Annotated in this window: 54 protein-coding genes (2 of these 54 running past the window's edge); 30 read left to right on the top strand and 24 right to left on the bottom strand. The window is 68.1% G+C overall.

The window, feature by feature from the left end; all coding sequences use genetic code 11:
• Together OXR08_RS03885 and murA are read right to left on the bottom strand one after the other, a co-directional pair.
• A protein-coding gene (locus OXR08_RS03885) for a catalase (RefSeq protein WP_267347802.1) crosses the window boundary here: on the bottom strand, positions 1-1,617 show its 5' portion. 459 nt of this gene lie to the left of the window's left edge; the window shows 1,617 of its 2,076 coding nt (coding positions 1-1,617); its start codon is at positions 1,615-1,617; its stop codon lies off the left edge, out of view.
• 281 nt (positions 1,618-1,898) lie between these two features.
• Positions 1,899-3,182: a UDP-N-acetylglucosamine 1-carboxyvinyltransferase gene (gene murA / locus OXR08_RS03880; protein ID WP_112384140.1), complete on the bottom strand. Its 1,284-nt coding sequence runs from the start codon at positions 3,180-3,182 to the stop codon at positions 1,899-1,901.
• 190 nt (positions 3,183-3,372) lie between these two features.
• Between murA and OXR08_RS03875 the strand changes: the two genes are divergently transcribed.
• Positions 3,373-4,038, top strand: coding sequence for a Crp/Fnr family transcriptional regulator (locus tag OXR08_RS03875; protein WP_346731887.1), 666 nt, complete (start codon positions 3,373-3,375; stop codon positions 4,036-4,038).
• A gap of 41 nt (positions 4,039-4,079) precedes the next feature.
• On the opposite strand, the gene clpS is transcribed toward OXR08_RS03875, so the two are convergent.
• The 3 genes from clpS to phaC all read right to left on the bottom strand — a co-directional run bounded on the left by clpS (position 4,080) and on the right by phaC (position 7,283).
• Positions 4,080-4,436, bottom strand: coding sequence for an ATP-dependent Clp protease adapter ClpS (gene clpS, locus OXR08_RS03870; protein ID WP_112384142.1), 357 nt, complete (start codon positions 4,434-4,436; stop codon positions 4,080-4,082).
• A 174-nt stretch (positions 4,437-4,610) separates the two neighbouring features.
• Positions 4,611-5,435: a phasin family protein gene (locus tag OXR08_RS03865; protein WP_267347798.1), complete on the bottom strand. Its 825-nt coding sequence runs from the start codon at positions 5,433-5,435 to the stop codon at positions 4,611-4,613.
• 81 nt (positions 5,436-5,516) lie between these two features.
• Positions 5,517-7,283 carry a class I poly(R)-hydroxyalkanoic acid synthase gene (gene phaC / locus OXR08_RS03860; RefSeq protein ID WP_267347796.1) on the bottom strand — a complete coding sequence of 589 codons (1,767 nt, stop codon included), beginning with the start codon at positions 7,281-7,283 and terminating at the stop codon, positions 5,517-5,519.
• Positions 7,284-7,398: 115 nt separating this feature from the next.
• Between phaC and OXR08_RS03855 the strand changes: the two genes are divergently transcribed.
• Complete coding sequence (locus OXR08_RS03855; RefSeq protein ID WP_112384145.1) at positions 7,399-8,607, top strand: LL-diaminopimelate aminotransferase; 1,209 nt, start codon at positions 7,399-7,401, stop codon at positions 8,605-8,607.
• The gene (locus tag OXR08_RS03850; RefSeq protein ID WP_267347793.1) at positions 8,607-10,007 is read left to right on the top strand and encodes a M20/M25/M40 family metallo-hydrolase; all 1,401 of its coding nucleotides are present in this window, start codon (positions 8,607-8,609) and stop codon (positions 10,005-10,007) included. Before OXR08_RS03855 ends, OXR08_RS03850 begins: the two co-directional genes overlap by 1 nt.
• Here the strand turns inward: OXR08_RS03850 and OXR08_RS03845 are convergent.
• Positions 10,004-11,929, bottom strand: a complete 1,926-nt coding sequence (locus OXR08_RS03845; protein WP_267347860.1) for a potassium transporter Kup — start codon at positions 11,927-11,929, stop codon at positions 10,004-10,006. The two genes, OXR08_RS03850 and OXR08_RS03845, sit on opposite strands and share 4 nt — an antisense overlap.
• Positions 11,930-12,091: 162 nt before the next feature.
• Here OXR08_RS03845 and pdeM point away from each other — a divergent pair, with 162 nt between their 5' ends.
• On the top strand, positions 12,092-12,754 hold the full coding sequence (gene pdeM / locus OXR08_RS03840) for a ligase-associated DNA damage response endonuclease PdeM (protein ID WP_267347858.1): 663 nt from the start codon (positions 12,092-12,094) through the stop codon (positions 12,752-12,754).
• A 196-nt stretch (positions 12,755-12,950) separates the two neighbouring features.
• On the opposite strand, the gene msrA is transcribed toward pdeM, so the two are convergent.
• The 4 genes from msrA to pabB all read right to left on the bottom strand — a co-directional run bounded on the left by msrA (position 12,951) and on the right by pabB (position 17,047).
• A complete protein-coding gene (gene msrA, locus OXR08_RS03835) occupies positions 12,951-13,598 on the bottom strand; it encodes a peptide-methionine (S)-S-oxide reductase MsrA (RefSeq protein ID WP_267347791.1) in 648 nt (215 codons plus the stop codon).
• A 131-nt stretch (positions 13,599-13,729) separates the two neighbouring features.
• Positions 13,730-13,867: a hypothetical protein gene (locus OXR08_RS03830; RefSeq protein WP_160146735.1), complete on the bottom strand. Its 138-nt coding sequence runs from the start codon at positions 13,865-13,867 to the stop codon at positions 13,730-13,732.
• 168 nt (positions 13,868-14,035) lie between these two features.
• The gene (locus tag OXR08_RS03825; protein WP_267347856.1) at positions 14,036-15,235 is read right to left on the bottom strand and encodes a pyridoxal phosphate-dependent aminotransferase; all 1,200 of its coding nucleotides are present in this window, start codon (positions 15,233-15,235) and stop codon (positions 14,036-14,038) included.
• A gap of 69 nt (positions 15,236-15,304) precedes the next feature.
• Entirely contained in the window at positions 15,305-17,047 is a 1,743-nt protein-coding gene (gene pabB / locus OXR08_RS03820) for an aminodeoxychorismate synthase component I (protein WP_267347788.1), read from the bottom strand.
• 83 nt (positions 17,048-17,130) lie between these two features.
• Between pabB and OXR08_RS03815 the strand changes: the two genes are divergently transcribed.
• Positions 17,131-17,793, top strand: a complete 663-nt coding sequence (locus OXR08_RS03815) for an MBL fold metallo-hydrolase (RefSeq protein WP_267347786.1) — start codon at positions 17,131-17,133, stop codon at positions 17,791-17,793.
• A 10-nt stretch (positions 17,794-17,803) separates the two neighbouring features.
• Here the strand turns inward: OXR08_RS03815 and OXR08_RS03810 are convergent, their stop codons facing one another.
• Complete coding sequence (locus OXR08_RS03810; RefSeq protein ID WP_267347784.1) at positions 17,804-19,441, bottom strand: M28 family metallopeptidase; 1,638 nt, start codon at positions 19,439-19,441, stop codon at positions 17,804-17,806.
• Between the two features lie 223 nt (positions 19,442-19,664).
• Between OXR08_RS03810 and rpmF the strand changes: the two genes are divergently transcribed.
• The 6 genes from rpmF (at position 19,665) to OXR08_RS03780 (ending at position 23,892) form a co-directional block, all read left to right on the top strand.
• Positions 19,665-19,844, top strand: a complete 180-nt coding sequence (gene rpmF / locus OXR08_RS03805; RefSeq protein ID WP_112384151.1) for a 50S ribosomal protein L32 — start codon at positions 19,665-19,667, stop codon at positions 19,842-19,844.
• A gap of 32 nt (positions 19,845-19,876) precedes the next feature.
• The gene (gene plsX, locus OXR08_RS03800; protein WP_267347780.1) at positions 19,877-20,905 is read left to right on the top strand and encodes a phosphate acyltransferase PlsX; all 1,029 of its coding nucleotides are present in this window, start codon (positions 19,877-19,879) and stop codon (positions 20,903-20,905) included.
• Positions 20,902-21,870 carry a beta-ketoacyl-ACP synthase III gene (locus OXR08_RS03795; RefSeq protein WP_267347778.1) on the top strand — a complete coding sequence of 323 codons (969 nt, stop codon included), beginning with the start codon at positions 20,902-20,904 and terminating at the stop codon, positions 21,868-21,870. Before plsX ends, OXR08_RS03795 begins: the two co-directional genes overlap by 4 nt.
• A gap of 88 nt (positions 21,871-21,958) precedes the next feature.
• Positions 21,959-22,255, top strand: a complete 297-nt coding sequence (locus OXR08_RS03790; protein WP_112384154.1) for an integration host factor subunit alpha — start codon at positions 21,959-21,961, stop codon at positions 22,253-22,255.
• Positions 22,256-22,260: 5 nt separating this feature from the next.
• The gene (locus tag OXR08_RS03785) at positions 22,261-22,596 is read left to right on the top strand and encodes a MerR family transcriptional regulator (RefSeq protein WP_267347776.1); all 336 of its coding nucleotides are present in this window, start codon (positions 22,261-22,263) and stop codon (positions 22,594-22,596) included.
• Positions 22,597-22,605: 9 nt separating this feature from the next.
• The gene (locus OXR08_RS03780; protein WP_267347774.1) at positions 22,606-23,892 is read left to right on the top strand and encodes an MFS transporter; all 1,287 of its coding nucleotides are present in this window, start codon (positions 22,606-22,608) and stop codon (positions 23,890-23,892) included.
• Here the strand turns inward: OXR08_RS03780 and OXR08_RS03775 are convergent.
• From OXR08_RS03775 to rpmI, 7 genes are all read right to left on the bottom strand, one after another.
• Positions 23,870-25,396 carry a peptide chain release factor 3 gene (locus OXR08_RS03775; RefSeq protein WP_267347772.1) on the bottom strand — a complete coding sequence of 509 codons (1,527 nt, stop codon included), beginning with the start codon at positions 25,394-25,396 and terminating at the stop codon, positions 23,870-23,872. The two genes, OXR08_RS03780 and OXR08_RS03775, sit on opposite strands and share 23 nt — an antisense overlap.
• Before the next feature lie 364 nt (positions 25,397-25,760).
• Positions 25,761-26,264 carry a hypothetical protein gene (locus OXR08_RS03770; protein ID WP_267347770.1) on the bottom strand — a complete coding sequence of 168 codons (504 nt, stop codon included), beginning with the start codon at positions 26,262-26,264 and terminating at the stop codon, positions 25,761-25,763.
• Between the two features lie 484 nt (positions 26,265-26,748).
• Entirely contained in the window at positions 26,749-27,621 is an 873-nt protein-coding gene (locus OXR08_RS03765; protein ID WP_267347768.1) for an aldose 1-epimerase family protein, read from the bottom strand.
• The gene (gene pheT / locus OXR08_RS03760) at positions 27,614-30,001 is read right to left on the bottom strand and encodes a phenylalanine--tRNA ligase subunit beta (RefSeq protein WP_267347766.1); all 2,388 of its coding nucleotides are present in this window, start codon (positions 29,999-30,001) and stop codon (positions 27,614-27,616) included. The genes OXR08_RS03765 and pheT overlap by 8 nt, the downstream gene beginning before the upstream one ends.
• Positions 29,998-31,122, bottom strand: a complete 1,125-nt coding sequence (gene pheS, locus OXR08_RS03755; RefSeq protein ID WP_267347764.1) for a phenylalanine--tRNA ligase subunit alpha — start codon at positions 31,120-31,122, stop codon at positions 29,998-30,000. The genes pheT and pheS overlap by 4 nt, the downstream gene beginning before the upstream one ends.
• A gap of 393 nt (positions 31,123-31,515) precedes the next feature.
• Complete coding sequence (gene rplT, locus OXR08_RS03750) at positions 31,516-31,887, bottom strand: 50S ribosomal protein L20 (RefSeq protein ID WP_267347762.1); 372 nt, start codon at positions 31,885-31,887, stop codon at positions 31,516-31,518.
• A 23-nt stretch (positions 31,888-31,910) separates the two neighbouring features.
• Positions 31,911-32,114: a 50S ribosomal protein L35 gene (gene rpmI / locus OXR08_RS03745; RefSeq protein ID WP_007406658.1), complete on the bottom strand. Its 204-nt coding sequence runs from the start codon at positions 32,112-32,114 to the stop codon at positions 31,911-31,913.
• A 165-nt stretch (positions 32,115-32,279) separates the two neighbouring features.
• Between rpmI and OXR08_RS03740 the strand changes: the two genes are divergently transcribed.
• Positions 32,280-34,385, top strand: coding sequence for an AsmA family protein (locus OXR08_RS03740; protein WP_267347748.1), 2,106 nt, complete (start codon positions 32,280-32,282; stop codon positions 34,383-34,385).
• Between the two features lie 13 nt (positions 34,386-34,398).
• On the opposite strand, the gene OXR08_RS03735 is transcribed toward OXR08_RS03740, so the two are convergent.
• The gene (locus tag OXR08_RS03735; RefSeq protein ID WP_267347746.1) at positions 34,399-35,205 is read right to left on the bottom strand and encodes an inositol monophosphatase family protein; all 807 of its coding nucleotides are present in this window, start codon (positions 35,203-35,205) and stop codon (positions 34,399-34,401) included.
• 92 nt (positions 35,206-35,297) lie between these two features.
• On the opposite strand from OXR08_RS03735, the gene OXR08_RS03730 reads away from it, so the two are divergent.
• Both OXR08_RS03730 and OXR08_RS03725 read left to right on the top strand, forming a co-directional pair.
• Positions 35,298-35,834 (top strand): peroxiredoxin, encoded by a 537-nt coding sequence (locus tag OXR08_RS03730; protein WP_112381695.1) that lies wholly within the window; start codon positions 35,298-35,300, stop codon positions 35,832-35,834.
• A gap of 118 nt (positions 35,835-35,952) precedes the next feature.
• The gene (locus OXR08_RS03725; RefSeq protein WP_240313392.1) at positions 35,953-36,972 is read left to right on the top strand and encodes a GGDEF domain-containing protein; all 1,020 of its coding nucleotides are present in this window, start codon (positions 35,953-35,955) and stop codon (positions 36,970-36,972) included.
• A gap of 445 nt (positions 36,973-37,417) precedes the next feature.
• On the opposite strand, the gene OXR08_RS03720 is transcribed toward OXR08_RS03725, so the two are convergent.
• Complete coding sequence (locus OXR08_RS03720; protein WP_267347743.1) at positions 37,418-38,041, bottom strand: YbhB/YbcL family Raf kinase inhibitor-like protein; 624 nt, start codon at positions 38,039-38,041, stop codon at positions 37,418-37,420.
• A 14-nt stretch (positions 38,042-38,055) separates the two neighbouring features.
• Entirely contained in the window at positions 38,056-39,174 is a 1,119-nt protein-coding gene (locus tag OXR08_RS03715; protein ID WP_267347741.1) for a DUF1176 domain-containing protein, read from the bottom strand.
• A 78-nt stretch (positions 39,175-39,252) separates the two neighbouring features.
• On the opposite strand from OXR08_RS03715, the gene OXR08_RS03710 reads away from it, so the two are divergent.
• Positions 39,253-40,122, top strand: coding sequence for a 3-hydroxybutyryl-CoA dehydrogenase (locus OXR08_RS03710; RefSeq protein WP_112381691.1), 870 nt, complete (start codon positions 39,253-39,255; stop codon positions 40,120-40,122).
• Positions 40,119-40,757, top strand: a complete 639-nt coding sequence (locus OXR08_RS03705) for a nicotinamidase (protein WP_267347738.1) — start codon at positions 40,119-40,121, stop codon at positions 40,755-40,757. Before OXR08_RS03710 ends, OXR08_RS03705 begins: the two co-directional genes overlap by 4 nt.
• Before the next feature lie 88 nt (positions 40,758-40,845).
• Here OXR08_RS03705 and OXR08_RS03700 read toward each other — a convergent pair whose 3' ends face one another.
• Positions 40,846-42,105, bottom strand: a complete 1,260-nt coding sequence (locus OXR08_RS03700; RefSeq protein WP_112381689.1) for a NupC/NupG family nucleoside CNT transporter — start codon at positions 42,103-42,105, stop codon at positions 40,846-40,848.
• Between the two features lie 166 nt (positions 42,106-42,271).
• Here OXR08_RS03700 and OXR08_RS03695 point away from each other — a divergent pair, with 166 nt between their 5' ends.
• The 6 genes from OXR08_RS03695 (at position 42,272) to OXR08_RS03670 (ending at position 46,195) form a co-directional block, all read left to right on the top strand.
• A complete protein-coding gene (locus OXR08_RS03695) occupies positions 42,272-42,907 on the top strand; it encodes a queuosine precursor transporter (protein ID WP_112381688.1) in 636 nt (211 codons plus the stop codon).
• Between the two features lie 22 nt (positions 42,908-42,929).
• Positions 42,930-43,829, top strand: a complete 900-nt coding sequence (argB, locus tag OXR08_RS03690; protein WP_112381687.1) for an acetylglutamate kinase — start codon at positions 42,930-42,932, stop codon at positions 43,827-43,829.
• A 250-nt stretch (positions 43,830-44,079) separates the two neighbouring features.
• Positions 44,080-44,385: a YggT family protein gene (locus OXR08_RS03685; protein ID WP_149681333.1), complete on the top strand. Its 306-nt coding sequence runs from the start codon at positions 44,080-44,082 to the stop codon at positions 44,383-44,385.
• A gap of 39 nt (positions 44,386-44,424) precedes the next feature.
• On the top strand, positions 44,425-44,697 hold the full coding sequence (locus OXR08_RS03680; protein ID WP_267347734.1) for a DUF167 domain-containing protein: 273 nt from the start codon (positions 44,425-44,427) through the stop codon (positions 44,695-44,697).
• The gene (folD, locus tag OXR08_RS03675; protein WP_149681331.1) at positions 44,694-45,569 is read left to right on the top strand and encodes a bifunctional methylenetetrahydrofolate dehydrogenase/methenyltetrahydrofolate cyclohydrolase FolD; all 876 of its coding nucleotides are present in this window, start codon (positions 44,694-44,696) and stop codon (positions 45,567-45,569) included. Before OXR08_RS03680 ends, folD begins: the two co-directional genes overlap by 4 nt.
• Positions 45,570-45,574: 5 nt before the next feature.
• On the top strand, positions 45,575-46,195 hold the full coding sequence (locus OXR08_RS03670) for a MarC family protein (protein WP_267347854.1): 621 nt from the start codon (positions 45,575-45,577) through the stop codon (positions 46,193-46,195).
• 156 nt (positions 46,196-46,351) lie between these two features.
• Here OXR08_RS03670 and OXR08_RS03665 read toward each other — a convergent pair whose 3' ends face one another.
• Positions 46,352-47,206: a flagellin gene (locus OXR08_RS03665; protein WP_276589315.1), complete on the bottom strand. Its 855-nt coding sequence runs from the start codon at positions 47,204-47,206 to the stop codon at positions 46,352-46,354.
• 187 nt (positions 47,207-47,393) lie between these two features.
• The gene (locus OXR08_RS03660; protein ID WP_267347729.1) at positions 47,394-48,260 is read right to left on the bottom strand and encodes a flagellin; all 867 of its coding nucleotides are present in this window, start codon (positions 48,258-48,260) and stop codon (positions 47,394-47,396) included.
• Positions 48,261-48,558: 298 nt separating this feature from the next.
• On the opposite strand from OXR08_RS03660, the gene OXR08_RS03655 reads away from it, so the two are divergent.
• The 8 genes in view from OXR08_RS03655 to OXR08_RS03620 are tightly spaced (at most 30 nt apart) and all read left to right on the top strand, a layout consistent with a single transcriptional unit that may run on beyond the window.
• Positions 48,559-49,836, top strand: coding sequence for a sigma-54 dependent transcriptional regulator (locus OXR08_RS03655; RefSeq protein ID WP_112381681.1), 1,278 nt, complete (start codon positions 48,559-48,561; stop codon positions 49,834-49,836).
• Positions 49,833-50,207: a flagellar hook-basal body complex protein FliE gene (fliE, locus tag OXR08_RS03650; protein ID WP_112381680.1), complete on the top strand. Its 375-nt coding sequence runs from the start codon at positions 49,833-49,835 to the stop codon at positions 50,205-50,207. Before OXR08_RS03655 ends, fliE begins: the two co-directional genes overlap by 4 nt.
• Position 50,208: 1 nt before the next feature.
• The gene (fliF, locus tag OXR08_RS03645; protein ID WP_267347724.1) at positions 50,209-51,915 is read left to right on the top strand and encodes a flagellar basal-body MS-ring/collar protein FliF; all 1,707 of its coding nucleotides are present in this window, start codon (positions 50,209-50,211) and stop codon (positions 51,913-51,915) included.
• Entirely contained in the window at positions 51,915-52,934 is a 1,020-nt protein-coding gene (gene fliG / locus OXR08_RS03640; RefSeq protein ID WP_112381678.1) for a flagellar motor switch protein FliG, read from the top strand. The genes fliF and fliG overlap by 1 nt, the downstream gene beginning before the upstream one ends.
• Positions 52,927-53,676 (top strand): FliH/SctL family protein, encoded by a 750-nt coding sequence (locus OXR08_RS03635; protein WP_112381677.1) that lies wholly within the window; start codon positions 52,927-52,929, stop codon positions 53,674-53,676. Before fliG ends, OXR08_RS03635 begins: the two co-directional genes overlap by 8 nt.
• Entirely contained in the window at positions 53,670-55,004 is a 1,335-nt protein-coding gene (locus OXR08_RS03630; protein WP_267347720.1) for a FliI/YscN family ATPase, read from the top strand. The genes OXR08_RS03635 and OXR08_RS03630 overlap by 7 nt, the downstream gene beginning before the upstream one ends.
• The gene (locus OXR08_RS03625) at positions 55,001-55,429 is read left to right on the top strand and encodes a hypothetical protein (protein WP_267347718.1); all 429 of its coding nucleotides are present in this window, start codon (positions 55,001-55,003) and stop codon (positions 55,427-55,429) included. The genes OXR08_RS03630 and OXR08_RS03625 overlap by 4 nt, the downstream gene beginning before the upstream one ends.
• Before the next feature lie 30 nt (positions 55,430-55,459).
• Positions 55,460-55,655, top strand: the start of a protein-coding gene (locus tag OXR08_RS03620) for a flagellar hook-length control protein FliK (protein ID WP_267347716.1). It continues 1,589 nt past the right edge of the window; only the first 196 of its 1,785 coding nucleotides appear in the window; it begins with the start codon at positions 55,460-55,462; the stop codon falls past the right edge of the window.

Below are 55,655 nucleotides of genomic sequence, written 5' to 3'. Positions count from 1 at the left end.
GCCACGGATGATGCGCAGCGCCGGCGATACGTCCATGTCGATCACCGGAGCCGCCGTCGGCGACGCCTCGGGCAGGTCCATGGCGAGGCCGTCGGCGACGCGGGTCGCCAGCGTTTCATCCACGTTGCGCAGGTTCGCCATCATCTGAATGCGGACATGTTCGAGCGAGACCTTGGACAGTTCGAACACGATCGCAGACGCCAGATGCGCCTGTTCGGCGGGGTCGAGCGAGCGGAAGAACAGCCGGGCCTGGCTGTAATGATCCGCAAAGCTTTCGGGACGGATGCGCAGCTTGGCGCCCTCTTCTTCCGACGGATAGGTCTTGAAGCCCGCCGGGTCCTCGCGCGGGCCGCCGGGTTCGCCCGCCAGATGCAGGCTGTTGGGCTCGTAATTGGCGCGGCCCTTGAACACCTGCATCTGCATATGGCCATCGCGCTGCAGATTGGCGAAGGGGTGATCGCCAGGGACGTTCTTGGGCTGGTTGACCGGGATCTGGGTGAAGTTGACCCCGCCGAGACGCGACAATTGCGTGTCCAGATAGGAGAAGAGCCGGCCCTGGAGGAGGGGATCGTTGGTGAAGTCGATGCCCGGCACGACGTTGCTGGGGCAGAAGGCGACCTGCTCGGTTTCGGCAAAGAAATTGTCGGGATAGCGGTCGAGCACCATGCGGCCGACGATCTTTACCGGCAGCACTTCCTCCGGGATGATCTTGGTCGAATCGAGCACGTCATAGGGCTGCGCGTTGGCGAATTCCTCGTCGAACAGCTGCACGCCCAGTTCCCATTCGGGGAAGTCGCCGCGGCCGATCCGCTCAAACAGGTCGCGACGCTGGAAATCGGGATCGGCGCCGGCGATCTTCACCGTCTCGTCCCAGATGGTCGATTGCAGCCCGGCCTTGGGCTTCCAGTGGAACTTCACAAAGGTCGACTGGCCCGCCTTGTTGACGAAGCGGAAGGTGTGGATGCCGAACCCCTCCATCGTCGCGAAGCTTTTCGGCAGGGTGCGGTCCGACATCGCCCACATGACCATGTGGGTCGATTCAGGCATCAGCGAGATGAAGTCCCAGAAGGTGTCGTGCGCGGTCGCCGCCTGCGGATAGCCGCGATCGGCCTCCATCTTGGCGGCGTGGATCAGGTCGGGAAACTTGATCGCGTCCTGGATGAAGAAGACCGGGATGTTGTTGCCGACCAGATCCCAGTTGCCCTGCTTGGTGTAGAATTTCACCGCAAAGCCGCGCACGTCGCGCGGGGTGTCCACCGATCCGGCGCCGCCCGCCACCGTGGAGAAGCGGGTAAAGACGGGCACGCGCTCGCCGGGGCGCTGGAAGATGTCGGCGGTGGTGATGTTGGACAGCGATTCGGTCAGCTCGAAATAGCCGTGCGCGCCGGTGCCGCGGGCGTGGACGATACGCTCCGGAATACGCTCGTGGTCGAAATGGTTGATCTTCTCGCGATAGACATGGTCTTCGAGCAGAACGGGGCCGCGCGGGCCAGCCTTGAGCTGGTTCTGGTTGTCGGCGATTGCGACGCCTTGGTTGGTGGTGAGGACCGGATGATCGGCGTCGCTGCGCTGATGCGTCTCGCCGCCGTTGCCGGCGTTCAGGGCGTCATGATCCATGATATTGCTCCAGGTAAGGCTTTGCCTCGCTCAACGAGCGGGATGCCGAATGGAGCCTGTTGCGAATCGATTGCTTCTTGCTGGTCGAAACGTGCCGAAGGCACGTTTTGCGGCGCCGGCCCGCTCCCCCTCCCGGCCACCCATCAGGATACCGTGTGGGTGGCCGGGAGGGGGAGCGGGCGGAACAGCCCAAGGTTCCGGCGGTGCGCAGCATCGTTGGAATGGCTGTGGAGGGCGGCACCGCCGTGCAACGCGCCGCGACGCGCGTTGCAAAAGGACGCTCAGCCGTCGCTGACGCGTTCGATGTCGGCGCCGACGGCGGAGAGCTTTTCCTCCAGCCGCTCATAGCCGCGGTCGAGGTGATAGACGCGCGCGACCGAGGTTTCGCCCTCGGCGGCCAGGCCGGCGATGATGAGGCTCATCGAGGCGCGCAGGTCGGTCGCCATGACGGGGGCGCCGACCAGCGGCTCGCCGCCCTTCACCATGGCGGTGCGGCCATGCACCTGCACGCTGGCTCCCATGCGCGCCAGTTCGGGGACGTGCATGTAGCGGTTCTCGAAGATCGTCTCGGTCAGGACGCTGGTACCCTCCGCCTTCAGGAGCATCGCCATGAACTGCGCCTGCATGTCGGTGGCAAAGCCCGGAAAGGGCGCGGTGGAGAGCGTCAGCGGCCTGAGCGGGCCGTCCGCCGCGATGCGGATCGCGCCGGGCTTCTCCTCCACGGTCACGCCGGCTTCGCGCAGGGCGGCGAGCGTCGCCTCCATGTCGGGGGCGTGGGCACCGACCAGTTCGATGTCGCCGCCGGTGATCGCCGCGGCACAGGCATAGGACCCCGCCTCGATCCGGTCGGGCATCACCGCATAGGTGGCGCCGTGCAGGCGATCGACGCCCTCGATCGTCAGCGTCTCGGTGCCGATGCCGTCGATCCGGGCGCCCATCGCGACGAGCAGGTTGCACAGGTCGACGATCTCGGGCTCGCGCGCGGCGTTGCCGATCACGCTGGTGCCCTTGGCGGTGGCGGCGGCCATCAACACATTCTCGGTCGCGCCGACCGAGACGACGGGGAAGGTGTAGCGGCCACCCGACAGCCGGCCGCCGGGCGCGGACGCCTCGACATAGCCGGCGGTCAGCTCGATCTGGGCGCCGATCGCCTCCAGCGCCTTCAGGTGAAGATCGATCGGGCGGTTGCCGATCGCGCAGCCACCGGGCAGCGACACGCGCGCGACACCGGCCCGCGCCAGAATGGGGCCGAGGACGAGGATGGAGGCGCGCATCTTGCGCACGATGTCATAGGGCGCCTCGGTCGAGGTCAGGCGGCCGGCGCGGATCGTCATCACCCGGCCGAATTCGTCGGGGCGCGTGCCCTCGATCGCGGTCGAGGCACCCAACTGGTTCAGAAGATGGCCGAAGCCATCGACATCGGCGAGGCGCGGCAGGTTGCGCAGGGTGAGCGGTTCGTCCGTCAGCAGCGCGCAGGGGAGGAGGGTGAGTGCGGCGTTCTTGGCACCGGAAATCGGGAGGCGCCCGGCGAGTCGCTGTCCGCCGCGAATGAGAATGCGATCCATCCCCCGTCCCTAGCGCAAGCAATGACGAAGCGCCAAGGCTCCTGTCCTGCCTTGATCGATGTCAATGCAGGCAAATCCCTTCCTTGGCTAAGGCTCGGAGCCGATTGGGGGAATAGGAATAGTGCCACGCAGCGGCCTCGCCGATCGCTTCCACCGAATGGTCGAATTGACCCCGGGCGAACGCAACACCTTGATTCAGATCGAAGAGCGGACGCGCACCGTGTCGCGGGGCGCGGTGTTGCTGCGCGAGCATGACCGGATGGACGAACTGTTCGTCGTGCGGGAGGGCATGATGATGGCCTATGTCCTCCTGGACGACGGCAGCCGGCAGATCGTGCGCTTCCTGTTTCCGGGCGACATCTTCGCGCTGTCGGCGCTGGTGTATCGCGGGTCGCCGGATACGGTGGTGGCCCTGTCGACGGCGGTGCTGTCGGTGATCGACCGGTCGACGATCGCGCGGCTGTCGGAGGAGCATCCGCGCCTGTTATGCCTGCTCCTGGTGTTGAACCAGATCGAGCGGGTGGCGGCGACGGACCGGATGGCGGGGCTGGGGCGGACCTCGGCGCGCGCGCGGGTCGCGACGCTGCTGCTCGACCTGCGCAACCGGATGCGGCGCGCCGACATGGATATCGATGCGATCTTCCCCTTGCGCCTGACGCAGGAGGAGATCGGCGATGCCACCGGGCTGACCGCGGTGCACGTCAACCGGATGCTGCGGCAGTTGGAGGAAGACGGCTTGATCGCGCGCGAATCGGGGCGCGTGGTGATCCGCGACGAGGCGGCGTTGGCGCGCGAGACCAATTATGTCGATCGCTACAACAAGCTCGATCTGGGATGGCTGCCGCCGGGGCGGTGAGCGGCCGATCCTGACCCCGCCGGGAGGGCGGGGGTATCAGGTCAGGCCTTTTCCAGCGTGCATTGCAGCGGATGCTGGTTGGCGCGGGCGAAGTCGATCACCTGGCCGACCTTGGTTTCGGCCACCTCGTAGGAAAAGACGCCGCACACGCCCACGCCGCGCTGATGAACGTGGAGCATGACGCGGGTCGCTTCCTCCATGTTCATGCGGAAGAAGCGCTGGAGACACAGCACGACGAATTCCATCGGCGTATAGTCGTCGTTGAGCATCAGGACGCGGTAGGGCGTCGGCTGTTTGGTGCGGGTGCGCGTGCGCGTGGCGACACCGAGCCCGGAGCCGCCCCCGGAGCCACCATTGCCGTCGTCGTCGGTGCCGTCGCCATCTCGGCGATCAGCCATGGTTGTTGTAAGCCGCTGCATGACAGGATTGAAAATATGGCATGCGCGGGGGCAGGCACAAGGGGCTGAACCTGCGCGGAGGACGATTCCCGGCTCGTCGGGCGCAAAGAAAAGGGCGGCCGTCCGGTTGGACGACCGCCCCTTTGCCCGGGAGCCGGCCCCGGGCGATCCGCGTCAGGCGCTGATCTTCATCTTCTCGGCGGCGACCGCGAAGCGGTTGCTGAGCGGCTGGGCGATCTCACCGGCCAGCTTCAGCATCGTCTCGGTCGACTTCGACGTCTCGGCGACCAGCGTGTCGAAGCTGGTGCGGGCATAGTCCGACTGGAGCTTCATGAACTCGGTCGGCGACTTGGCGCTGGCGAGCGTCTTCCACGCCTGGGTCGTGCTCTCGAAGCTGCGCTTGGCATAGTCGGCCGCGCCCTGGCCGAGATGTTCGAACCCGCGCGCGGCGATGCGCGACGATTCGACCAGCGCTTCCAGATTGTCCTTGTTGAAGGCGGCGGCGTCCTCGAGCATCCGGGCGCTCTTGTCCATGGCCGCCTGGGTACGGGTGGAGGCCTCGCCGAACATGGCCTGGGTCTTGTTCGTGGCGTTTTCGATCGTCGCTTCCATCACAACTTCCTTGGCTTCGATGTCCGCCGGAACCGCGGCGGTCGGGGGAGTCGGTTGGTCCGGCTCGCTGGTAATCGGATCGGACGAGGTGTCGGTTTCCGTGGTTGCGGAAACGACAGGGATCGGGGGCGTCGGGGCGGGAGCCGCCGCGGCGGGCGCGGGCGTCTCGACCGGTTCGACGGGGAGTGGCGTGGCGACCGCCGCCGGGGCGACCGTGTCTGCGACCAGGGCCTTTACCGCCGCTGCGGGGGAGGGCGCCGCCGCGTCCTGAATCGCGGGCAGGCCGGGCAACGGCGTCGCGGCCCTGGATTTCACGTCACGCCGCGGCTTGCGGCTCGTGCCGGACTGCTTCGCAGCCGCGGGCGTATTCGTCTTGTCGATAGACATAACACTCCCCTAATTTCGCTGCGATGCACAATAAGCAGTGATTTGACCTGAATCAAGGCTTATTGTGCACTGCAACATAGATTAGCGGGTGCGCACGTAGCTGCCGGGTGCAGCCTCCAGTGCGGGCAGTTTGCCGTTGCCAGGGATCCTGGCATCTTTCGCTGGCGTCGTCGCGTCATCCTGATGGCGTAGCCATGTCGCCCAATCCGGCCACCAGCTCCCCTTGGTCTCGGTCGCGGATGCGACGAAGGCGTCGAGCGACTCGGCGGGCGTGTCGTTGGTCCAATACTGGTATTTGCCCGCCGCCGGCGGATTGACCACGCCGGCGATGTGCCCGGAGCCGGCAAGGACGAAGCGAAGCGGCCCCTGGAAAAGCTCGGTGAGCTTCCACACGCTCTCCGGCGGGGCGATATGATCCTCGCGGCCGGCCTGCACATAGGCGGGGGTGGCGACGCGGCGCAGATCGAGGGGGACGCCGGCGATCGACAGCGCGCCGGGCTGCACCAGCAGATTGTCGCGGTACAGGTCGGTCAGGTAGCTGAGGTGCCATTTGGCGGGCAGGTTGGTGACGTCGCCGTTCCAGTGGAGCAGGTCGAACGGCACATAATCCTTGCCCAGCAGATAGTTGTTGGTGACGTAGTTCCAGATCAGGTCGCGCCCGCGCAACAGGTTGAAGGTCGCGGCCAGATAGCGCCCGTCGAGGAACCCCTCTGGCGACAGCGTGCCGATCAGCGCCAGTTGCTCGTCATCGACGAAATGCAGGAGGTCGCCCGCCTTCGAGAAATCGACCTGGGCGGTGAAGAAGGTGGCGCTGGCGACCTTGTCCGCCTCGCCCCGCGCGGCGAGCCATGCCAGCGTCGCGGCCAGCGTAGTGCCCGCGACGCAATAGCCGACGCTGTGTACCGCGGGCACGTCCAGCAGATCGCGAATCGTGTCGATCGCCTCCACCTGCGCGGCGACGTAATCGTCCCATGCGATATCCGCCATGGTGGCATCGGCGGACTTCCACGACACCATGAACACGGTGAAGCCCTGGTCGAGCGCCCAGCGGATCAGGCTTTTTTCCGGCGACAGGTCGAGAATGTAGAAGCGGTTGATCCAGGGCGGAAAGATCACGATCGGCGTGGTCGCAACCGTTTCGGTCGTCGGCTGATACTGGATGAGTTCGTAGAGCGGGGTGCGCAACACCACCTGACCCGGCGTGGCGGCGATGTCGCGGCCGATCTGGAACGCGTCGGCCTGGGTGTGGGTCAATTGCCCGCGGCCGATATCGGCGAGCATGTTCTGCAAGCCTTTCAGCAGATTCTCGCCCTTGGTCTCGATCGTTTTCTCGATCACCTCCGGATTGGTGGCGGGAAAGTTGGTCGGGCTCATCGCGTCAACAAAGGCGCGGGTGGCGAAGCGGAGTTGGTCCTTCTGACGCGGCTCGACCCCCTCCAGCGCGTCGACACCGCGCAACATGTGATCGCCGACCAGCGCATAGCTTTGCCGGATCAGGTCAAACATCGGCGACTGCCATCCCGGCGCCTTGAACCGCTTGTCGGGCTTGGCCGCAGGGGCGGGTGCCGCGGCGGAAGGATCAAGGAAGCGGCGCCACAAGTCCATGCTTTCCGACCAGAAATCGCGCGCCCGCTCGATGGTGGCAGGATCGTTGAAGCCGGGGACGACCGGCATCGCCGGCACACCCTCCGCCGGCTGTTTCATCGCCGCGATCCCCTGCTCCATCATCATCTGCTGCGCACGCCCCATCACCCAGGTCCAGTGCTGCAACTCCTCCAGCGTCGGGATGGCGGGCGTGGCGCCTCCACCGGCGGGCCGGGGGTCGTGCGCGTCGTCGGTCTGGGCCATGGCATCCTCTGGTTGCTGGCGTGCATGATACCGCAATGATGTTGCGCCGTCATGTCCGGTCGCGTCGGGAGAGGAAAGCGGCTATGGGGGGTGAGTTCCCAACAAAGAGGATACCATGTCCGAAGAGTTCTACCGCATCCGCCGGCTGCCGCCCTATGTCATCGCCGAAGTCAACGCGATGCGGGCCGCGGCGCGCGCGCGCGGCGAGGACATCATCGATCTGGGCATGGGCAATCCCGACCTGCCGCCGCCGCAGCATGTGCTGGACAAGCTGATCGAGGTGACGAGCAAGCCCGACGCGCATGGCTATTCGCAGTCCAAGGGCATTCCCGGACTGCGCCGGGCACAGGCCAATTATTACGGCCGGCGATTCGGCGTCGACCTCGATCCCGAGACGGAAGTCGTGGTGACGATGGGGTCGAAGGAGGGGCTCGCGAGTCTCGCCACGGCGATCACCGCGCCGGGCGACGTGATCCTGGCGCCCAATCCGTCCTATCCGATCCATACCTTCGGCTTCATCATCGCGGGTGCGACGATCCGTGCGGTGCCGACGACGCCGGACGAGGCCTATTTCGAGAGCCTGAAGCGGGCGATGGAGTTCACCATCCCGCGGCCGTCGGTGCTGGTGGTCAACTACCCGTCCAACCCGACCGCGGAGACGGTGGACTTGGCGTTCTACGAGCGGCTGGTGGCGTTCGCGAAGGACCAGGGGCTGTGGATCCTGAGCGACCTGGCCTATTCCGAGCTCTATTATGACGGCAATCCAACGCCGTCGATCCTGCAGGTGAAGGGCGGCAAGGACGTGGCGGTAGAGTTCACCTCGCTGTCCAAGACGTACAGCATGGCCGGGTGGCGCATCGGCTTCGCGGTGGGCAACCGCAAGCTGATCGCGGCGATGACGCGCGTGAAATCCTATCTGGATTACGGCGCGTTCACGCCGATCCAGGCCGCCGCCTGCGCCGCGCTGAACGGCCCGCAGGACATCGTCGAGAAGAACCGACAGCTTTATCACAAGCGCCGCGACGTGCTGGTGGAAAGCTTCGCCCGGTCGGGATGGGATATCCCATCGCCGCGCGCGTCGATGTTCGCCTGGGCGCCGTTGCCGCCGGCGCTTGCCCATCTCGGCAGCCTGGAATTTTCCAAGCAGTTGCTGACCGAGGCCAAGGTCGCGGTGGCGCCGGGCGTCGGATATGGCGAGAATGGCGAGGGCTATGTGCGGATCGCCATGGTCGAGAACGAGCAGCGCCTGCGGCAGGCGGCGCGCAACGTGAAGCGCTATCTGCAATCCATGGGGGTCAATACGCCGGGCGCCAAGGCGGGCTGATGCACCGGTGGCGGGCGTTGGCGGCGGCGGCGATCTGCGCCCTGTCCGCCAGCGCCGCCGCTGCGCAGAACGGGCCCGATCAGCGGGCGTTCCTGGAGCTTTACAAGGAACTGGTCGAAACCGACACAACCCTGTCGGCGGGTAGCTGCACGCGCGCGGCCGGGCAGATCGCGGCGCGGTTGCGGGCGGCCGGGTTTCCGGGCGATGGGGTGGTGACCTTCGCGCCGCCCGATCACGCGCGCGAGGGCGGGGTGGTGGCGGTGCTGCCGGGCAGCGATCCGGCGTTGCCGGCGGTGTTGCTGCTCGGGCATCTCGACGTGGTGGAGGCCAGGCGGGCGGACTGGACGCGCGATCCGTTCACGCTGGTCGAGGAAGACGGCTATTTCTATGGCCGCGGCACGTTCGACGACAAGGCGCAGGTTGCGGTCTGGGCGGATACGATGATCCGGCTGCGGCCGCTGACGCCGCGCCGCACGGTGAAACTGGCGCTGACCTGTGGCGAGGAAACGACGTTCGCCTTCAACGGCGCGGAGTGGCTGACCAGAACGCGGCCCGACCTCATCGCGGCGGGGTTCGCACTGAACGAGGGCGGGGGCGGGCGCTACGGCGCGAACGGCCGGCCCGATATGCTGGCGGTGCAGGTCGGTGAGAAGGCCGCGCAGAATTACACGCTGACCGCAACTCATTCCGGCGGGCATAGCGCACAGCCGACGGGGGACAATGCGATCTACGCGTTGGTGGGGGCGGTGCAGGCGATTCGCGAGCATCGCTTCCCGGTGTCGTTTACGGCGACGACGCGGGCGTTCTTCGCGGCGATGGCGCAGCGGGCAGGGGCGGAGATGGGGGAGGCGATCAGGCGGCTGCTCGCCGATGCGGGCGACGCCGAGGCCGATGCCATCGTCAGCCGCGACAAGACGTTGCAGGCGGCCTTGCGCACCACCTGCGTGCCGACCTTGTTGAGCGCGGGACATGCCGAGAATGCGCTGCCGCAGCGGGCGACCGCGAACATCAACTGTCGACTGTTTCCGGGCGAGACGGTGGAGGGGGTGCTGGACACGCTGCGCGGCCTTGCGGGGCCCGAAGTGGTGGTGACCGCGAACCAGCCGATCCGCCCCACCGCGGTGCCGCTGGCGCCGGACCCTGCCATCCTGGCGCCGATGACGCAGGTGGCGAAGCGGCATTTTCCGGGTGTGCCGGTCGTGCCGATGATGTCGGCCGGAGCGACGGACGGCATCTTCTTCCAGGCGATCGGCATCCCCGTATACGGCGTGCCGGGGATGCTGATCGACGGCGACATGTCGGGCATCCACGGCCGCGACGAGCGGATCCGGGTAAAGGCCCTGTATGCGGGGCGCGATTATCTGTTCGACCTGGTGAAGGTCTATGCGGGTGTGCGCTAGACGGTGACCTGTTCGCCCAGTTCCAGCACCTTGCCGGGCGGAATGCGCAAGAATTCGGTGGGGTCGGCGGCGTTGCGCTGCAGGAACATGAACAGCCGGTCCTGCCAGGGGGGCATGCCCTTCTCCGCCTCCGGCTTCAGCGTGTTGCGGCCGATGAAGAAGCTGGTCTTCATAGGGTCGAGGCCGAGCGCGCGCGTTTCGATGCCCAAATCCTGCGGCACGTCGGGCGATTCCATGAAGCCGTAGGTGAGGGTGACGGTGGAGAAATTGTCGTCCAGTCGTTCCTCGCGGACGCGTTCGGAGGGGGGGACGACGGGGCGGTCGGCGGTGCGGACGGTGGCGATCAGGTTGCGGGCGTGCAAGACCTTGTTGTGCTTGAGGTTGTGGAGGAGCGCGCCGGGGGCGGCGGCGACGTTGGCGGTGAGGAAGACGGCGGTGCCGGGGACGCGTTCGGGGGGCCGTTTGGCGAGCGCGGCGGCAAGGTCGGCGAGGGGGATGGACTGGCGACGTTCAAAGGCGGCAACGATGCCGCGTCCGCGCACCCAGGTGTAGATGACGAGGCCGACGCCGGCACCGACCAGCAGCGGCACCCAGCCCCCTTCGATCACGCGCAGGATGTTGGCGCCGAAAAAGATCAGGTCGAGCGCGAGAAAGGGCAGGATCGCGGTCAGCGCCAGCCCGCGCGACCAGTTCCAGCGGTGGCGGACGACCAGATAGGCAAGGCAGGTGGTGACCACCATCGTGCCGGTCACCGCGATGCCGTAAGCCGCGGCCATCGCGGACGATGTCTTGAACTGCACCACCAGGATCAGCACGCCGGCAAGCAGCAGCCAGTTGATGGCGGGCAGGTAGATCTGGCCTTGGAACGCGGCCGAGGTCTGGCGGATGCGCAGGCGCGGCAGGAAGCCGAGCTGGATCGCCTGCTGGGTGAGCGAAAAGGCGCCGGTGATGACCGCCTGCGCCGCGATCACGGTTGCCATGCCGGCCAGGATGACGAGCGGCGCGCGCAAGGATTCGGGCGCCATCAGGAAGAACCAGTCCTGATTGGTGAAGGCGGTGCCGTCGATCCGGGCCCGCTCCAGCGCGGCGAGCGCGAAGGCGCCCTGGCCGAGATAGTTGAGGGTCAGCGCAGGGAAGGCGAGCAGGAACCAGCCGAGCCGGATCGGCAGCTTGCCGAAATGCCCCATGTCGGCGGTCAGCGCCTCCGCCCCTGTGACCGTCAGGAAGACCGCGCCCAGCACGAACAGCCCGGTGACGCCGTGGGTGGCGAGAAAGGCGATGCCGTAGCCGGGCCAGATGACGCGGAAGATCGAAGGTTCGTCGGCGATATGCGACAGCCCCAGCCCGCCGATGGCGAGGAACCACAGGATGCAGACCGGGCCGAAGAGGCGCGATACCTGTGCGGTGCCGCGCGACTGGATCAGGAACAGCGCGATCAGGATCGCGATGGTGCACAGGCGGATGGTGCCCTCGTCGAACATCGCGGCGGCGCCGGGAATGGTGCGCAGCCCCTCCATCGCGGACAGGACCGACAAAGCGGGGGTCAGGATCGCATCGCCGTAGAAGAGCGAGGCGCCGGTCGCCCCCAGCACCAGCGCGATGCGCGAGCGGATGCCGAGCGCGCGGCGGGCGAGCGCGGCAAGCGCCAGAACGCCGCCCTCTCCCTGATTGTCGGCGCGCATCAGGAAGGTGACATATTTGACCGAGACGACCAGGATGAGCGTCCAGAGCGCGAGGCTGAGCACGCCCAGGATCTCGCTGGGGTCGATGCCGTCGGCGGCCGACTGGGCCAGCGCCTCGCGAAAGGCGTAGAGCGGGCTGGTGCCGATATCGCCGAAGACGACGCCGAGCGCACCGATGGTGAGCGCGGCCAGCGCCGGGCGGTGGTGGCCGTCGCCGCTGCGTTCGATGACGGGCGACACGTGCCGCCCTGATGTCGCGCCGGTCGCGTCTGCCGTGATGGCCACTTGCACCCCCCTGTCGAAAGGACGGGGCGCTTTACGCCCGTTGCAAACCAACGCAAGTTGTTTCGCAACTGCGGCATCATGCTTGATTTGTCCGCGCATGGCGGGCAGGGCGGTGGCATGGTTCCCCTTTCGTTCGGCGGACATGCATTTCAGGCGACGGCCGAGGGTGCGCTTTACTGGCCGGCGCGCGGCGCGCTGCTAGTCGCCGACCTGCATCTGGAAAAGGGCAGCTGGTATGCGGCACGCGGCCAGATGCTGCCGCCCTATGATTCGCTGGCGACGCTATCCGCGCTGACCGCGCTGGTCGAGCGCACGGCGGCGCGCGAGATGTGGTGCCTGGGCGACAGTTTCCACGATGTCGGCGGTTGCGACCGCCTGCCGGACGATGCGCAAAGCCTGTTGCGCAGCCTGACCGGCAATCTCGCCTGGACGTGGATCACCGGCAATCACGATCCCGCGATCCTGGACCGGTGTGGCGGCGAGGTGGCGGACGAGATGGTGGTGGACGGCGTGGTGCTGCGCCACGAGGCGGCGGCGGCCGAGTCGCGGCCGGAAATGTCGGGCCATTTCCACCCCAAGCTGCGATTGCGGGTGCGGGGGCGCAGCGTGGCGCGACGCTGTTACGTCGCAACGGGGACGAAGCTGATCCTGCCGGCGTTCGGCGCGCTGACCGGGGGGCTGGACGTGACGCATCCGGCGATCCGGCAGGCGGTGGGCGGGGCTGCGCAGGCGCTGGTGCCAGTGGAGGACCGGTTGCTGCGCTTTCCGGTTGCCGCCTGAGGGGCGGTCCGTGTCGGCGCTGACCCCTATCCGTTTGGGCCGGGGGAAGATCACGTAGCCCGGTGCGGGCGTATCCCCGGCTTGTATCGGGGCATGGCTCCGCGCTTCAACCTGTCTCTCGATACACCGTCTCGGTACGCGGCTGTGCCGCTACTCGACGGTTACTCGAGACGAACGGGATGGGGTGGGATGGCTGCTATCGCACAAGCATAGGCAAGCCGGTACGCAGGGCGGCGACCTTGGGTTTGTCCCAGGCGACGATATAGGGGTGCGTCGGGTTCCGGTCGAAGAATCGCTGGTGATAGGGCTCGGCGGGGAAGAAGCGGCCCTGTTCGATGCGCGTGGTCAGCGGTTTGCGAAAGGCGGGCGCGATTTGCGCCATGTAGGCGCGGGCGACGCGCATCTGGTCCGGGCTTTGCGGGAAGATGGCGGAACGGTAGCTGGGACCGCGATCGGGACCCTGGCCGCCGACCTGGGTCGGGTCGTGCGCGATGGCGAAGAAGACGCGCAGCAAGGTTCCGTAGCGGACCTGCGCGGGATCATAGGTGATCCGCACCGCCTCGGCATGACCGGTGCGCTCGGTGGAGACCTTCGCATAGCTGGCATCGGCCGCGGTGCCGCCGGCATAGCCCGCGGTCACGGTGCGCACGCCCTTCAACTGGCGGAACACCGCCTCCACACCCCAGAAGCAGCCGCCGGCGAACACCGCGGTCTGGGAGGCGGGGGTTGGCGCTACGTCCAGCGTCGGTTGCGGCAGCGGCACGACATGCTCGCTGCGGGCGATTCCGGCCGGGAGGGCGAGGAGCGCCAGCGGGGCAGCGGCGATCAGAAGCATGCGGATCATGCCGGAAAGATGGGGAATGGCACCGGATGCGCCAAGCGTTCGTCCCGTAGCGTGCTTTTCCACCAGGGACGCCCCCCGCGCGATCATGTCGGCGGGGTTTTGCCTGCCGCGCCGGGCAGGCGGGGTCGATGTTAGCGGATCGCCTCGACCGGTGCACGCGTGGGTGCGTTGACCGCCTCTGCCGTGTGGAATGCCGCCAGACTGATCGCCCCCAGCACGAAACCGCCGGCGAACTGCCAAAGGAAGCTGGACTTGATGAGGCTGCGCATGGATCACCCTTGATTCTTGGGCTGATCCCCTTGGAAACAGCCAGTCTTTCGGCCGCCAGATGGGATGATCCGGCGACGCTCGCAATATCGTTTATAGAAACACAGCATTAACGGCACGTGGCTGTGCCGTTAATGTCACGGTTAGGATGTCGGACGAGCGTTACGCCGTCAGCGCAGCGCCGCGCAGGCGTCCTGGATGCGGGTGCACGCTTCGCGGAGCAGGGCGTCCGACGTCGCATAGCTGATCCGCATCGCGGGCGAGAGGCCGAAGGCGGCTCCCTGCACCGCCGCGACCTTGGCATCGTCGAGCAGATAGCCGACGAACGCCTCGTCATTGTCGATGCGCTTGCCAGAGGGCGTGGTCCGGCCGATCAGCGGCGCGAAGGACGGATAAACGTAGAAGGCGCCTTCCGGCGTCGGGCAGGTCATGCCCTCGATCTCGTTCAGCATGCCGACCACGAGGTCGCGGCGCACCTGGAAGGCGGCGTTGCGCTCCTGAAGGAAGGACTGGTCGCCGGTCAGCGCCGCGGTGGCCGCGGCCTGCGCGATCGAGCAGGGGTTGCTGGTCGATTGCGACTGAAGCTTGGCGATCGCCTTGATCAGCCAGGGCGCGCCTGCGGCGAAACCAATGCGCCAGCCGGTCATCGCATAGGCCTTGGAACAGCCGTTGACGGTCAGCGTGCGCTCGTACAGCTCGGGGCAGACCTGCGCGATGGTGGCGAAGCGGAAGCCGTCATACACGATATGCTCGTACATATCGTCGGCGAAGACCCAGACATGCGGGTGGCGCGCGATGACGGCGCCCAGCGCCTTCAACTCGTCGGCGGTGTAGCCGGCGCCGGTCGGGTTGGACGGCGAGTTGAGGATGACCCACTTGGTCCGCGGGGTGATCGCGGCGTCGAGCGCCTCGGGCGTCAGCTTGTACTGCTGTTCCGGGCCGGCGGCGACGATCACCGGCTTGCCGCCGGCGAACTGCACGACATCCGGGTAGCTGACCCAATAGGGGGCGGGGATGACGACCTCGTCACCCGGATTGACCGTGGCGACGATGGCGTTGAACAGCGTGTGCTTGCCGCCGACGTTCACCGTGATCTGGTCGGGGGTGTAGGTCAGCGCGTTGTCGCGTGCGAACTTGGCGGCGATCGCCGCCTTCAGCTCGGGCGTGCCGTCGACATTGGTGTATTTGGTCTTGCCGTCGCGAATCGCCTGGATCGCGGCTTCCTTGACGAATTCGGGGGTATCGAAATCCGGCTCGCCCGCGCCCAGCCCGATCACGTCCACGCCTGCGCGCTTCAGCTCGAACACGCGCGAGGTGATCGCGAGCGTGGGAGAAGGGCTGATACGGCCGAGCGCGTCGGAAGGCTGCATGGACACGGGTGTTCCCCTATCGAATGGAGGCGGGCCAGAAAGGCGGGGGCGCCATAGCGCCAACGCGGATCAATCCGCAACCGTTGCCCGCATCAAACCGCGCAGGGCGTTGCCGAGCCAGGCCCCCTGCGCAATATCGTTGCGCGTCAGCCGCCCCTCGACCGCGCGGCCGCTGTCGACCAGTTCGGCGCGCAGGATGCCGGGGAGCAGCCCGGCGGCGAGCGGCGGGGTGACGAGACGGCCGCCCTGCTCCACGAACAGCGAGGTGAAGCTGCCTTCGGTGAGCGACCCGTCGGGGGCCTCGAAGATCACCTCGTCGGTGCCTGCGGCGATGCGGGCTGCGTCGTAAAAGGCGCGGTCCGTGGTCTTGTGGCGGAGGCGCAGATCGCCGGGGGCGACGGGCAGCGGCACGACCGCCGCGCGCAGCGGCTGGAGCAGCGGAGGCGGGAGCGCGCTGCATTCGATCGCGATGGCGCCGGAGGCGGCGAGCAGCAGGCGGACGCGCGAGGGGGCGCGCAGGCGGAAGGTGGCGGCCTGAAGCTCGTTGCGGGCATCGTGACGGTCGAAGGCGAAGCCGAGTGCGGTGGCGCTGGCCTTCATTCGTGACAGATGGCGTTCGAGATGGAGCAGCCCTTCCATGGGATCGAAGGCCATGGTCTCGATCAGGTCGAAGGGCGGATGGGCGGGGCGGAGGAAGGCGGCCTTGGCGAGGCATTCGTCCCATTCCGCCACGACATCCGAATCGGCAACGACGCCCGAGCCGAGGCCGATCGTCGCCCGGTCGCCGTTCAGCACCAGCGTGCGGATCGCCACGCTGAACGCGGCGTCGCCATCCGGTGCGACATGGCCGATCGCGCCGGTATAGGCGCCGCGCGGGCTTGCCTCCATCTCGCCGATCGCCTGCATCGCGCGGATCTTGGGCGCGCCGGTGATCGATCCGCAGGGGAACAGCGCGGCCAGCACGTCCAGCGTATCGCGACCGGGGGCCAGTTCGGCGGTGACGGTGGAGACCATCTGGTGGACGGTCGGATACCGCTCGACGGTGAACAGGTCGGGGACGGAAACGCTGCCCGGCACCGCGACGCGCGACAGGTCGTTGCGCATCAGGTCGACGATCATCAGGTTTTCGGCCCGCTGCTTGGGATCGGCGGCAAGGGCGTCGGCGGCGGCACGGTCGGCGGCGGGATCGTCGACGACGCGCGCGGTGCCCTTCATCGGGCGGCAGGTGAGGCGCCGGCCGTCGCGCGCGAAGAACAGTTCGGGCGAGAGCGACAGGAGCACGGTGTCGCCGGTATGGACCACCGCCCCCCAGCCGGCACGCGCGCGGGCACGCAAGCCGGCATAAAGGGCGAGCGGATCGCCGGCGATCGGCGCGACCGCGCGAAAGCTGAGATTGGCCTGATACAGGTCGCCGGCGCGGATCAGCGCCTGCACATCGCCGAAGCGTTCGGCATAGGCGGCGGCGTCGATCTCGGGAACCGGCGCACCGATCCAGGCGCCGGCGGGGTCGGGCAGGAGGGCGGCGACATCCTCGACCGGGCGGGCGTCGGCGAACAGGCCGAACCAGGCGAGCGGCTGGGGCGCGGGGCGCGGGGCGATGCGGGCCTCGAACGCGGGGGCCGCTTCGTAGGAGAGGAAGCCCGCGGCGTGCAGCCCTTGCGCGCCCGCCTCGCGGAGCGCCGCCAGCAGCGCGGGGATGTCGGCGGGGTCGTGCGCGGCCAGGATGCGGACGGGATCGGCATAAAGGCGCGCGGGCGCACCACCGGGCCGGGCGTCGTCGAGAAGCACGAAGGGCGCATGGGCCAGGGTCATCGCACCCCAACCCATGCACAGCCGATGCACATGGAGGCAAGCACCGATTGCTGCACGGCGCCGGGCGGCCTATCTGCGGAGGCATGACGAACCCCCCTTTGCGCGCGGCGATCGTGCCGGTCACCCCGCTTCAGCAGAACTGCTCGATCGTCTGGTGTACGGCCACGATGAAGGCCGCGGTGGTCGATCCCGGCGGCGACCTGCCGCGCATCCGCGACGCGATCGCCCGCGCCGGCGTGAGCGTGGAAAAGATCCTGCTGACGCACGGCCATATCGATCATGCCGGCGGTGCCAAGGCACTGGCGGACGAACTGGGTGTGTCGGTGGAGGGGCCGCACGAGGCGGACCGCTTCTGGCTGGCGCGGCTGGACGAGGACGGGCAGGCTTACGGCATTCCCGCACAGGTGGTGGAGCCGTCGCGCTGGCTGGTCGAGGGCGACACGGTGACGATCGGCGAACTGGTGCTCGACGTGTACGAGACGCCGGGGCACACCCAGGGGCATGTGATCTTCCATCACCCGGCATCGGACTTCGCGCTGGTCGGCGACGTGCTGTTCCAGGGATCGGTGGGCCGGTCGGACATGCCGGGCGGCGATCATGACCAGCTGGTCCGCTCGATCGTGACCAAGCTCTGGCCGCTCGGCGACGCAACCGCATTCATTCCGGGGCACGGGGCGCCCAGCACCTTTGCGCACGAGCGCGCGTCCAATCCCTTCGTCGGGGACCGGGTGCTGGGCGCCGGTTAAGCGCCGGGGATCAGGGCTGGCGCGACCGGCCGCGAATCGCCTTGAACTCGGAGCCGGCGCGCCATTCCGGCCAGGCGCGGCTGGTGCCCAGATCGCGGCCGATGCGGTGGAACAGCGCAACATCGGCCGCAGCGCCGGTCAGGTCCCATTTCGCGTCCCAGGCATCGCAGGTCTGGTGGTAGCAGCGCATATAGCCGTCCAGCCATGCCTGACCCGCAGGGCGGCCGCCCTGCACCAGATCGGGCGCGCCGCTGATCGCCATCAGCAGCAGCGTCGGCACGCCGCGCCGGGCGAGCGAGAAATGGTCGGCGCGGTAGAACAGGCCGCGTTCGGGCAGCGCCTCGGGCGTGACGGTGCGGCCCTGCGCGGCGGCGGCGGTGCGCAGGCGGTCCTCCAGATCGTTCTGCCCGTCGCCGACCAGCATCACGTCGCGCGCGGGCCCGGCGGTCTGGAGAATGTCCAGCGTCAGGTTGGCGACCGTCTTGGCGACCGGATAGACCGGGTGGACGGCATAGGTTTCGGAGCCGAGCAGTCCGCGCTCCTCACCCGTCCACAGCGCGAAAACGAGGCTGCGGTCGAGCTTGGGCCCCTTGGCAAAGGCACGGGCGAGTTCCAGCACGCCGGCGGTGCCGAGCGCATCGTCGTTGGCGCCGGGACGGATGGTGCGCCCCTCGGCATCGGGGGCGCCGCGCCCATAGGCGTCCCAGTGGGCGCCGAACATCACCACCTCGTCGCCATGCGCCTTGCCCGGCCACCGGGCGAGGACATTGCGGCTTTCCGCCCGCTCGACGCGGACGGGGATGTCGGCGGTGAAGCGCTGGCCCTTCAGTTCGACCGGGCGGAAATCGGCACGACGCGCCGCCACGCGCTGCTGCGCCAGGTCGAGGCCGGCGGCCTGGAACAGACGGGTCGCGGCGGTGCCCTCGAGCCAGCCCTGGAGCAGCACGCGACTCGCGGGATCGCTGCGCACGATATCGTAATTCTCCCCGGCCGGGGCGGTGACCGTCGCCCACCCATAGCCGGCACCGGGCGTGTCGTGGACGATCAGCGCGGCAATGGCGCCCTGGCGAGCGGCTTCCTCGAACTTGTAGGTCCAGCGGCCGTAATAGGTCATCCGGCGATCGCCGAACTTGCCCGCCGCATCATCGCCCGGCTTCGCCTCGAAATCGGGATCGTTGACCAGGAAGACCGCGACCTTGCCCTTCAGGTCGACGCCCTTGAAGTCGTTCCAGCCGCGATCCGCGGCATCGACGCCGTAGCCGACGAACACCATCGGCGCGTCCGCGATCGCGACGCGATCGACCGGGCGGACGGTGGAGACGTAGATCTCCTGCCCCTGACGCAGCGGCGTGGCGGCGACCCGCATCTGCCCGGCACCCAATTGGGTGCGGATCAGCGGCACGGGTTGCGTCCACTGCCCCCCGGGGCCGCCGGGTTCGAGGCCCATCGCCTTGAACTGCGCGACCAGCCAGTCGATCGTCTTCGTTTCCCCCGCGGTGCCCGGCGCGCGGCCCTCGAACGCGTCGGAGGCCAGGGTGCGGACATCGGCGGACAACCGCTGCGGCGAGATCGGGTCGGCGGGCGTCGTGGCGGCCAACAGGAAGGCGGGCAGCAGGCTCGTCGCTGCGAGCAGAAGGGGCTTGGGCATGCGGGCAAAAATCTCCGTGGGGCAGGCGGATCGACGAAAAGACGCCGGGTCAGCGTCCTGCCAGTGGGCGCATATGCTTGCAACATGCGCGAATCTCGCTATAGGCGCGGGGCTTCGCGATGCGTCCGGCTGGGGTGCTCACGCGGTCGGGCATCTTGTCCGGGCGCGCAATGGGTGCTGACGGCGGGGCCTTCACCCATGTTTGATCGAATAAGGTGCCGCAATGGCCGTTCCCAAGAGAAAGACCTCCCCCTCCAAGCGCGGCATGCGCCGCAGCCACGACTCGCTGTCGATCGAGTCGTTCCAGGAGTGCCCGAACTGCGGCGAACTGAAGCGTCCGCACAATCTTTGCACCGCCTGCGGTCACTACAACGGCCGCGAGGTCATCTCGGTCGAGGGTTAAGTCCTCTCCGACTCGAGGTTCAAGGATGAATCATGGCCAATAATGCCTGGATCGCCGTCGACGCAATGGGCGGCGACGACGGGCTGGCCGTGATGCTGGCTGGCGTCGCCCGTGCGCGGCGCCAGTTCGAAGGCATGCGTTTCCTGCTGGTCGGCGACGAGGCCCAGATCGCGGACGGGTTGAAGACCCATCCGAACCTGACCGCGGCGTCCGAGATCGTCCACGCCCCCGAGGTGGTGGGATCGAGCGAGAAGCCGAGCCAGGCGATCCGACGCGCCAAGCGCACTTCCATGGGCATCGCCATCGATCTGGTGAAGCAGGGGCGCGCCGCCGCGGCGGTTTCGTCCGGCAACACCGGCGCGATGATGGCGATGGCCAAGCTGTCGCTGCGCATGTTGCCCGGCATCGACCGGCCGGCGCTCGCCGCGCCGATGCCGACGCTGGGCGACAATGACGTGGTGATGCTGGACCTCGGCGCCAACACCGAATGCGATGCCCGCAATCTGGTGCAGTTCGCGGTGATGGGCGCGGCCTATGCCCGGACCATCCTGGACCTGTCCTCGCCGCGCGTCGCGCTGCTGAACATCGGCAGCGAGGACCAGAAGGGCACCGACGAGATTCGCGAGGCGGCGGCGCAGTTGCGCGGCGACACGCATCTGCCGCTGACCTTTGCCGGCTTTGTCGAGGGCAACCACATCTCGCGCGGCGAGGTGGACGTCATCGTGTGCGACGGCTTTGCCGGCAATATCGCGCTGAAGACCGCCGAGGGCACGGCGCGATTCGTCGCGGACCTGTTGAAGCGCGCCTTCCGCTCGTCGGTGCGATCCAAGATCGGTTTCCTGATCTCGCGCCCCGCGACACAGTTGCTGCGCGACCATCTGGACCCCAACAACCATAATGGTGCGGTTTTCCTCGGGCTGAACGGCCTGGTGGTGAAAAGCCATGGCGGCGCCACCGAACTGGGCGTCGCAACGGCGATCGGCAATGCGGCCAAGATGGTGCGCGCCGACCTGACCCGGCGCATCGCCGAGGACCTGCGCAACTTCGAGGCCGCGGCATGATCCGTTCGCTCGTCACCGGCACCGGATCGGCCCTGCCGACGCGGCGCGTGTCCAACGCCGAGCTGGCGCAGCAAGTCGACACCTCCGACGAATGGATCGTGGAGCGTACCGGCATCCGCTTCCGCCACATCGCCGGGCCGGAGGAAACCACCGCGACGCTGGCGGCCGATGCGGCCAAGGCGGCGATCGCGGCGGCCGGACTGTCGGCGCAGGATATCGACCTGATCGTGCTGGCGACCGCGACGCCCGACCAGACCTTTCCGGCGACCGCCACCAAGGTGCAGGCGATGCTGGGCATCCGCGATTGCGTCGCGTTCGACGTGGCGGCGGTGTGCTCGGGCTTCCTGTACGCGGTGCAGGTGGTCGACTCGATGCTGCGCACCGGCGTCCATGCCCGCGCCCTGGTGATCGGGGCGGAAACGTTCAGCCGCATCCTCGACTGGGAAGACCGCACCACCTGCGTCTTGTTCGGCGACGGCGCGGGGGCGGTGGTGCTGGAGGCGCGCGAAAGCGACGCCGAAGGCGGCCGCGGAATCCTGGCGACCCGGCTGCATGCCGATGGCCGGCATAACGACCTGCTCTATGTCGATGGCGGCCCCTCGACCACGGGCACGGTCGGCAAGCTGCGCATGAAGGGACGCGAGGTGTTTCGCCATGCCGTCGTCAATCTGGCGGCCGTGATGGAGGAATCGCTGGGGCTCGCCGGCCTGACCTCGGCGGATGTCGACTGGGTCGTGCCGCATCAGGCCAATGCGCGCATCCTGGACGCGACCGCACGCAAGCTGGGCCTGTCGCCGGACAAGGTGGTGGTGACGGTGGACCAGCATGCCAATACCTCGGCCGCGTCCGTGCCGCTGGCTCTGGATACGGCCGTGCGCGACGGACGGGTGCGGGAAAACGACATCGTGGTGCTGGAGGCGATGGGCGGCGGCTTCACCTGGGGCGCGGCGGTGGTTCGTTTCTGAACAAAATTTTATTCGTAGATTTCAATAAATCCCTTTCGGTCCTATTTACCTGTGTGATAGCAACGATTGCGTCATAGTTGGGGATAGGATGATGATCGGGGGCACTCTCACACGCGCGGACCTGGCCGAGGCATTGCACCATGAGGTGGGTTTGTCGCGCACCGACTCGTCGCAGTTGGTCGAACAGATCCTGGACGAGATGTGCGATGCGCTGGCACGCGGCGAAAACGTCAAGATTTCCGGTTTCGGCACGTTCGTGCTGCGCGACAAGGGCGAGCGGATCGGGCGCAATCCCAAGACCGGGATCGAGGTGCCGATCGCACCGCGCCGGGTGCTGACGTTCCGCGCCAGCCAGATGATGCGCGATCGCATCATCGCCGGCTGACGGCGATGGCCGTCGCGTCCTCCGGCAAGGCGGATCGCGCGTTTCGGACGATCGGCGAACTCGCCAGGGAAACGGGGCTGCCGCAGCACATGCTGCGCTATTGGGAAACGCGGTTTCCGCAGCTCAAGCCGCTGCAGCGGGCCGGCAACCGGCGATATTACCGTGCCGAGGATGTGGCACTGGTCCGCCGCATCGATCGCCTGCTGCACCAGCAGGGCTATACGATCCGCGGCGTCCAGCAGCTTCTGGATGTGGAGGCGGAGCCGGACATGGTGGCGACGCTGCGCATCATCCGCCACGGACTGGCAACCGCGCTGGCGTGCGACATACAGGCGCGATAGCATCGGCGGATGACCGCTTCCCCATCATCGCACCGGCACGCACCCAATCGTCCATGGGTCGTGCTGGCGATGTTGCTGCTCGTCTACAGCCTGAACTTCCTCGATCGGCAGATTCTGGGCATCCTGGCCCATCCAATCAAGGCGGAGTTGCGGCTTAGCGATACGCAGCTGGGGGCGCTGGGCGGGATCGCGTTTGCGCTGCTCTATTCCACCCTGGCGGTGCCCCTCGCGATCGTCGCGGATCGCACCAGCCGAAGCTGGGTGGTGACCGGATCGCTGGCGGTATGGAGCGGCTTTACCGCGCTGTGCGGGCTGGCGACGGGGTTCTGGCAGCTTTTCGCGTTCCGGGTCGGCGTGGGGGTCGGCGAGGCGGGCGGCGTGGCGCCCTCCTATGCGATGATCAGCGACAGCTTCCCGCCGGAGCGACGGGCGCGGGCGCTCGCGATCTATTCGCTGGGTGTGCCGCTGGGGCTGGCGGCAGGGGCGCTGCTCGGAGGAACGCTGGCCAAGGCGGTGGACTGGCGCACCGCGTTCATCGCCGCGGGCGCGGCCGGCCTCGTGCTGGCGCCGATCTTTCGCTGGGTGGTGCGCGAGCCGGTGCGACGAGCAAACCCGGTGCGGATGCCGGTCGGCGCGGTCTTCGCGATCCTGGCGCGCAAGCCGAGTTTCTGGCTACTCGGCTTTGCCGCGGCATCGAGTTCGCTGTGCGGCTATGGGCTGGCCTTCTGGGTGCCCTCCGTACTGGTGCGCAGCCTGGGGTTCGATCTGGGGCAGGTGGGCCAGTTCGTCGGATCGCTGCTGCTGATCGGGGGTAGCGCGGGGGTGCTGGCGGGGGGCTGGCTGGGGGACCGGCTGGGCGCGCGTGACCGGGGCTGGTTCGCACGGTTGCCGGCGCTGGCGTGGATGGTGACGGTGCCGCTGTTCGCCGGCGGGCTGCTGGTCGATTCGCCGACGCTGGCCTGGGCGTTGTTCCTGGTGCCGCACGGCCTCAACATCCTGTGGCTGGGGCCGGTGACCACCGCGATCCAGCATCTGGTGCCCGCGGAGATGCGCGCCACCGCCTCCGCCTCGTTCCTGCTCATCAACAACCTTGTCGGGCTCGGCCTGGGGTCGCTGGTGATGGGGGCGCTGTCGGATGCGATGACGGTGCGGTTCGGGGCGGATGCGCTGCGCTATGCCGTGGTGGGGACGCTGGGCTTCTACCTCGTTGCCGCGCTGCTGGGCTTGCTGGCGGTGCGGCCGCTGCGGCGCGACTGGTGGGTGGAGGAGGGCGTCACCGCTCGCGGGTCGCCATGAAGCGGACCTTGGAATAGCGGTCGGCAATATAGCCGACTTCCCAGGCGGACTTGGCGAGGAAGACCGGATTGTCGTCGCGGTCATGCGCCATCGCCGAGCGGTTCAGGTCGGCGAAGTCCTTCAGATCGGCCGGATCTTCGGCGGACACCCAGCGGGCGGTGTCGAACGGCGCCGGCTCCAGCCCGGCGGCCACCTTGTACTCCGCATCGAGGCGCGAGAGCAGCACGTCGAGCTGAAGCTGGCCGACGACGCCGATGATCCAGTTCGAGCCGATCTCCGGATAGAAGACCTGCGTCACGCCCTCTTCGGCCATGTCGTCCAGCGCCTTGCGCAACTGCTTGGTCTTGGTCGGATCCTTCAGGACGACGCGGCGCAGGATTTCGGGCGCGAAATTGGGCAGGCCGGTGAAGCGGATATCGGCGCGCTCCGACAGCGTATCGCCGACGCGCAACGTGCCGTGATTGGGGATGCCGATGATGTCGCCCGGATACGCCTCGTCCGCGACTTCGCGGTTCTGTGCAAAGAAGAGGATGGGGGAGTGGACCGCGATCGGCTTGCCATGGCCGGTGGGCGTCAGCTTCATGCCGCGCTTGAAGGTGCCCGAACACAGCCGCATGAAGGCGATGCGGTCCCGGTGCTGCGGGTCCATGTTCGCCTGCACCTTGAAGACGAAGCCGGTGACTTCCTTTTCATCCGGGCTGACGGGTGCGGGCTCGGCAGGCTGGGGGCGCGGGGGCGGCGCGAAATCGGCCAGTGCGGCGATCAGTTCGGAGGGCCCGAAATCCTTGAGCGCGGACCCGAAATAGACCGGCGTCAGGTCGCCATTGCGATACGCCTCGCCGTCGAAGGACGCATAGCCGGCCTGGGCCAGTTCGATCTCCTCGGCGATCGCATCGGGAAGCGTCGGCGCATCCTCCACCTTGCCCTGGAAGGTGCGGCTGTCCCCCTCCGGCCGGCTGACCCGGTTGGTGGTGAGGTCGAGGATGCCCTGGAACTCGCCACCCATGCCGACGGGCCAGCTCATCGGGCAGACGTCGAGCGCGAGGATATCGGCGATCTCGTCGAGCAGCTCGAAGGGCGGGCGCCCCTCGCGATCGACCTTGTTGACGAAGGTGATGATCGGGACCGAGCGCAGGCGGCAGACCTCGAACAGCTTCCTCGTCTGCGCCTCGATACCGCGGGCGGCGTCGATGACCATCACCGCCGAGTCGACCGCGGTCAGCGTGCGGTAGGTGTCCTCCGAGAAATCCTCGTGCCCCGGTGTGTCGAGCAGGTTGAAGGTCACGCCGTCCCGCTCGAACGTCATCACCGAGGAGGTGACGGAAATGCCGCGCTGCTGCTCGATCTTCATCCAGTCGGAACGGGCGCGGCGGTTGGCGCCGCGCGCCTTCACCTCGCCGGCGAGATGGATCGCGCCGCCGAAATAGAGCAGCTTTTCGGTGAGCGTCGTCTTGCCCGCGTCGGGGTGGGAGATGATCGCAAAGGTGCGGCGGGGGGAGGTCATGCGCGGGCTCGGATCGGCAAAAGGTTAAAAGTGGACACTACGTCCCCCCTGCCGTGTCCACTTCCGCGGGGCCTGCATGGGGCAGGGGCGGAAAGGGGGGAGGGCGTGCGTCCGTTCACTTGGTCGCCTGTTGCAGAAAACGGGCGTGTAGGACAGCGTTTGTTCCCGCTTGGGGGTGGGGCAGTACGTTTGTGCCGTCCAACGATGTAGTGACCTGCCCTGGCAAACTCGGTCGCGTGACGATTGCGCGGGCGCCATTTTTTCCACGTCCAACGGAGTGTATCGGAAAAATCCGATGCGGGGCGAACTGCGGTAAAGCTAAACCTGCTTTGAAGCCCTTCTGCCGGTATCGTGGCATGTCTTGTTAGAGGTTCCCAATCGAAAAATTGACGATCGTCGTTGTACACAATGACAACTTATATTTCGTCTCGTTCATGTTACATCTGCGGTTGCGAAAAAGGTGCGGAAGGGTAGCTTGATGGCGCGGTGTTGCCCAACTCTCCTGATTGCGATGTGCTTGGCCGGCTGCGGCACCGCACATACGGCGACAGAGAATCCGGTTGCCGATCGTTACTGGGGTCTTCGCGAGTTCCAGAACGTAAAAGTCGGACAGTCCGGCATCGAGTTGGCGACCGTGCGCTTCCGAACCGATGGCGGGATCGATGGCACGGCCATCTGCAACAGCGTCAGCACTGGCTTGGCATGGTCCCCGGCTGAGGTCGGTAAACGAGGCCGAATTGTAAATGCCGCCAATCGTGCGTTGGTTAAAACAGCCGTTGGCTGTGGGGATGCGGGCGCTAATAACGTCGCTGGCAATTTTTGGAAACAGATGGAAAGCTCGGAGCAGTGGGGGCTTCAGGGGCAGCAATTGCAGATCGTCTTTCGAGATGGGAGCACTGCGGAGTTGATATCGGTTCCAACACCGGCTTCCGAAGACAGGCCAGGCTGTGCCGAGAGTGATCGAAACAATTTGGATTGCCGAGGCTGACACTACGTGTCCTGCAATGAAATGATGTTGGATTGATCCCCCGTTCGCCTCGAATAGTTGTCGAGTAGGGGCAACGACGCGTATCGAGAAACACGGCGCCGCGTGGGGTGCCGTCTCGATACGAGCTCTCGATACGCTCCTGTGGAGCTACTCGATCTCTACTCGACACGAACGGATCAAGGTGAGGTCATCCTGCCCTGGAGTGTGCGCAGAACCCGATCGTTTCGAGAATGCGTTCACCGCTGCGACCGTCTGTGATTGTATCGACATACACCGCCAAGCGCCGCAAGATCGATCGACGCGCCTATCTTAGAAGGGGAGGCGCAGCTTAAGTCGATTCCGTTTACCTGCGGGCGCGATGCGATCACCCCAGCGTGATCGACATCGCGATCACCTTCTCCCCTCCCTCGGCCACCTCGAACACACCCGGCTTGTCCCTGAACTCGCCCGTAAAACCTTCCGGGTCGGCGATGCCATGCCAGGGTTCGATGCAGATGAAGGCGGCGCCGGGTTTGGTCCAGATGCCGAGTTTGTCGGTGTGGGGGAAGGCTATGTCGAGGTGGGGGCCGGAGCTTGCGCCGTAGGTGACTTGGCGGGAGTGGGCGGGGGACCAGACGAGGGCGTCGTCGGTGAAGAGGGCGTCGGCGAGGTGGAGGGTGCGGCCGTGGAGCGGGCTGGCGCGCTCCTCGGCGGCGATCAGGCCGTTCGGGGTGATCGCCTTCAGCTTGCCCGGTTCGTCGGCGGCGAAGACGATGCGGTGGTCGGCGCGGTCCCGCCCGTAAGGGAGCGGCCAGGCGAAGGCGGGGTGGAAGCCGAAGCTGGCGAGCATCGGACCTTCACCGCGGTTGATGATGCGCGCCTCGGTCACCAGCGTCGCGCCGTCGAGCCGGTGGGTGACCTCCAGCCGGAAAGCGTAAGGATAGACCGCGCGGGTTTCCGCCGAATCCTCCAGCGCGAACACCGCCTGCGCTTCGTCGTGCGAAACGAGCGTGAAGCGGCTGTGGCGGGCGAAGCCGTGCTTGGGGATGGCGTAGCGCCGGCCATCGATGCGGATGCCGTCCTGCGTCAGTCCGATGACGGGGAAGAGGAGGGGCGCGCGGCCGGTCCAGAAGGCGGGATCGGCGTTCGTCATCAACTCGCGGCCGTCCGCGTCGGTGAGCGAGGATAGTTCGGCACCGAGCGGGTTGATCGCAGCGGCAAGCGATCCGCTTTGGATCGTGATCCAGTCCTCAGCCACGTAGCTGTGCTCCCTGCTTGGCGGCGGCGGCGACGACCTTGTCGGCGATGGCCTTCAACTCGTCCTCGGTGAAGCTCTTCTGCGCGGGCTGAAGGACGATCTCGACCGCAATCGACTTGCTGCCTTCGGGAACGCCGGTGCCGACGAACAGGTCGAAGACGCGGGCGGCGACGATCGCGCTCTTGTCCGCGCCCCTGACCGCGCGGACCAGGCTGTCCGCCGCAAGCGTATCGGGCACGAGAAAGGCGAAGTCGCGGCGGACGGCCTGCAAGGCCGGCGGCGTGTAGGCGGGGCGCATGAAGCCGCCCCCATCCTTCGGCGCCCGCTTGGGCGGCAGCGCATCGAGATAGATCTCGACCGCGGCGACGGGGCCGTCGAGGTCGAACGCCTTGCACACCGAGGGGTGGACGATGCCGAATGCGGCAAGGACCGTCTTCGGCCCCAGGCGCAGCGTGGCGGACTGGCCGGGATGCCAGGCGCTTCCCTCGGCGCCGTCCGCAACGGGCATGACCTGCAGGTTATCGACCGGCGCGCCGGCTTGCGCGAGCAGGGCCAGCGCCTCCGCCTTGGCATCGAACGCGTCGAAGGCGGCCGCCTTGCCCCCCTGCCAGCCGCGTGCACGCTTGTCGCCGGCCAGAACCACGCCCAGCGTCGGGCGCTCGGCATCGGCGAGGTAGCGGCGGCCGATCTCGAACAGGCGGATGGTGGTGGCGCCGCGCTTCAGGTTGCGCTCGGTCGCGGCGAGCAGGCCGGGGAGGAGCGAGGGGCGCATGACCTTGAGGTCTTCGCTGATCGGATTGGCGAGGCGCCATGCGCCGCCGCCGAAGGGCGCGGCCTGCGTGTCCGCGATGAAGCTCCACGTTACCGCTTCGTCGAGGCCGCGGGCGGCGGCGGCGCGGCGGACGCGGCGTTCCAGCTTCTGCTGCGCGGTCGCGGTGGGGCGGTCGACGCCGGCGGCGCGGGGAAGGGCGACGGGGGCGACCTTGTCGATGCCCTCGATCCGGATCACTTCCTCGACCAGATCGGCGGGGCCGTCCACGTCGCGGCGCCAGCTGGGGGCGGTGACCTGCCAGTCGTCGGCGACGGTGAAGCCGAGCGATTCGAGGATCGCCCGCTGCCGGTCGGCGGGAACGGCGAGGCCGCCCAGCGTTTCGGCGAGCGCGGGATCATAGGCGTAGCTGCGCGCGTCGCGCGGGGGCTCGCCGGCACGCGTCACGCTGCTGGCGGTGCCGCCGCACAGGTCGAGGACCATGCGGGTGGCGATGGCAAGGCCGTCGTCGAGGAAGGCGGGGTCGACGCCGCGCTCGAACCGCTGGCGCGCGTCCGAGGTGAGTGCCAGCGCCTGGCCGGTGCGGGCGATATGGTCGGGGTCGAAGTACGCGCATTCGACGATGATGTCGGTGGTCGCGTCCGAAACGCCCGAATGCTCGCCGCCCATGATGCCGCCGATGTCGTGCACCGCGACGTCGTCGGCGATGACGGTCATCGTGTCGGTCAGCGTATAGGTCTTGCCGTTCAGCGCCTCGACGGTTTCGCCGTCGCGGGCCTTGCGGGCGACGAGGCCGCCTTGCAGCCTGGCGCGGTCGTAGACGTGCAAGGGGCGGCCGAGGTCGACCGTGATGTAGTTGGTGATGTCGACCAGTGCGGAGATCGGCTTCTGCCCGATGGCGGTCAGGCGGCGGTGCAGCCATTCGGGCGAGGCGCCGTTCACGACGCCGCTGACCCCTTGCGCATAGAAGGCGGGGCAGCCGGCAGTGTCCTGGGTGTGGACATCGGGGCCGGGGCCTTCGCCCGGGACCGGCGCGACATCCAGCGGTTTGAGCGTGCCGAGGCCGGCGGCGGCCAGGTCGCGCGCGATGCCGCGCACGCCCATGCAATCCTGACGATTGGGGGTGATCGACACGTCGATGACGGTGTCGGTCAGGCCGGCATAATCCGCGTACGATGTGCCGACGGGGGCGTCGGCCGGCAGCTCGATGATGCCGTCATGGCTTTCGCCGAGTTCGAGCTCGCGCAGCGAACACATCATGCCGTTCGATTCGACCCCGCGGATCGCCGCGACCTTGAGCGTCACGTCGAGGCCGGGGACATAGGCGCCGGGCGCGCCGAACACGCCGACGAGGCCCGCGCGGGCATTGGGGGCGCCGCACACGACCTGGAGCGGGCCATCGCCGGCATCGACCGACAGGACCTGCAGCTTGTCCGCCTGCGGATGGCGCTCGGCAGAGAGGACCCTGGCGACGCGGAAGGGCGCCAGCGCCTCGCCGGGATTGTGGACGCCTTCCACCTCCAGCCCGATGCGGGTCAGGCCGTCGACGATCTGGTCGAGGGTGGCGGCGGTGTCGAGATGGTCCTTGAGCCAGGACAGCGTGAACTTCATGCGCCGACCCCTCCGGACAGCGTGGGAACGTCGAGAGCGGCGAAGCCGTAATGCTTCAGCCAGCGGATATCGCCGTCGAAAAAGGCGCGCAGATCGTCCATGCCGTATTTCAGCATGGCGAGCCGGTCGATGCCGCAGCCAAAGGCAAAGCCCTGCCACTCGTTCGGGTCGAGCCCGCAGGCGGCGATGACCTTGGGATGGACCATGCCGGAGCCCAGCACCTCCATCCAGCCTTCGGCGCCGCCGATCACGCGCTTGCCCTTCACCATCGAGAATCCGACATCGACCTCCGCCGAGGGTTCGGTGAAGGGGAAATAGCTGGGGCGCAGGCGCAGGACGATGTCGTCACGCTCGAAGAACGCCTTGAGAAAGGTTTCCAGCGTCCATTTCAAATGGCCGAGCGTGATGCCCTTGTCGATGACGAGCCCTTCGACCTGATGGAACATCGGGGTGTGGGTGGCGTCCGAATCGGAACGGTAGGTGCGGCCGGGCGCGATGATGCGGATCGGGGGCTTCTGCTCCAGCATCGTGCGGATCTGTACGGGGCTGGTGTGCGTGCGCAGGAGCATCCGCGTCGCGCGGCCCGCGGCGTCGGCAAAGCCGCCGCCGCGGGCCGCGCTCGGTTCCTCGCAGTAGAATGTGTCGTGCATCGCGCGCGCAGGGTGCGATTCCGGGATGTTGAGCGCGGTGAAATTGTGCCAGTCGTCCTCAATCTCCGGCCCGGTGGCGACCGCGAAGCCGAGATCGGCGAAGATTTCGGCGAGTTCGTCCATCACCTGGGAAACCGGATGGACGGTGCCGGGGGCGACGGCATCGACGGGCAGCGTCATGTCGAGCGTTTCGGCCGCGAGCCTGGCGTCGAGCGCGGCCTTTTCCAGTGCCGCCTTGCGGGTGGCGATCGCCGCGGTGACGGATTCGCGCAAGCCGTGGATTGCGGGGCCCTGGAGCTGGCGCTCCTCGGGGGTCATCTTGCCGAGGGTCTTCAGCAGGCCGGTGATGCGGCCCTGCTTGCCGAGGGCGTCGACGCGTACCGTGTCGAGCGCGTCGAGCGCAGTGGCGGCTTCGATCGCGACGAGCAGGTGGGCTCGAAGCTGGTCCAGTTCATGTGTGTCGGTCACCATGCGCAGGAGCCCTAGCGGCGGAGGGGCGAAAGCGAAAGAGTGGGATACCCTCTCCCCCTCGGGGAGAGGGAGGGGCCCGTCGCGAAGCGAGGGGAGGGTGAGGGGATGCCAAGCAGCGCAGCACTGCTGGTCTGCCCCTCACCCTCCCCACGGCTGCGCCGCGGGTCCCTTCCAGCATTAGGTCGTCCATGCCCCCGGCATGGACTAAACAGCGCGGCGTGCTGTTTACCTGATGCTCCCCGGTGGGGAGAGGGCGGAGAAGAAGAAAGGGCGCCGGTGTTGCCACCGACGCCCTGTTCTCAAATCGCTTGAGGGCTGCCACGCCGTCGGACGTGGTCGGCTGCGCCGACCCCGCCGCCCGCCGTGGCGAGTCCTAAGCCTGGCGAGCCAGGCTTAGGCCGCCCGCTCCTGCGGAAGCGCCGCCTTGGCCTGCGCGATGATCGCGGAGAAGGCTGCGCTCTCGTGCATGGCGATGTCGGCCAGGACCTTGCGGTCCAGGTCGATGCCCGCCAGCTTCAGGCCGTGCATGAACTGCGAATAGTTCAGGCCTTCGGCGCGGACGCCGGCGTTGATGCGCTGGATCCACAGACCACGGAAGGTCCGCTTCTTAACCTTGCGGTCGCGATACGCATACTGGCCAGCCTTCTCGACGGCCTGACGGGCGATGCGGATGGTGTTCTTGCGGCGACCATAATAGCCCTTGGCTGCACCGAGAATCCGCTTGTGCTTGGCCCGGGTGGTTACACCGCGCTTGACGCGTGCCATATCCTAAATCCTTCCCTTGTCGCTCAGTTCAGGCCGTAAGGCGCCCAGGCCTTCACGGTCTTGGTGTCGGCGTCGGAGAGGACCGAGGTGCCGCGGTTCTGGCGGATGTACTTGCCGTTGTGGCTGATGAGGCGGTGGCGCTTGCCGGCGACGCCGTGCTTCAGCTTGCCGGTGGCGGTGAGCTTGAAGCGCTTCTTGACGCCACTCTTGGTCTTGAGCTTGGGCATTTTGGTCCTTTCGGTTTGACCCCATGCGAATAACAGCCGCGGCAGCCCATACTGGCCGGGCCATCGTTCCACGCGCAGGATCGAGGAAGCGGGGCCCTTAACGCGGGACCATGCGCTTTGCAACCGATGCGGAACCGTAACGGGCGTCGGGCGCTTGGCACAGGCATGGAAACGGCCACACCGACGGCGGGCACGCCGGAGACATCCCGGCGCAGGCGCATCCTGTTGCGCGTGGGGGCGGGCATCCTGATCGCGATCCTTGCGGTGTGGCTGGTGCTGTTCGTCACCAAGGGGCGGTTCCTGAAGCGGCCGTTCGAATCGATCGTCGGCGGGCTGACCAACCGGACGGTGCGCGTCGGCGGCGACTTCCAGCTTTATTTCGCGCCGTTGCGCATCAAGCTCTATGCCGAGCGGCTGGCGATCTCCAATCCGGCCTGGGCGAGCCGGCCGAACCTGTTCACCGCCGACCGGATCGACACGCGCATCGCGCCCCTCTCGCTGATCTTCGGGAAGCGGCGGCTATACTGGCTGGACCTGCAGAACGGCGCGGTCGACCTGGAATGGAAGCCGGACCATTCGACCAACAGCTGGACGTTCAGCGAGAAGAAGGGCGGCAAGCCGCTGGACTTCCCGCGCATCGACGTGGCGAGCGTGCGCGGCACCAGCGTGCGCTATGTCGACCCGCGCATGCGGCTGCTCGCCGACCTGGGGATAGAGGATATCCGGTCCGAGGATGCGCGCATCGGCAAGGCGGTGGGGGTAAAGGGCAAAGGGCTGATCCGCGGCACGCCGTTCACCGTGACCGCGCGGCTGTTGTCGCCCGATGCCACCGTCAACCGCGGCAAGAACGAGCTGGTCGCGCGGATGCGCGCGGCGGGCAATGTGGTCGATGTCGCAGGGACGCTGCCGTCGATCGCGGATATCGAGAATGTGCCGCTACGCACGAGCGCGCGCGGGCGTGACCTGTCGACGCTCCTGGCGATCATCGACGTGGCGATCCCGCAAACGCGCGCCTACCAGTTGCGCAGCCGGCTGGTGAAGGACGGCGAGGTGTACCGCTTCACCCAGATGACGGGCAAGGCGGGCGATACCGATCTGGCGGGCACGCTGACCATCACCAATGGCACGCGGCTGCACCTCGATTCGACGCTGGCGACCCGGACGCTGGACATCATCGATGCCGCGCCCTTCATCGGCTACAATCCCGATATCGTCGCCGACAAGGGCGCCATTGCAGCGGCGGCCGCGACGGGCGCGGGGGGACAGCGGCTGTTACCAGATGCGCGCTTCCCCATCGATACGATGCAGCGGTTCGATGCGGACCTGAAATGGACGATCGGGCGGGTGCGGTCGCGCAACCTGCCGATCAGCGATGTCGACCTGACGCTGGACCTGGAGCGGGGCAAGCTGGTGCTGTCGCCGCTGACCTTTGCGATGGCGCGCGGCAATGTGGCGTCGGACGTGACGTTCGACACCCGGCCGCGGCCGAGCGCGGTGCACTACGACATTCGGCTGGCGCCGACGCCGCTGGGGCGGTTGCTGGCGGGCTGGGGCGTGGCTGAGGCGGGCACGTCGGGCGTGGTGAAGGGGCGCGTCGACCTGAACGGGCGGGGCGACACGATCCACGATTCGCTGGCCAGTGCGAACGGGCGGATCGCCTTCATCCTGCCGGCGGGTACGCTGTGGACGCGCAACGCCGAGCTGGCCGAGCTGGATCTGGGCACCTTCGTCCAGAAGATGTTCGAGCAGCGGCTGAAGGAGCCGGTGCGGATCAATTGCGGGTTGATCGGCTTCACCGTCCGGCGCGGGATCGCCGCGGCCGACCCGGTGCTGATCGACACCAGCAAGAACGTGATCGTGGCGCGCGGCGGCTTCAGCTTCCGCAACGAAGCGATCGACCTGGCGTTTCGTGCGGACAGCAAGCGGGTCAGCCTGTTCTCCGGCCAGTCGCCGGTCGGGCTGACCGGCAGCTTCGCGGCGCCGGGGATCAATCCGATCAGCGGCGACCTGCTGGCGCGCGCGGGCGCGGGACTGGGGCTGGCGGTGGTGGCGACGCCGCTGGCGGGCGTGCTGGCCTTTGTCGATGTGGGCGATGCCAAGGCGGCGGCATGCGGCCCGGTGCTGGCAGGCGCGCGGGCCAGTGCGCAGAAGACCAAGGATGGCGAGCAGCGCGAGGATGTCGGCAAGGGCACGACCGCCAAGAGCAAGGACGGCAAGCAGAGCGAGCCGGAACGCAAGGCGCAGCGCAAGAAGTTCCTGGGTATTTTCTAGGGCCGGGGGCGCCTTAATGCTCGTGAACGCCGTGCAGCGCTTCCAGCACGTCGTCGGTGCGGGCGGGGTCGCCGATCGCGAGGACATGGCCGGGGCTGGCGGCGGTGAGGGGGTCGCCGTTCCAGTCGCACATGCGGCCGCCGGCGCCCTCCACGATCGGCACGAGTGCAGCGAAATCGTAGAGTTGCAGGCCCGATTCGGCGACGATGTCGAGGTGCCCCGAGGCGAGCAGGCCGTAATTATAGCAATCGCCGCCATAGACCGGGCCCTGGCGGGGGTTGCCGCCGCTGATCGCGGCGACGAGCGCCATATAGTGCGGCACGTCGCCCTCCGCGAAGAGGTGCGGGCTGGTGGTGGCGATGATCGCGCCGTCCAGTTGCGGGCAGGCGCGGGTGCGGGCGGGCTGGCCGTTGAAGGTGGTCGGGCGGCCGGCGACGCCCAGCCAGCGCTCGCCCGCGATCGGCTGGTCGATGATGCCGAGGATCGGCCAGCCATCCTCGACCAAGGCGATCAGCGTGCCGAAGATCGGGCGGCCGACGGTGAAGCTGCGCGTGCCGTCGATCGGGTCCAGCACCCATTGCCGCCCGGTGACGCCCTCCTTGGTGCCATATTCCTCGCCGACCACGCCGTCGCCGGAGCGTTCGGCATCGAGCAGGCGGCGCATCGCGGCCTCCGCCTCGCGGTCGGCACGGGTGACGGGGGAGCGGTCGTCCTTGATTTCCAATCCGATATCGGCGCGGCGGAACCAGGGGCGAATCGCGGCACCGGCGGCATCGGCGAGGTGCATCGCGAGCGCGATATCGGAAGAATGTACAGCCATGTCCGCGACCTAGGAGAATGGTCGGAAAACGGCAATGGACGGGTGCGTGGTTAACGCCTAGCGACAGGGCAACGACCCTGGAGACCTGACCCATGCGCCTGCCCCTGATCGCCGCCATGATGGCCGCCGGCATCCTTGCCGCACCGGCCGGTGCCAGCCTGAAGACCGGTGCCAAGGCACCCGATTTCACCACCCGTGGCGCGGTGGCGGGCAAGCCGTTCCAGGTGCATCTGGCGCAGCAGCTGAAGAAGGGGCCGGTGGTGCTGTATTTCTTCCCGGCCGCCTTCACCAGCGGCTGCAATGCGGAAGCGCGCGCCTTTGCCGACAAGATCGGGGAATTCCGCGCCGCGGGTGCGCAGGTGATCGGCATGTCGGCGGACCCGGTGGAACGGCTGGTGCCCTTCTCGGCCTCCGAATGCGCGGGCAAGTTCCCGGTGGCGAGCGCCGGGCCGGCGGTGGTCAAGGGCTATGACGTGGCGCTGGGCCGCGAAGTGCAGGGCCGCAGCGTGACGACGCGGACCAGCTACGTCATCGGGCGCGACGGCCGAATCGCCTTTGTCCATGACGACATGAACCCGGCCGAGCATGTCGCCACGACGCTGGCGGCGGTGCGCGCGCTGCCACGCTGATCCGGCGCGCACCGCGACCGATCCGAAATGACTATGTTGGTCACCCATTCTCAACCGTTCTGTTCTAGGCCGTATCGACCTGTGGGAGGGTTGAATGTTTCGTGCCAAGCGGTCTGACATGATCGAAAAGGAAGACCTGTTCGATCGAATCGGCCAGTTTCTGGCGGATCACCGGTTGAGTCCGGACCCGGCGCATTACAGTTTCGTCCATGCCCTGATGACGGACCCCGACGGGCCGACGGCGCGTGCGGTGGCGTCGTTGACCGATGGTGGCGTGCGGCTGGCGCATGACGACGTGATCCGGCTGGGCGGCGCGGTGGTGAACGGCCCGCCCGTGCAGAGCGCACCGGCCCCGGTACGGACCTTCGAACCCTCACCCGAGGCGCGGTCGGATGCGCTGGTGGCGGCGACGCAGAGCCAGGTGGAGGGGTTTGCGGAAACGGTGCGGGTGATGCACGCGGTGACGCAGGGCTTCGGGCGCGATCTGGAAGAGAGTGCGGCGGCGATCACGCGCCAGCCGACGGTTGCCGGGCTGGACCAGATCGCGTCGCTGACCGGCGGGATGATCGCGCGGATTCGCGATACCGAGGTGCGGCTGGCCCAAGCGACGGCGGAGGCCGATGCGCTGCGCGCCAAGCTGGCCGAGGCGCGTGAGACGGCGCGGCGCGATCCGCTGACCGGTCTGGCGAATCGGCTGGCGTTCGAGGAAGCGTTCGCCGCGTGCCGCAAGGTGGAGGAACCCTGTTGCATCGCGGTGTGCGACGTCGACCGGTTCAAGCTGATCAACGACCGCCATGGTCATCATGTCGGCGACCGGGTGTTGAGCGTGATCGGGCAGATGCTGGCCAAGGCGTGCGAAGGGCATCTGGTCAGCCGCCATGGCGGCGAGGAGTTCGCGATCCTGCTCGGCGGCGTGTCGCTCACCGACGCGGCGGCCCTGCTCGATTCGGCGCGTGCCGACGTGGCGGCGCGGCGCTTTCGGGTGCGGGACACGGAGGAAGGCATCGGACAGGTCACCTTCTCCGCCGGGGTCACCGCGATTCGCGCGGACGACAGCCACGAAGGGGCGTTCGTCCGCGCCGACCAGCTTCTCTACACCGCCAAAAGCCAGGGTCGCGACCAGGTCTGCGCGGCCTGACGCACACGCCTGATATTTCCGCTGATCCTTGGCGGGAAATGCCGATGGCCGTTGGCGGATTATGCCAATAGCGACAGGCAGGTTTTAAAAAATCGGCTAAAATCCGCGGGTTTCGGCATTTGGCACGGGTTCTGCAAAGCCTTGGGTATCGATCGTCGGATGGTCCTTCGATCGGCAAACCCAAGGACAAGACCCATGTTTCAGCTCTCCACGCTTCGCCACCAGCTCGCCTCGGTCGCCGGTGCGCTCGTGTTCGCCGCCATCGCGATCAGCGCCGCCGTTCCCGTCGTTCCGATCGCCTGATCCGGCCGGCCAAAGGAACCATCGTGATGACCATCACCCGCAGCCTGCTGATCGGCTTTGCCGCGTTCAGCACCACCGTCCTCCTGATCGCCGGACAGACCCAGCTGATGATCGGCTGAGCCCTGTCCGCCGGACGGGACGATCAGCCCGGCGCCACCGCGCCAACCGGACCCACCGGTGCTTCCTCCTGGCGCGAATAGGTGCCGACGAGGACCCCGGCCGCCAGCACATGGCCGGCCATCGCATCCAGTATCGCACCGCGCCCGGGCGTATCGCCGGGATCCGCCACATCGTCGCCGAGCGCGAACAGTTGGAAGACATAGCGGTGCTCGCCATGCCCCGACGGCGGATCGGGCGGCAGCCACCCCTCCCGCAGATAGGAATTGCGCCCGACATCGCCGCCATCGGTCGTGCCCGCGGCATCGGCGACGATCGCGCCCTCCTCCAGATGACCGGCACCGGGCGGCAGCGCCCAGACGATGGCATGGACCAACGGCTGCGGCGTCGGCGCGTCCGCATCCTCGACGATCAGGGCCAGCTGGGCGGTGCCCGCCGGCGGATCGCCCCAGACGAGCGGCGGCGACACGCCTTCGCCATCCGCGGTGAAGCGTGGCGGCAGGCGCCCCCCATCGGCAAAGGCGGGGCTGGTGAGCGACAGCGTGTCGAAACCGCGACCCAGGTCGGGCCGGGCGATCATCAATCCGTCGGCTCCGGCGCGGACGGTGCCGAGAGCCTTGCCGAGCCAGGCGGGGAGATGTTCGAGCATGGCCTTGTCTCCTGTTAGCGGGTCACGTCGGCGCGCCAGATGCTGACGAGGTCGATCGCACCGCGACATTCGGTCATCGATTTGGCCTCGACCAGACGGAAGCGCGTGCCGTCCCAGGCGAAGCGCTGAAGGCTGCCGCAATCGCCGAGGCCGCGGCCCTTGGCCCAGCTGGTCAGCCGCCCGGTGTCGGCCGACCAGTCGGCGTTGACCAGCGTGGCGGGTGTGCCGGCGGGCTTGGGCTCGCCGAAATCCATGGCGATGTCGAACGGCGCCGGAGCCAGCTTGCCGTCGCGGAGCAGCAGCGGCCTGGTCATGAAGTTGTAGGCGCCCGAGCCGCAGGACAGCAGGATAAGCGTGGTGCGCGCGTCGAGGCGATAGCCGTCCTGGCTGACCGGGCCGAACTCGTCCGCGGGGCATTCCAGTTGGCGGCGCATGTCGGCGATGGCGGCGGCGGTGGGCGTTTCGGCAGGGGCGCCGGCAAGGTTCGCGGCGCGGACGACGGGCAGGGCGGGGGCGGCGGGCACGGTGTCGGCCGATCGATCGCCCCTGGCGACGAGCGCGGTGACGGTGCCGACGCGGCCCTGTCGATCGTCGGCATAGCGCATCGCGGCGGACAGGCCGGACAGCGACAGGGCCACCGGCTCCCCGACGCGGATGCTGGCGACGCGGCCGGCAATCATCGCATCGACGAGACGACGTGCGGTGTCCCCGGTCAGGAGCAGGCGCGACTCGCCATCGGGTCGGCCCTGCGCCACCACCTTGCCGTCGACCTGGACCGCGGCGGTATCCACCTGGCCATCGGCCTTGCGCAGCAGCACGGAGACGGCGCCGTCGGGGCCGCCCTCGCGCCGCACGATCAGCCCGGTGCCGAGCACGCCGTTCTCCCCCGCGGCGAGCGATGCCGCCTCGCACAGGCCGCCATTGTCGCAGGCGATCGCCCAGTCCCGGAAGACGCGGATATCGGCCAGCTTCGGGGTGACGCCGGAGTCGGCGGCGGCGGCCGGGGTGGCGGCGGCGGGTGTCGGGGTGGTGGCCGGCGTCGCGGTGGGATCGGGCGAAGGCGCAGCGGGTGGCGCCTGGTTGCAGGCGGTGAGCACGAGCGCGAAGGCCAGGGCGGACGGGATCGGGTGCATGGTCCTTCAACCCGCCGCTGGTCGCTGCGTTCCGAACCCGGTAGGGCGGGCGCAACGACGACCAAGGAGAGTGTGGACATGCAGGCAGTGGGCGTGATCGGGGCAGGACAGATGGGCGCAGGGATCGCGCAGGTGTCCGCAGGCGCGGGCTTTCGCGTGCTGCTGGCCGATACCGATCTGGCACGGGCGGAAAAGGGCAAGGCGGGCATCGCCAAACAGCTCGACCGGCAGGTCGCCAAGGAGAAGATGACGCGCGCCGATGCCGATGCGCTGCTCGGCCGGATCGAGCCGGTGGGCGACGTGTCCGGAATGGGCGACTGCGATCTGGTGATCGAGGCGGCCACCGAGCGCGAGGCGATCAAGCGCGCGATCTTCGAGGATGTCGGCCGCGTGCTGCGCGCCGATGCGGTGCTGGCGTCGAACACCTCGTCCATTCCGATCACGCGGCTGGCACAGGCATCGCCCGATCCGGCGCGCTTCGTCGGGGTGCATTTCTTCAACCCCGTGCCGGTGATGGGCCTGATCGAGCTGATCCGCGGGCTGGCCACGTCGGACGAGACGGTGGCGACGGTGGAGGCCTATGCACAGAAGCTGGGCAAGCGGGTGGTGCGCGCGAACGACGCGCCGGGCTTCATCGTCAACCGCGTGCTGATGCCGATGCTGAACGAGGCGTGCTTCGCGCTCGGTGAAGGCGTGGCGACGATCCCGGATATCGACGCGGCGTGCCAGTTGGGGCTGAACCACCCGATGGGGCCGCTGACGCTGGCCGATTTCATCGGGCTGGATACCTGTCTGGAGATCACCCGCGTGCTGTTCGAAGGGACGGGCGACCCCAAGTTCCGCCCGGCGCCGCTGCTGGTGAAATATGTCGAGGCGGGCTGGTATGGCCGCAAGACGGGTCGCGGCTTCTACGACTATTCGGGTGACGAGCCGGTGCCGACGCGGTGAGCGGATTCGCGGTGCAGCCGGGCGACGCGCTGGTGGTGATCGACCCGCAGGTCGATTTCTGTCCGGGCGGCGCGCTGGCGGTGACGGACGGCGATGCGGTGATGGCGCCGATCGCCGCGCTGTCGGCCGCGTTCGCCACCGTGGTGGTGACGCAGGACTGGCATCCGGCGGGGCACTCCTCCTTTGCGAGCAGCCATGCGGGGGCGGCGCCCTTTTCCACCATGACGATGGCTTACGGCGAGCAGGTATTGTGGCCGGATCACTGTATCCGGGGGGCGGCCGGTGCCGGGTTCCACCCCGCGGTGATGCCGGCGGTCGACCGGGCGCGGCTGATCTTACGCAAAGGCATCAACACGGCGGTCGACAGCTATTCGGCGTTTTTCGAGAACGACAAGGTGACGCGAACCGGACTGGCGGGGGCGCTGCGCGATCTGGGCGTGCGGCGCTGCGTGTTCGTCGGGCTGGCCTATGACTTCTGCGTGGCGTGGTCGGCGCTGGACGCGGTGCGCGAGGGGTTCGGCGCGGTGGTGCTGAAGGACCATGCGCGGGCGATCGGCATGCCGGTTTCCGATGGTCGCACGACGGTGGACGTGGCGGAAGCGGAGTTCGCGGCGGCGGGGGTGGTGTTGGGGTGAGGGGGCCGCCCTCACCCTTCCGGCGCTGACGCGCCTCCCTCCCTCTCCCGGTGGGAGAGGGATCAGGCACTGAACCGGCGCGTCAGCCTTATACGATCAGCAGTCCCGCCAATGCCGCGGACATCAGGTTCGCCAGGCTGCCGGCGACAAGCGCGCGGATGCCGAGGCGGGCGATGGTCGGGCGCTGGTTGGGGGCGAGGCTGCCCGTCACCGCCATCTGGATCGCGATGGAGGAGAAGTTGGCGAAGCCGCACAGCGCGAAGGTGACGACCGCGACGGTGCGCGGCGAAAGCTGCGCGGCCTGCTTGCCGAGATCGATATAGGCGACGAACTCGTTCAGCACAATCTTCTCGCCGAACAGGCCGCCGGCGATCGCCGCCTCGTTCCACGGCACGTTGAGCAGGAACATGATCGGCTGGAACACATAGCCGAGCAGCGCCTGGAAGCTGAGCCCCGGCAGGCCGAACCAGCCGCCGATGCCGCCGAGCAGGCCGTTTGCCAGCGCGACCAGCGCGACAAAGGCGAGCACCATCGCGCCGACCGCGACCGCCAGCTTCACGCCGGTCTGTGCGCCCTGCGCTGCGGCCATGATGATGTTGGCGGGGCGTTCCTCGTCATGCGTCGCCTCGGCCAGCGCGATCTGCTCGTCCTCCAGATTGTCGCCGAGCGGCAACTGTCCGGCGGGCGGCTCCATCCGGTCGGGCATGATGATCTTGGCCATCAGGATGCCGCCGGGCGCCGCCATGAACGAGGCGGCAAGCAGATATTCGATCGAGATGCCCATCGAGGCATAGGCGGCCAGGATGGTGCCGGCGACGCCCGCCATGCCGCTGGTCATCACCGTGAAAAGCTGCGCCGGAGTCAGGCCGGCGAGATAGGGGCGGATGACGAGCGGCGATTCGGACTGGCCGACGAAGACGTTGGCCGCCGCGCACAGCGACTCGACCTTGGAGACGCCGATCACGCGCTCGATCGCACCACCCAGCCAGCGCACGACGAACTGCATGATGCCGAGATAATAGAGGATCGAGACGAGGGCTGCGAAGAAGATGATCACCGGCAATGCCTGGATCGCGAAGTTGCGGCCGAGCGGATCGGTGGCGAGCGCGCCGAACAGGAAGTTGGTGCCGGCATTCGCATAGCCGAGCAGATCCGCGACGCCGCCCGACAGGAATTGCAGGATGCGCTTGCCCCACGGCACATAGAGGACGAGGACGGCGATGCCGGCCTGGAGCGCGAAGGCGGCCCCCACGACGCGCGGGCGGATCGCCCGGCGATCGGCGGACAGCGCGACGGCGATCGCCAGAATAACGACAATACCGGCCAAGCCGATGGCGATACGATTCATGCTGTTCCCGGCGTGACTTAGGATCAAGGCGACGCGGCCCCCCGGCTGCGCGGCACCATAGCATAGGGGCACCGGCGCAAGGCGGCTAGAGGCTGATTGTCCGACAGGCGGGACCGGATGCCGCCATCCCGAATTGACCTTCGCGCGCGACGCGTTAGCAGGGGACATGGACCGACCCATCGCGCTGTCGCGCTCGCTGTTCGCGCTTTCGATCTTTTACGGCGGCATGGTCTGCATTGCCGGCGTGCTGGGCAACAAGCAGGTGTCCCTGGGGCCGCTGGCGGTGGAGGCGGGCATCTTCGCCTTCCTGCTGCTCGTCGTCACCTCCAGCGCGGTGGCCGAGCTGCATGGCCGCGCGACCGCGAACCGGCTGGTGCAGGTGGGCTTCGTGCCGCTGCTCGTCTCGCTGTTCCTGTCCTGGGTGGTGTGGATCCTGCCGCCCTCGCCCGAAATGGTGCCGGCCAATCGCGACGCGATCCAGCTGATCCTGGGGACGACGTGGCGCATCTGGCTGGGCGGGATCGTCGCCTATGGCATTTCGCAAACGCTGAACGTGACGATCTTTGCCGCGCTGAAAGGTGCGGAGGGGAGCAAGCTGTTGTGGCTGCGCGCCGCGGTCGCCAGCATGCTGAGCCAGGTGGTCGACACGCTGCTGTTCGTCACCATCGCATTCTACGGCGAATTTCCGATCGGGCCGCTGATCGTGGGCCAGATGATCGCCAAGGTCGCGCTGTCCGCGCTGATCGTGCCGCCGCTGATCTATGTGTTCGTCGGACTGGGCCGGCGGCTGGATCGCGCCTGAGCCTTTCGCTAAGGGGCGCGGCATGACCGATCATACGCCCGACGCCGCCCTGCTCGCCAAGGCCGAGACGCTGACCGAGGCGCTGCCCTATCTGCAGCGCTATGCGGGCAAGACGTTCGTGGTGAAATATGGCGGCCATGCGATGGGCGACCCCGAGCGCCAGCGCGACTTCGCCGAAGACGTCGTGTTGTTGAAGGCGGTGGGGATCAATCCAGTCGTCGTGCATGGCGGCGGACCGCAGATCGGCGCGATGCTGAAGCGGCTGGGCGTCGAGTCGCAGTTCGTCAACGGCCTGCGCGTGACCGACAAGGAAACCGCGCACATCGCCGAGATGGTGCTGGCCGGATCGATCAACAAGGAAATCGTCAGCTGGATCGCGGCGGCCGGCGGCCGTGCGGTCGGCATCTCGGGCAAGGACGCCAGTCTGGTCACCGCGGAAAAGGTGCGGGGGCGCGAGGCCGATCCGCAACAGGGGATCGAGCGGCATGTCGACCTCGGTTTCGTCGGCGAGCCGGTATCGGTCGACCCGCGGCTGATCCACAGCCTGTCGGCGGACGGCATCATCCCCGTGATCGCGCCGATCGCGATCGGCACCGATGGCCATACCTACAACATCAATGCCGACACCATGGCGGGTGCGATCGCCGCGCGACTGGGCGCATCGCGCTTCTTCCTGCTGACCGACGTGGCGGGCGTGCTGGACAAGCAGGGCGAGCTGATGACCGACCTGAACCCGCAAGCGATCGCCGCGCTGCGCGCCGACGGCACGATTTCCGGGGGCATGATCCCCAAACTGGAGACCTGCGTATCTGCGGTCGAGGCGGGCGTGGATGCCGCGGTGATCCTGGACGGACGCGTGCCGCACGGGATGCTGCTGGAGATCTTTACCCGGCGCGGCGCGGGAACGCTGGTCCGGCGCTGAGAGTCCGTTTAGAAATGCGCTGTGGGCGCATTTCGCGGTGCCAGCCCGCTCCCCCACCCGACCTCCCACAGAGTATCCTTGATGGGAGGTCGGGTGGGGAGCGGACTGGCACCGCCCGAAATTGGCTCTTTCGCCAATTTCCAAAAAGCCTTTGAGGCGCCGGCACCACGGCCCGAAATATACCGCAGGCGTTGCCGGGCCAGCGCATGGGGCCTAGATAAACGGGCATCATCCAAACGGAGCGCGTGCGTTGATCTACATCCTCCAGATTCTCCAGATTCTGCTCAACGTCGCGTGGTGGATCATCATCGTGCAGGCGATCCTGTCGTGGCTGATCGCGTTCAACGTCATCAACACGTCGAACGACATGGTGCGGACGATCTGGTACGCGCTCCAGCGGATGACCGATCCGCTGTACCGGCCGGTACGGCGCATCCTGCCCGATTTCGGGGCGCTGGACCTGTCGCCCATGGTCGTGCTGCTGGCGATCATCATCCTGGACCGGCTGGTGGGCACGGCGATCATGCAGCAAAGCTACGGCGTCGTCGTCGGCTGATCCGCGGCCGTGCCGGCATGGACCCCACGGGAGGGCGGGTTGCAGATCGCCGTCCGGGTGACGCCGCGCGCCGGGCGCGACATGCTTGCATCCGGGACGGCCGACCATCTGGCCGCACGGCTGGCGGCGGCACCGGTCGATGGTGCGGCCAATGCAGCATTGATCGCGCTGGTCGCCAAGACCTTTGGCCTGCGGCGAGGGGCGGTGCGGCTGGTCGCGGGTGAGACGGCGCGGTTGAAGCGCCTGCATCTGGACGGGGACGCGGAGACGCTGGCGCGCACCGCCGCCGCGCTTTATGGCACTGGGGCATGAGCGCTACGATCATCGACGGCAAAGCCTATGCCGCGGGCCTGCGAGCCCGCATCGCCACCCAGGTCGAACCCTTCAAGGCGGCGGCCGGCCGCGCCCCCGGACTGGCGGTGGTGCTGGTCGGTGAGGATGCGGCCTCCAGCGTCTATGTCCGGTCCAAGGGCCGCGCGACGCGCGAAGCGGGGATGGAAAGCTTCGAGCATCGCCTGTCCGCCGATATCGACCAGGCGACGCTGATGGCCCTGGTCGCCGCGCTGAACGCCGATCCGGCGGTGGACGGCATCCTGGTGCAACTGCCGCTGCCTGCGCATCTCGATGCACAGGCGGTGATCCAGGCGATCGATCCGGACAAGGACGTCGACGGTTTCCACCCGGTCAATGCCGGGCGGCTGGCGACGGGCCTGCCGGGCTTCGTGCCGTGCACGCCGCTGGGCTGCCTGATGCTGCTGCGCGACGTGCATGGCACGCTGGCCGGGCTGGATGCGGTGGTGGTCGGCCGGTCCAACATCGTCGGCAAGCCGATGGCGCAACTGTTGCTGCAGGAAAGCTGCACCGTCACGATCGCGCACAGCCGCACCCGCGACCTGCCCGCCAAGGTGCGCGCGGCCGATATCGTCGTGGCGGCGGTGGGCATCCCGAAGCTGATCGAGGGTGGCTGGATCAAGCCGGGTGCAACGGTGATCGACGTCGGCATCAACCGTACCGAGACCGGGCTGGTCGGCGACGTGGATTTCGAGGGTGCGCGCGCCGTTGCCGGTGCGATCACGCCGGTGCCGGGCGGCGTCGGCCCGATGACCATCGCGGTGCTGCTGCGCAACACGCTGGTGTCCGCCGGGCGTCGGATGGGCGTGTCGATCGACGAAACCCTGCTGTGAACGGGCTGGTCGAACTCTATTTCTCGTCGCTCGTCACCTTTTTCGTGGTGATCGACCCGCCGGGCTGTGCGCCGATCTATGCCGGGCTGTCGGCCGGCGCGACGGCGACGCATCGCCGCGCGATGGCGGTGCGCGCGGTGGCGGTGGCGGCGGCGATCCTGTTCGTCTTTGCGCTGTTCGGCGAGGCGCTGCTCCACGGTCTGGGCATCGGCCTGCCCTCGTTCCGCATCGCGGGCGGGGTCATGCTGTTCCTGATCGCGCTGGAGATGGTGTTCGAGAAGCGCACGCAACGGCGCGAGGACCGGGCGGCAAAGGTGGCGGACGATCCGGAGGTCGAGGACGTGTCGATCTTCCCCATGGCGATGCCGATGATCGCGGGGCCGGGATCGATCGCGTCGGTGATGCTGCTGATGAGCCGGAACAGCGGGATCGAGCGGTCGCTGGTGGTGCTGGGGGCGATGGTGTCGATCCTGGTGCTGACGCTGATCGCGCTGCTGATGGCCGGGCCGCTGATGCGGCTGATGGGCGCCAAGATCGAGGCGGTGATCACCCGGTTGCTCGGCGTGCTGCTCGCCGCGCTGGCGGTGCAGTTCGTGATCGACGGGGTGACGGCCAGCCTGCGCTGAACGGGCGATCCCCCGCGCGCGCGAGTCTTTATATAGGGGCGACGCGCAAAACCCCGGTGGCTGCACGCCACCGGGGTTCCCTTGCGACCCGTGCTGGAACAGCGTCGGTCGGCCCCGGCACCCGAGTGGGGGCGCGGCGCCGGGGCTTCGGGCGGATTACTGCCCGAGCAGCTTGAGCACGCCTTGCGTGGACTGGTTCGCCTGGCTGAGCATCGCGGTCGATGCCTGGCTGAGGATCTGCGCCTTGGCGAGCGCGGTCGTTTCCTCCGAGAAATCGGTGTCCTCGATCCGGCTGCGCGCGTCCGACAGGTTGGTGACGTTGGCGGTCAGGTTGTTCACCGCCGACTGGATACGGTTCTGCGTCGCGCCGAGACCGGCGCGGACATTGGCGACCTTGCCGATCGCGGTGTCGAACTGTTCGAGCGTCGCGGTGGTCTTCACCGAACTGGTCGTAGGCGTCGCCGCACTCGGATCGCCCAGCACCATGACGTTGGTCAGCTCGGTGGCGGTGGTGAGGTCGCCGAACGTCATCGTGATGGCGTCGTTGCTGTTGGCGCCGGCCTGGATCGTCACGGCGCCCGCGGTCCCCGCCGATCCGTCGAGCAGCTTCTGCCCGTTGAACTGCGTGTTGCGGACGATGTTGGACACCTGTGCCGCGAGCGCGTCCTGCTCGGCAGAAATGTTCAGCTTGTCGTTGGCGGAATAGGTGCCGTTCGACTTCTGCACCGCCAGTTCGCGCATCCGCTGGAGCATGTTGCTGACCTCGTCCAGCGCGCCTTCGGCGGTCTGCGCCATCGAGATGCCGTCATTGGCGTTGCGGATGCCCTGGTTCATGCCCTTGATCTGCGCGCTCATCGAGGCGGCGATCGCGAGGCCGGCGGCATCATCCTTGGCCGAATTGATGCGCTTGCCGGTGGACAGGCGCTGCATCGAGGTGCTGAGCGAGTTGGTGGCGTTGGTGGACGCCGCCTGCGCGCGAAGCGCGCTGATGTTGCTTGCAATAACCGTCATGGTCATTCTCCGTCTCGAAGCTCTCCGCGCCCCCACGGCGAAGGTCGAGCTTCCACGACAGAGAACGGCCGTTCAGCCGCCACCTTTATAGAAAAGATTCTCATCGCCAAAATCCGGCCTTCCGCAGGGGAAGGCCGGTGTCGGTACCTGCCGCCCCGGCCGGGCCGAGGCGGTGGGATCGGGCCGGTTAGCCGAGCAGCTTCAGCACACCCTGCTGCGACTGGTTCGCCTGGCTGAGCATCGCGGTCGACGCCTGGCTGAGGATCTGCGCCTTGGCGAGTGCGGTCGTTTCTTCCGAGAAGTCGGTGTCCTCGATGCGGCTGCGGGCTTCCGACAGGTTGGTCGCGTTCGAAGTCAGGTTGTTGACCGCGGACTGGATGCGGTTCTGTGCGGCGCCGAGACCGGCGCGGACGTTGGCAACCTTGCCGATCGCGGTGTCGAACTGGGCGAGCGTTGCACTGGCATTGACCGAAGCAGGAACGGCCGGCGGGCCTGCGACGGCGGCGGTGATGACGTTGGTCACGGCCGCGTCGTCGGTAAGACGAGCCAGCGTCACCTCGATCTTGTCGCTGGCATTCGCGCCTGCCTGAATGCTGACCTTGCCATCAGTGCCTGCAGCCGGCGTGGCAGCGGTCGATCCGTCGAACAGCTTGATGCCGTTGAACGAGGTGTTGGACAGCACGTTGCTGATCTGCTGCGCGAGAGCGTCCTGCTCCGACTTGATGTTCGTCTTGTCGTTTGCCGAGTAGGTGCCGTTTTCCTTCTGCACCGCCAGTTCACGCATACGCTGCAGCATGTTGCTGACCTCGTCGAGCGCGCCTTCGCCGGTCTGGGCCAGCGAGATCGCGTCGTTCGCGTTGCGGATGCCTTGGTTCATGCCCTTGATCTGCGCGGTCATCGACGCCGAGATGGCGAGACCGGCGGCATCGTCCTTGGCCGAGTTGATGCGCTTGCCGGTGGACAGGCGCTGCATCGAATTGCCCAGCGCGTTCTGTGCCGAGGTCGATGCGGCGGTGGCGCGCAGCGCGCTGATGTTGCTGGCAATAACGGTCATTTCGGAAACTCCATCTCTTGCTCGGCGAACCTTTCCGATCCCCATCGGATCACCGAGCCGCCAAGTGGAGAAACGGCAAGGCGGCGGCAGGTTTTAGCCGGATGTCGGAAAAATCTTGCCGGTCTTGCCGGTTTGGTTGCCGCCGGGGCGCTCCTCGCGCGGGCGCGATGCGGGCCTGCGCGCGCGTGCTCACGCACGGGGGCGACGCGCCCGGAAATAGTTTGCCGGCAAGCGGCCGAATTAACCTTTTTTTGGGGACGAATCGAGCATTGGGGACGGCGAAAGGAATGTCCCTCCGATGCCGTCGATTCTTCCCTCTGCCGTTCTTGCGAAGCGCCGTTACGCGCTGCTGTCGTCGCTCCGCGCGCAGGGCATGACCGTGGTCGAAGGCGGCGCGGGCCAGCCGGGCGATACCTTCCTGGTCGCCGAGGACGAGGCGATCGCGGCGCCGGCGCGGACGATCGTGGTGGGGGATGCCGGGCGGCGGCTGGAGCGGCCCGGCAACGGGTTGCCGACGCGGATCGCGTTCGGGCCGGAGGACGGGGCGGTCGGCAACGGCTTCATGCGGGCGCTGCTGGCGGGGGCGGGCATGCCCACCGCGGCGGACCCGGAGAGCCTGGCGCTGTTCACGCTGGCCGAGCGCGTGGCGCAGGCCGACATCACCGTGCTGATCAACGGGCCGACCGGCACCGGCAAGGAAGTGCTGGCGCGCGCGATCCACGCCAATTCGGCACGCGCCGACAAGCCGTTCATCGCGATCAACTGCGCAGCACTTCCCGAGGCGATGCTGGAAGCGCTGCTGTTCGGGCACCAGAAGGGCGCGTTCACCGGTGCGTCGTCGGGCGGCGAGGGCTTCTTCCGCGCGGCCGATGGCGGCACGCTGCTGCTCGACGAGATCGCCGAGATGCCGCTGCAACTCCAGGCCAAGCTGCTGCGCGTGCTGCAGGAGCGCGAGGTGGTGCCGCTGGGCGCCAGCCTGCCGCAGGCGGTGGACGTGCGGGTGATCGCCTGCGCCAACCGCGACCTGCAGGCCGAGGTGGCGGCGGGCCGGTTCCGCGCCGACCTGTATTACCGGCTGGCGGTGTTTCCGCTGACCACCAAGGCGCTGGCCGAGCGTCGCGGCGACATCCCCGCGCTCGCCGCGACGATGATCCTGCGCCATGCCGGCAGCCGCAGCACCATTCCCTGGCCCACCGCCGAGGCGATCGAGACGCTGGTCGAGCATAGCTGGCCGGGCAATGTCCGCGAGCTGGAGAATGTGATCCAGCGCGCGCTGCTGTTCGCCGGCGGCGACACGATCGAGGCGAGCCATATCGTGTTCGACCGGCCGATGGTCGCCAACGATGTCGACCTGTCCTCCGCCGCGCAGCCCGCCGTGCCGGCGACGCTGGGCAAGGTGGTGCAGATGAGCGAGTTCGCCGCGATCCGCGAAACGCTGGCCGCATGCGGCGGCAGCCGGATGGAGACCGCGCGGCGGCTGGGGATTTCGGAGCGCACGCTGCGCTACCGCCTGGCCAAGGCGCGCGAGCAGGGCGAGGATGTCGGCCTGCCCGGGCGTAAGGCGCTGTCCGCATGAGTATCGGGGGCGTCAACGGCGCCATGGGCGTCGACCGGGTGATGGCGCTGCGCGCGCAGATCCTGGAGCGCAACCAGGCGCTGAAGGCCGCGGCACAGACCGGTGGCGCACAGGCCGCCGAGGGTGCAGCCGCGGCGGCCAGCGCGCAGCCGGCAAGCTTTGCCGACACGCTGAACGAGGCGGTCAAAAGCGTCAACGACAGCCAGCAACAGGCCGCCAAGCTGTCCGAAAGCTATGAGCGCGGCGAGACCATGGACATCGCCAAGGTGATGCTGGCGCGCCAGCAGGCCTCGGTCGGGTTCGAGGCGACGCTGCAAGTGAGAAATAAACTTTTGTCCGCCTACAAGGACATCATGAGCATGCCGGTGTAACATGAGCACAGCGCTGACACCCGCCAACCCCGCCACGCCGGGCGGCCCGCAACTCCCCGAACGCTTCGCGAACCCGTTGCGCCAGATCAAGGGCGTGCTGGCGCAGCCCGCCGTGCGCCGTTCCGCGCCGATGGCGCTGCTGATCGGCCTGATCGCGGCGGCGGCACTCGCCTGGATGAGCCTGTCCACCCCGCCGCAAAAGACGCTGTTCAGCAATTTGTCGGACGCGGACAAGCAGGCGGTGACCACCGCGCTGTCCACCGGCAACATCGCCAGCCGCATCGACGATGCGACCGGCGCGCTGACGGTGAGCGAGGAGGATTATTCCAAGGCGCGGATGCTGCTGGCGGGCCAGGGGCTGCCCAAGGAAGCACCGGGCGGCTACGCGATCCTGGACCAGTTGCCGATGGGCGTCAGCCGCGCGGTGGAGGGCGAGCGCCTGCGCCAGGCGCGCGAGAGCGAACTGGCGCGATCGATCCAGGAGATCGACGCGGTGGCCGAGGCGCGGGTGCACCTCGCCATGCCCGAGGCGTCGGTGTTCGTGCGCGACAGCGCGGCGCCGTCGGCGTCGGTGATCCTGAAGCTGAACGCCGGGCGGTCGCTGTCCGACGCGCAGGTGCAGTCGATCGTCAACCTCGTCGCCTCGTCGGTGCCGGGCATGAAGCCGTCGGGCGTGACGATCGTCGACCAGATGGGCGGGCTGCTGACCAAGGACGGCGCGGCCGCCGGCAATGGCGACGATCGCCGCATCGAGTTCCAGCGCCGGCTGGAGGACAAGTATCGCACCCAGCTCATCCAGTTGCTGACCCCGCTGGTCGGCAGCGGCAACTTCACCACCGAGGTGCAGGCCGAGGTCAATCTGGACGAGACCAGCGCGACACGCGAATCCTACGACAAGCAGGGCACCCTGCGGGCCGAGACGGGCAACTGGACGGGCAATCTGGCGAATGCGACGCCGCCGGGGGGCATTCCCGGTGCGCTGTCCAACACGCCGCCGCCGGCCAGCACCTTGCAGGTGCCGCCCAACCCCGCGCCGGGCACCCCCGGCACGCCGGAGAACCAGCCGGTGGCGGGTGGCGCGGCGCCCAATGCCGCCAAGCAGTCCGATACCTTCCAGCGCGCCTATGACCTGGGCAAGGAAGTGTCGGTGACGCGTGCCGCACCGGGCTCGATCAAGCGGCTGACCGTGGCGGTGCTGCTGCGCGATCCCACCACCGGCCGGCGCACCGCGATGGAGATCAACCAGATCAGCGATCTGGTGAAGAGCGCGGTCGGCTTCGACCAGGGGCGCAACGACAACGTCACCGTGATCAGCCGCAAGTTCGCCGATACGGGTGCCGCGACCGACGGCCCGGCCTGGTACGACAATGCCTGGCTGCCGGTGCTGGCGCGCAACGGCACCGCGATCGTGATCGCGCTGCTCGTCCTGTTGCTGGGCGTCCGCCCGCTGGTGAAGAGCATGACCAAGAAGAAGGAAGACGAGACCAAGGCGCTGCCGATGGGCGCGGCAGGCGAGGCGGAGGGCGAGGATGCCGCCGCCGTGACCGGGCCGGATGGCATCGCGGTGCAGCCGCCCGTGACGCTGGAGCAGATCGAGGCGACGCGCAATTTCGACGAGCGTATCGGCGCGGTGCGCGGCTTCACCCGTGACAACCCGGCGCGCGCGGCGCTGGCGGTGCGCGACATGATCAAGGCGGAAGCGAACTGATGGACGCCGAAGTTGCCGCGGGCGCGCGCACCTATACCGGCGTGGAGCGTGCCGCGGTCCTGATGATGCTGGTCGGCGAGGACGAAGCCGCCGCCATCCTGCAGAAGCTGGACCCGGACGAGGTGCGCGAACTGGGTCGCGCGATGTATGCCGTCGCCGATGTCAGCGAGCAGGAGGTCGAGGATGTGCTCGACACCTTCGTGTCCGCCGCCCGGCAGCGCGCGACCATCGCGTTCGAGCCGCGCCCGGTGGTGGAGGCGGTGATGAGCCGCGCGCTGGGGCCGGCCAAGGCGGACAGCGTGCTGGCGCGGATCACGCCGCCCGAGGCGGCCGCCGAAATCGAACTGCTCGCCTGGCTGGACCCGACCGACATCGCGGCGATGCTGGACAAGGAACATCCGCAGATCGCCGCGGTGGTGATCGCCAATTGCGATCCGGCGGTGGCGGGGCAGGTGCTGGAGCTGCTGCCCGATGCGGTGCAGCCCGACATCCTGCACCGCATCGCGCGGCTGGGCCCGGTGGCGCCCGAGGCGATCGACATGCTGCGCGACCTGATCACGCGGCAAAGCGGCAGCGGCCAGCAGGCGCAGGGCGTCACGCTGGGCGGCACGCGCGAGGCGGCCAAGATCCTGTCGAGCGCGCGCAAGGCGACCGAACAGCGCGTCATGCCCAAGCTGTTCAAGATCGATCGCGAACTGGCCAAGCAGATCGAGGAAGCGTTGTTCGTCTTCGAGAACCTGCTGGAGCTGGACGACAAGAATCTGGGCACGCTGATCCGCAACGTCGATGGCGACATTCTGGTCCGCTCGCTCAAGGGCGTGGACGAGGGCGTGCGCAACCGCTTCCTGGGCTGCATGTCGTCGCGCGCGGCCGACAATATGCGCGACGAGATCGAAGGGCGCGGGCCGATGAAGCTGTCCGAAGTGCTGGAAGCGCAAAAGGCGATGATCCAGATCGCCCGCAACCTGGCCAAGGACGGCACGATCGTGATGGGCGGCGGCGAGGACGACTATGTCTGATTTCATTGCCGGTTTCGCTGCGCGCCACGATGCGGCGGCGGCGGCCCTGCACCAGGCCTTCTCGCCCCAGCCGGCGGGTTTCGCGGCGGTCGACCTGATCGAGGTGCGCAGTCCTGTGGGCTTCACGCCGCGCGCGACCCCGGCCGGGCCGATGCCCGAGCCGGAGCCCGAGATGGTGGCGCCCAAGCATTTCAGCCCCGCCGACCGCGAAGCCAATCCGACCGCGGGTTGGGACATGATGGACCCGTGCCTGGACGCGACGCCGTTCATCGATCCGGTGGAGGCGGCGCATGCCGCGGGGTTTGCCGAGGGAATGGCGGCAGCGCAGGCGCAGGCGCAGTTGCAGGAGGATGCGCTGCTGGTGGGGATCCAGGCGGCGCTGAGCGGGGGGCGGATCGATCGCGAGGCGCTGGCGGGGCAGTTACGGCAGACGGTGCTGTTCCTGGTGTCGAAGCTGGTGGGCGAGGTCGGGGTCGCCGCCGAGCGGCTGGCCGGGCGCGTCGAGGTGGCGAGCGAGATGCTGGCCGATGCGGCGGAGTCCGCGCTGCTGCGCGTGCACCCCGACGATGTCGCGCTGCTGCAAGGGCGTTTGCCGGACACGGTTTTTCCGGTGGGTGACGCAAGCGTGGCGCGCGGCAGCTTCGTGCTGGAAAGCGCCTCCACCGTGGTCGAGGATGGCCCGGCCCTGTGGCTGGACCAGTTGGCGCAGGCGATGGACAGGGTGCCCGTTCCCGCATGCTGAACCGTTTCGCCGCCGATTACCTCGGAACGCTGGGCAGTGCCGATTTCACCGCGGCACCGCGCGTGTCCGGGCGCCTGTCCTCCTATGACGGATTGCTGATGGAGGCGGTCGGGCTGAACCTGGCGGTCGGCACGGTGTGCGAGGTCGGCGGCGAGGGCGATGCGCGGATCGAGGCGGAGGTGATCGGTTTCCGCAACGGCCGCACGCTGATGATGAACCTGGGCGGGCCGGCGCCGCTGCTGCCGCGCGCACCCGTCAGGCCGATGGGCGCGCCGGGCGAGGCGGAGGTGGGCGCCGCGATGCTGGGCCGCGTCGTCGACGGCGCGGGCAAGCCGATCGACGGACTGGGACCGATCCGGGGTGCGGCGCGCTGGCCGCTGGCGGGCAAGCTGCAATCGCCGCTGGACCGCGGCCGGGTGCTGGCGCCGATGGATGTCGGCGTGCGGGCGATCAACGGGCTCTTGACCATCGGCCTTGGCCAGCGGGTCGGCATCATGGCGGGATCGGGCGTCGGCAAGTCGGTGCTGCTGGGCATGATGGTGCGCGCGGCACAGGCGGACGTGATCGTCATCGGCCTGATCGGCGAGCGCAGCCGCGAGGTCGCCGACTTTCTGGAAACCAAGGTCGCGGGCGAGGCGCGGGCGCGGTCGGTGGTGGTCGCGGTGCCGGCCAATCATTCGCCGGTGCTGCGCATCCGCGGCGCCCTGCGCGCGACCGCGATCGCCGAGGCGTTCCGCGCCGAGGGCAAGAAGGTACTGCTGATCATGGATTCGCTGACCCGCGTCGCGCATGCGGGCCGCGAGATCGGGCTGGCACTGGGCGAGCCGGCCTCGGCGCGCGGATATCCGCCGTCCGCCATCGCGATGCTGCCCAACCTGATCGAGCGGGCGGGCGCCGATGCGCATGGGACGGGGTCGATCACCGCGATCTACACCGTGCTGGCGGACGGCGACGACGGCAACGACCCGGTGGTCGATTCGGCGCGCTCGATCCTGGACGGGCATATCGTGCTGAGCCGGCAACTGGCCGAGCGCGGCGTGTATCCGGCCATCGACATCGGTCCCTCGGTCAGCCGCGTGATGAACGATATCGTGTCCAAGCCGCATGCCAAGGCCGCACGCGTGCTGCGGCGGCATCTGGCGACCTATGAGGAAAATCGCGACCTGGTGCTGATGGGCGCGTACCGGGCGGGTACCGACGCCGCGATCGACAATGCGATCGCCGCGCATCCGGCGGTGATGGAATATATCCGGCAGGATTACGACAGCGCGGTGCCGATCGACATGGCGGTCGACGAGCTGGTCGGCGTGTTCGGCACCGACGGATGAGCAAGCGGCGCGAGGCGACGCTGGCGCGTATCCACCGGGTGCGCACGCTGCAGTTGAACCTGCGGATGGGGGATGAGGCGCGGGCCCGCGAGCAGGTGGCGAGCGAGCAGGCGCTTTCGGCGCGGATCGCCGGGCTGGTCGATGCGGTGGCGCCGGTGCCGACCGCGCCGTCGGCCAGTGTGTCGCTGATGGCGGCGGCGCATTTTCGCGAGCGGCTGCACCAGTCTGCCGAAATCGCGCTGCGCCGCATCGCGCAGGCCGAGCAGCAGGCGGACGCGGCGGCCGAACAGACCCGCAGCGCCAAGCGCGACCAGAGCGCGGTCGAAAAGCTGATCGAGCGGGCACAGGCCGCCGCCGTCATGCGCGAAATGCGCGCGCTGGAAGACGCGCCGGCCAATCGGAAGAACCGGCACGATCCTTGCTGATCCCGTTCTTCATGACGTTGGGGGTTCATCATGATTGAGATCGCGAGTGCGATCGGCCGCGCGCCCGCGCCCGCCGGGGCGACAGGGGCGATGCCGGTGGGCGACGGCGCGGCATTCGCGCTGTCGCTGGCGTCGTTCCTGTCGCTTCAGGAGGGGACGGCGGATGCCGCGGCGGTGCCGACACCGGCAGTGACCGGGCAGGATGATGCCACCGGCGGCAAGGCGT

The sequence above is a fragment of the Sphingomonas sp. GM_Shp_2 genome (assembly GCF_026540875.1).
Classification (GTDB): domain Bacteria; phylum Pseudomonadota; class Alphaproteobacteria; order Sphingomonadales; family Sphingomonadaceae; genus Sphingomonas; species Sphingomonas carotinifaciens.
The sequence above is the reverse complement of the archived record's forward strand: the minus strand, read 5'-3'. Positions and strand labels throughout refer to the sequence as shown.

Excerpts from the sequence above, each read along its gene's own strand:
- OXR08_RS03780 (WP_267347774.1), top strand. The coding sequence starts at position 22,606 with ATGACCGCTTCCCCATCATCGCACCGGCACGCACCCAATCGTCCATGG.
- OXR08_RS03735 (WP_267347746.1), bottom strand. The coding sequence starts at position 35,205 with ATGGCTGTACATTCTTCCGATATCGCGCTCGCGATGCACCTCGCCGAT.
- plsX (WP_267347780.1), top strand. The coding sequence starts at position 19,877 with ATGGCCAATAATGCCTGGATCGCCGTCGACGCAATGGGCGGCGACGAC.
- OXR08_RS03850 (WP_267347793.1), top strand. The coding sequence starts at position 8,607 with ATGCACCGGTGGCGGGCGTTGGCGGCGGCGGCGATCTGCGCCCTGTCC.
- OXR08_RS03725 (WP_240313392.1), top strand. The coding sequence starts at position 35,953 with ATGATCGAAAAGGAAGACCTGTTCGATCGAATCGGCCAGTTTCTGGCG.
- phaC (WP_267347796.1), bottom strand. The coding sequence starts at position 7,283 with ATGGCCCAGACCGACGACGCGCACGACCCCCGGCCCGCCGGTGGAGGC.
- fliE (WP_112381680.1), top strand. The coding sequence starts at position 49,833 with ATGAGTATCGGGGGCGTCAACGGCGCCATGGGCGTCGACCGGGTGATG.
- OXR08_RS03635 (WP_112381677.1), top strand. The coding sequence starts at position 52,927 with ATGTCTGATTTCATTGCCGGTTTCGCTGCGCGCCACGATGCGGCGGCG.
- pheS (WP_267347764.1), bottom strand. The coding sequence starts at position 31,122 with ATGGTGACCGACACACATGAACTGGACCAGCTTCGAGCCCACCTGCTC.
- OXR08_RS03790 (WP_112384154.1), top strand. The coding sequence starts at position 21,959 with ATGATGATCGGGGGCACTCTCACACGCGCGGACCTGGCCGAGGCATTG.
- OXR08_RS03825 (WP_267347856.1), bottom strand. The coding sequence starts at position 15,235 with ATGCAGCCTTCCGACGCGCTCGGCCGTATCAGCCCTTCTCCCACGCTC.
- OXR08_RS03710 (WP_112381691.1), top strand. The coding sequence starts at position 39,253 with ATGCAGGCAGTGGGCGTGATCGGGGCAGGACAGATGGGCGCAGGGATC.
- OXR08_RS03630 (WP_267347720.1), top strand. The coding sequence starts at position 53,670 with ATGCTGAACCGTTTCGCCGCCGATTACCTCGGAACGCTGGGCAGTGCC.
- OXR08_RS03815 (WP_267347786.1), top strand. The coding sequence starts at position 17,131 with ATGACGAACCCCCCTTTGCGCGCGGCGATCGTGCCGGTCACCCCGCTT.
- OXR08_RS03865 (WP_267347798.1), bottom strand. The coding sequence starts at position 5,435 with ATGTCTATCGACAAGACGAATACGCCCGCGGCTGCGAAGCAGTCCGGC.
- rplT (WP_267347762.1), bottom strand. The coding sequence starts at position 31,887 with ATGGCACGCGTCAAGCGCGGTGTAACCACCCGGGCCAAGCACAAGCGG.
- rpmF (WP_112384151.1), top strand. The coding sequence starts at position 19,665 with ATGGCCGTTCCCAAGAGAAAGACCTCCCCCTCCAAGCGCGGCATGCGC.
- folD (WP_149681331.1), top strand. The coding sequence starts at position 44,694 with ATGAGCGCTACGATCATCGACGGCAAAGCCTATGCCGCGGGCCTGCGA.
- argB (WP_112381687.1), top strand. The coding sequence starts at position 42,930 with ATGACCGATCATACGCCCGACGCCGCCCTGCTCGCCAAGGCCGAGACG.
- fliF (WP_267347724.1), top strand. The coding sequence starts at position 50,209 with ATGAGCACAGCGCTGACACCCGCCAACCCCGCCACGCCGGGCGGCCCG.
- pabB (WP_267347788.1), bottom strand. The coding sequence starts at position 17,047 with ATGACCCTGGCCCATGCGCCCTTCGTGCTTCTCGACGACGCCCGGCCC.
- rpmI (WP_007406658.1), bottom strand. The coding sequence starts at position 32,114 with ATGCCCAAGCTCAAGACCAAGAGTGGCGTCAAGAAGCGCTTCAAGCTC.
- OXR08_RS03655 (WP_112381681.1), top strand. The coding sequence starts at position 48,559 with ATGCCGTCGATTCTTCCCTCTGCCGTTCTTGCGAAGCGCCGTTACGCG.
- OXR08_RS03695 (WP_112381688.1), top strand. The coding sequence starts at position 42,272 with ATGGACCGACCCATCGCGCTGTCGCGCTCGCTGTTCGCGCTTTCGATC.
- OXR08_RS03740 (WP_267347748.1), top strand. The coding sequence starts at position 32,280 with ATGGAAACGGCCACACCGACGGCGGGCACGCCGGAGACATCCCGGCGC.
- OXR08_RS03665 (WP_276589315.1), bottom strand. The coding sequence starts at position 47,206 with ATGACGGTTATTGCAAGCAACATCAGCGCGCTTCGCGCGCAGGCGGCG.
- OXR08_RS03855 (WP_112384145.1), top strand. The coding sequence starts at position 7,399 with ATGTCCGAAGAGTTCTACCGCATCCGCCGGCTGCCGCCCTATGTCATC.
- OXR08_RS03730 (WP_112381695.1), top strand. The coding sequence starts at position 35,298 with ATGCGCCTGCCCCTGATCGCCGCCATGATGGCCGCCGGCATCCTTGCC.
- OXR08_RS03625 (WP_267347718.1), top strand. The coding sequence starts at position 55,001 with ATGAGCAAGCGGCGCGAGGCGACGCTGGCGCGTATCCACCGGGTGCGC.
- OXR08_RS03810 (WP_267347784.1), bottom strand. The coding sequence starts at position 19,441 with ATGCCCAAGCCCCTTCTGCTCGCAGCGACGAGCCTGCTGCCCGCCTTC.
- OXR08_RS03700 (WP_112381689.1), bottom strand. The coding sequence starts at position 42,105 with ATGAATCGTATCGCCATCGGCTTGGCCGGTATTGTCGTTATTCTGGCG.
- clpS (WP_112384142.1), bottom strand. The coding sequence starts at position 4,436 with ATGGCTGATCGCCGAGATGGCGACGGCACCGACGACGACGGCAATGGT.
- murA (WP_112384140.1), bottom strand. The coding sequence starts at position 3,182 with ATGGATCGCATTCTCATTCGCGGCGGACAGCGACTCGCCGGGCGCCTC.
- pdeM (WP_267347858.1), top strand. The coding sequence starts at position 12,092 with ATGGTTCCCCTTTCGTTCGGCGGACATGCATTTCAGGCGACGGCCGAG.
- OXR08_RS03830 (WP_160146735.1), bottom strand. The coding sequence starts at position 13,867 with ATGCGCAGCCTCATCAAGTCCAGCTTCCTTTGGCAGTTCGCCGGCGGT.
- msrA (WP_267347791.1), bottom strand. The coding sequence starts at position 13,598 with ATGATCCGCATGCTTCTGATCGCCGCTGCCCCGCTGGCGCTCCTCGCC.
- OXR08_RS03660 (WP_267347729.1), bottom strand. The coding sequence starts at position 48,260 with ATGACCGTTATTGCCAGCAACATCAGCGCGCTGCGCGCCACCGCCGCA.
- OXR08_RS03715 (WP_267347741.1), bottom strand. The coding sequence starts at position 39,174 with ATGCACCCGATCCCGTCCGCCCTGGCCTTCGCGCTCGTGCTCACCGCC.
- OXR08_RS03795 (WP_267347778.1), top strand. The coding sequence starts at position 20,902 with ATGATCCGTTCGCTCGTCACCGGCACCGGATCGGCCCTGCCGACGCGG.
- OXR08_RS03720 (WP_267347743.1), bottom strand. The coding sequence starts at position 38,041 with ATGCTCGAACATCTCCCCGCCTGGCTCGGCAAGGCTCTCGGCACCGTC.
- OXR08_RS03785 (WP_267347776.1), top strand. The coding sequence starts at position 22,261 with ATGGCCGTCGCGTCCTCCGGCAAGGCGGATCGCGCGTTTCGGACGATC.
- OXR08_RS03775 (WP_267347772.1), bottom strand. The coding sequence starts at position 25,396 with ATGACCTCCCCCCGCCGCACCTTTGCGATCATCTCCCACCCCGACGCG.
- pheT (WP_267347766.1), bottom strand. The coding sequence starts at position 30,001 with ATGAAGTTCACGCTGTCCTGGCTCAAGGACCATCTCGACACCGCCGCC.
- fliG (WP_112381678.1), top strand. The coding sequence starts at position 51,915 with ATGGACGCCGAAGTTGCCGCGGGCGCGCGCACCTATACCGGCGTGGAG.